This is a genomic window from Mesorhizobium sp. NZP2077 (assembly GCF_013170805.1).
Lineage (GTDB): Bacteria > Pseudomonadota > Alphaproteobacteria > Rhizobiales > Rhizobiaceae > Mesorhizobium.
In genome coordinates this window covers 5782817-5840487 of sequence record NZ_CP051293.1, presented here as the reverse complement: position 1 = coordinate 5840487, position 57671 = coordinate 5782817, and the positions used below count along the sequence as shown (strand labels likewise).

At 63.8% G+C, this 57671-nt stretch carries 48 protein-coding genes and 3 pseudogenes (2 of these 51 running past the window's edge); 34 read left to right on the top strand and 17 right to left on the bottom strand.

Annotation, left to right across the window (positions count from 1 at the left end; all coding sequences use genetic code 11):
• Positions 1 to 1274: the 3' portion of an NAD(P)-binding protein gene (locus tag HGP13_RS29170; protein WP_172232211.1), read on the top strand. Its footprint begins 796 nt before the window's first position; only the last 1274 of its 2070 coding nucleotides appear in the window; its start codon lies off the left edge, out of view; the stop codon is at positions 1272 to 1274.
• A gap of 75 nt (positions 1275 to 1349) precedes the next feature.
• Positions 1350 to 2222 carry an S-formylglutathione hydrolase gene (gene fghA / locus HGP13_RS29165; protein WP_172232208.1) on the top strand — a complete coding sequence of 291 codons (873 nt, stop codon included), beginning with the start codon at positions 1350 to 1352 and terminating at the stop codon, positions 2220 to 2222.
• 26 nt (positions 2223 to 2248) lie between these two features.
• Here the strand turns inward: fghA and HGP13_RS29160 are convergent, their stop codons facing one another.
• The 6 genes from HGP13_RS29160 to HGP13_RS29135 form a co-directional block, all read right to left on the bottom strand.
• On the bottom strand, positions 2249 to 3181 hold the full coding sequence (locus HGP13_RS29160) for a nucleoside hydrolase (RefSeq protein WP_172232206.1): 933 nt from the start codon (positions 3179 to 3181) through the stop codon (positions 2249 to 2251).
• Positions 3182 to 3192: 11 nt separating this feature from the next.
• Complete coding sequence (locus HGP13_RS29155; RefSeq protein ID WP_172232203.1) at positions 3193 to 4206, bottom strand: nucleoside hydrolase; 1014 nt, start codon at positions 4204 to 4206, stop codon at positions 3193 to 3195.
• Between the two features lie 10 nt (positions 4207 to 4216).
• Complete coding sequence (locus tag HGP13_RS29150) at positions 4217 to 5203, bottom strand: ABC transporter permease (RefSeq protein ID WP_172232199.1); 987 nt, start codon at positions 5201 to 5203, stop codon at positions 4217 to 4219.
• Positions 5191 to 6231, bottom strand: a complete 1041-nt coding sequence (locus HGP13_RS29145; protein ID WP_172234887.1) for an ABC transporter permease — start codon at positions 6229 to 6231, stop codon at positions 5191 to 5193. The genes HGP13_RS29150 and HGP13_RS29145 overlap by 13 nt, the downstream gene beginning before the upstream one ends.
• On the bottom strand, positions 6231 to 7796 hold the full coding sequence (locus HGP13_RS29140) for an ABC transporter ATP-binding protein (RefSeq protein WP_172232196.1): 1566 nt from the start codon (positions 7794 to 7796) through the stop codon (positions 6231 to 6233). The genes HGP13_RS29145 and HGP13_RS29140 overlap by 1 nt, the downstream gene beginning before the upstream one ends.
• 111 nt (positions 7797 to 7907) lie before the next feature.
• Positions 7908 to 8912 carry a BMP family ABC transporter substrate-binding protein gene (locus HGP13_RS29135; protein ID WP_172232193.1) on the bottom strand — a complete coding sequence of 335 codons (1005 nt, stop codon included), beginning with the start codon at positions 8910 to 8912 and terminating at the stop codon, positions 7908 to 7910.
• A 256-nt stretch (positions 8913 to 9168) separates the two neighbouring features.
• Between HGP13_RS29135 and HGP13_RS29130 the strand changes: the two genes are divergently transcribed.
• Both HGP13_RS29130 and HGP13_RS29125 read left to right on the top strand, forming a co-directional pair.
• Positions 9169 to 9753, top strand: a complete 585-nt coding sequence (locus HGP13_RS29130) for an amino acid synthesis family protein (protein ID WP_172232190.1) — start codon at positions 9169 to 9171, stop codon at positions 9751 to 9753.
• A complete protein-coding gene (locus HGP13_RS29125) occupies positions 9750 to 10334 on the top strand; it encodes an amino acid synthesis family protein (RefSeq protein ID WP_172232187.1) in 585 nt (194 codons plus the stop codon). Before HGP13_RS29130 ends, HGP13_RS29125 begins: the two co-directional genes overlap by 4 nt.
• A 3-nt stretch (positions 10335 to 10337) precedes the next feature.
• Here the strand turns inward: HGP13_RS29125 and HGP13_RS29120 are convergent, their stop codons facing one another.
• The 3 genes from HGP13_RS29120 to HGP13_RS29110 are packed head-to-tail and all read right to left on the bottom strand — an operon-like array spanning position 10338 to position 12812.
• Positions 10338 to 11531 (bottom strand): amidohydrolase family protein, encoded by a 1194-nt coding sequence (locus HGP13_RS29120; RefSeq protein WP_172232184.1) that lies wholly within the window; start codon positions 11529 to 11531, stop codon positions 10338 to 10340.
• Between the two features lie 41 nt (positions 11532 to 11572).
• The gene (locus HGP13_RS29115) at positions 11573 to 12121 is read right to left on the bottom strand and encodes a MarR family winged helix-turn-helix transcriptional regulator (RefSeq protein ID WP_172232181.1); all 549 of its coding nucleotides are present in this window, start codon (positions 12119 to 12121) and stop codon (positions 11573 to 11575) included.
• 46 nt (positions 12122 to 12167) lie between these two features.
• Positions 12168 to 12812 carry an isochorismatase family cysteine hydrolase gene (locus tag HGP13_RS29110; protein ID WP_172232178.1) on the bottom strand — a complete coding sequence of 215 codons (645 nt, stop codon included), beginning with the start codon at positions 12810 to 12812 and terminating at the stop codon, positions 12168 to 12170.
• Positions 12813 to 13045: 233 nt separating this feature from the next.
• On the opposite strand from HGP13_RS29110, the gene HGP13_RS29105 reads away from it, so the two are divergent.
• Together HGP13_RS29105 and HGP13_RS29100 are read left to right on the top strand one after the other, a co-directional pair.
• On the top strand, positions 13046 to 13900 hold the full coding sequence (locus tag HGP13_RS29105; RefSeq protein WP_172232175.1) for an NAD(P)-dependent oxidoreductase: 855 nt from the start codon (positions 13046 to 13048) through the stop codon (positions 13898 to 13900).
• Positions 13897 to 14754, top strand: coding sequence for an SDR family oxidoreductase (locus HGP13_RS29100; RefSeq protein WP_172232172.1), 858 nt, complete (start codon positions 13897 to 13899; stop codon positions 14752 to 14754). Before HGP13_RS29105 ends, HGP13_RS29100 begins: the two co-directional genes overlap by 4 nt.
• On the opposite strand, the gene HGP13_RS29095 is transcribed toward HGP13_RS29100, so the two are convergent.
• Positions 14751 to 16034: an FAD-binding oxidoreductase gene (locus tag HGP13_RS29095; protein ID WP_172232169.1), complete on the bottom strand. Its 1284-nt coding sequence runs from the start codon at positions 16032 to 16034 to the stop codon at positions 14751 to 14753. The two genes, HGP13_RS29100 and HGP13_RS29095, sit on opposite strands and share 4 nt — an antisense overlap.
• Positions 16035 to 16144: 110 nt before the next feature.
• Positions 16145 to 17248 (bottom strand): histidinol-phosphate transaminase, encoded by a 1104-nt coding sequence (locus HGP13_RS29090; protein WP_281410982.1) that lies wholly within the window; start codon positions 17246 to 17248, stop codon positions 16145 to 16147.
• 220 nt (positions 17249 to 17468) lie between these two features.
• On the opposite strand from HGP13_RS29090, the gene HGP13_RS29085 reads away from it, so the two are divergent.
• The 12 genes and pseudogenes from HGP13_RS29085 to HGP13_RS29035 form a co-directional block, all read left to right on the top strand.
• Complete coding sequence (locus HGP13_RS29085) at positions 17469 to 18242, top strand: glucose 1-dehydrogenase (protein WP_172232166.1); 774 nt, start codon at positions 17469 to 17471, stop codon at positions 18240 to 18242.
• An 83-nt stretch (positions 18243 to 18325) separates the two neighbouring features.
• Positions 18326 to 19648 carry a histidinol dehydrogenase gene (gene hisD, locus HGP13_RS29080; RefSeq protein WP_172232163.1) on the top strand — a complete coding sequence of 441 codons (1323 nt, stop codon included), beginning with the start codon at positions 18326 to 18328 and terminating at the stop codon, positions 19646 to 19648.
• A 15-nt stretch (positions 19649 to 19663) separates the two neighbouring features.
• Positions 19664 to 20689, top strand: coding sequence for a zinc-binding dehydrogenase (locus HGP13_RS29075; RefSeq protein ID WP_172232160.1), 1026 nt, complete (start codon positions 19664 to 19666; stop codon positions 20687 to 20689).
• A 32-nt stretch (positions 20690 to 20721) separates the two neighbouring features.
• The gene (hutC, locus tag HGP13_RS29070) at positions 20722 to 21453 is read left to right on the top strand and encodes a histidine utilization repressor (RefSeq protein ID WP_172232157.1); all 732 of its coding nucleotides are present in this window, start codon (positions 20722 to 20724) and stop codon (positions 21451 to 21453) included.
• 260 nt (positions 21454 to 21713) lie between these two features.
• A complete protein-coding gene (locus tag HGP13_RS29065; RefSeq protein ID WP_027033926.1) occupies positions 21714 to 22721 on the top strand; it encodes an ABC transporter substrate-binding protein in 1008 nt (335 codons plus the stop codon).
• A 124-nt stretch (positions 22722 to 22845) separates the two neighbouring features.
• Entirely contained in the window at positions 22846 to 23613 is a 768-nt protein-coding gene (locus tag HGP13_RS29060) for an ABC transporter permease (protein WP_210266326.1), read from the top strand.
• 13 nt (positions 23614 to 23626) lie between these two features.
• Positions 23627 to 24409, top strand: a complete 783-nt coding sequence (locus HGP13_RS29055) for an ABC transporter ATP-binding protein (protein ID WP_172232151.1) — start codon at positions 23627 to 23629, stop codon at positions 24407 to 24409.
• 175 nt (positions 24410 to 24584) lie between these two features.
• On the top strand, positions 24585 to 25097 hold the full coding sequence (locus tag HGP13_RS38640; protein ID WP_281410981.1) for an MFS transporter: 513 nt from the start codon (positions 24585 to 24587) through the stop codon (positions 25095 to 25097).
• Complete coding sequence (locus HGP13_RS29050) at positions 25058 to 26029, top strand: MFS transporter (RefSeq protein WP_281410980.1); 972 nt, start codon at positions 25058 to 25060, stop codon at positions 26027 to 26029. The genes HGP13_RS38640 and HGP13_RS29050 overlap by 40 nt, the downstream gene beginning before the upstream one ends.
• Positions 26030 to 26331: 302 nt before the next feature.
• Positions 26332 to 27095, top strand: a protein-coding gene (locus HGP13_RS29045) for an IS5 family transposase (protein WP_172220738.1) whose coding sequence is annotated in 2 segments (ribosomal slippage) — positions 26332 to 26671 and positions 26671 to 27095 — 765 coding nt in all. Because the reading frame shifts where the segments join, the coding sequence is not laid out codon by codon here.
• A gap of 103 nt (positions 27096 to 27198) precedes the next feature.
• Positions 27199 to 28522 (top strand): annotated as a pseudogene (locus HGP13_RS29040) (IS701 family transposase).
• A 375-nt stretch (positions 28523 to 28897) separates the two neighbouring features.
• A pseudogene (locus HGP13_RS29035) lies at positions 28898 to 29131 on the top strand (alpha/beta fold hydrolase); the annotation flags it as partial.
• A gap of 368 nt (positions 29132 to 29499) precedes the next feature.
• Here the strand turns inward: HGP13_RS29035 and HGP13_RS29025 are convergent.
• Both HGP13_RS29025 and HGP13_RS29020 read right to left on the bottom strand, forming a co-directional pair.
• Positions 29500 to 31392 (bottom strand): ABC transporter ATP-binding protein, encoded by a 1893-nt coding sequence (locus HGP13_RS29025; RefSeq protein ID WP_172232148.1) that lies wholly within the window; start codon positions 31390 to 31392, stop codon positions 29500 to 29502.
• Positions 31392 to 33248, bottom strand: coding sequence for an ABC transporter ATP-binding protein (locus HGP13_RS29020; RefSeq protein WP_172232146.1), 1857 nt, complete (start codon positions 33246 to 33248; stop codon positions 31392 to 31394). Before HGP13_RS29020 ends, HGP13_RS29025 begins: the two co-directional genes overlap by 1 nt.
• 346 nt (positions 33249 to 33594) lie before the next feature.
• Between HGP13_RS29020 and HGP13_RS29015 the strand changes: the two genes are divergently transcribed.
• Both HGP13_RS29015 and HGP13_RS29010 read left to right on the top strand, forming a co-directional pair.
• On the top strand, positions 33595 to 34941 hold the full coding sequence (locus HGP13_RS29015) for an FAD-binding oxidoreductase (protein ID WP_172232143.1): 1347 nt from the start codon (positions 33595 to 33597) through the stop codon (positions 34939 to 34941).
• A 130-nt stretch (positions 34942 to 35071) separates the two neighbouring features.
• Positions 35072 to 36511: a 2-hydroxyacid dehydrogenase gene (locus HGP13_RS29010; protein ID WP_172232140.1), complete on the top strand. Its 1440-nt coding sequence runs from the start codon at positions 35072 to 35074 to the stop codon at positions 36509 to 36511.
• Between the two features lie 52 nt (positions 36512 to 36563).
• On the opposite strand, the gene hutH is transcribed toward HGP13_RS29010, so the two are convergent.
• Positions 36564 to 38060 (bottom strand): histidine ammonia-lyase, encoded by a 1497-nt coding sequence (hutH, locus tag HGP13_RS29005; protein ID WP_172232138.1) that lies wholly within the window; start codon positions 38058 to 38060, stop codon positions 36564 to 36566.
• Positions 38061 to 38177: 117 nt separating this feature from the next.
• Between hutH and HGP13_RS29000 the strand changes: the two are divergent.
• The 4 genes and pseudogenes from HGP13_RS29000 to HGP13_RS28985 all read left to right on the top strand — a co-directional run.
• Positions 38178 to 38443 (top strand): annotated as a pseudogene (locus HGP13_RS29000) (succinylglutamate desuccinylase/aspartoacylase family protein); the annotation flags it as partial.
• Between the two features lie 101 nt (positions 38444 to 38544).
• Positions 38545 to 39225 carry a GntR family transcriptional regulator gene (locus HGP13_RS28995; RefSeq protein WP_246707147.1) on the top strand — a complete coding sequence of 227 codons (681 nt, stop codon included), beginning with the start codon at positions 38545 to 38547 and terminating at the stop codon, positions 39223 to 39225.
• 80 nt (positions 39226 to 39305) lie between these two features.
• Positions 39306 to 40100 (top strand): DeoR/GlpR family DNA-binding transcription regulator, encoded by a 795-nt coding sequence (locus tag HGP13_RS28990; protein WP_172232132.1) that lies wholly within the window; start codon positions 39306 to 39308, stop codon positions 40098 to 40100.
• 76 nt (positions 40101 to 40176) lie between these two features.
• Complete coding sequence (locus HGP13_RS28985) at positions 40177 to 42654, top strand: FAD-dependent oxidoreductase (protein ID WP_172232129.1); 2478 nt, start codon at positions 40177 to 40179, stop codon at positions 42652 to 42654.
• Here HGP13_RS28985 and HGP13_RS28980 read toward each other — a convergent pair.
• On the bottom strand, positions 42651 to 43520 hold the full coding sequence (locus HGP13_RS28980) for a LysR substrate-binding domain-containing protein (RefSeq protein ID WP_172232126.1): 870 nt from the start codon (positions 43518 to 43520) through the stop codon (positions 42651 to 42653). The two genes, HGP13_RS28985 and HGP13_RS28980, sit on opposite strands and share 4 nt — an antisense overlap.
• A 154-nt stretch (positions 43521 to 43674) precedes the next feature.
• Here HGP13_RS28980 and HGP13_RS28975 point away from each other — a divergent pair, with 154 nt between their 5' ends.
• From HGP13_RS28975 to HGP13_RS28930, 10 genes are all read left to right on the top strand, one after another.
• Positions 43675 to 45381, top strand: coding sequence for a Na/Pi cotransporter family protein (locus HGP13_RS28975; protein WP_172232123.1), 1707 nt, complete (start codon positions 43675 to 43677; stop codon positions 45379 to 45381).
• Positions 45382 to 45524: 143 nt separating this feature from the next.
• Positions 45525 to 46724 (top strand): 2-aminoethylphosphonate--pyruvate transaminase, encoded by a 1200-nt coding sequence (locus tag HGP13_RS28970; RefSeq protein WP_172232120.1) that lies wholly within the window; start codon positions 45525 to 45527, stop codon positions 46722 to 46724.
• A 24-nt stretch (positions 46725 to 46748) separates the two neighbouring features.
• A complete protein-coding gene (gene phnA, locus HGP13_RS28965; protein WP_172232117.1) occupies positions 46749 to 48005 on the top strand; it encodes a phosphonoacetate hydrolase in 1257 nt (418 codons plus the stop codon).
• 253 nt (positions 48006 to 48258) lie between these two features.
• Entirely contained in the window at positions 48259 to 49716 is a 1458-nt protein-coding gene (gene phnY / locus HGP13_RS28960) for a phosphonoacetaldehyde dehydrogenase (protein ID WP_172232114.1), read from the top strand.
• 70 nt (positions 49717 to 49786) lie between these two features.
• Positions 49787 to 51145, top strand: a complete 1359-nt coding sequence (locus tag HGP13_RS28955) for an aspartate aminotransferase family protein (protein WP_172232111.1) — start codon at positions 49787 to 49789, stop codon at positions 51143 to 51145.
• Positions 51142 to 52161 (top strand): NAD(P)-dependent oxidoreductase, encoded by a 1020-nt coding sequence (locus HGP13_RS28950; RefSeq protein ID WP_246707146.1) that lies wholly within the window; start codon positions 51142 to 51144, stop codon positions 52159 to 52161. The genes HGP13_RS28955 and HGP13_RS28950 overlap by 4 nt, the downstream gene beginning before the upstream one ends.
• Before the next feature lie 252 nt (positions 52162 to 52413).
• Positions 52414 to 53445, top strand: a complete 1032-nt coding sequence (locus HGP13_RS28945) for a 2-aminoethylphosphonate ABC transporter substrate-binding protein (protein ID WP_172232108.1) — start codon at positions 52414 to 52416, stop codon at positions 53443 to 53445.
• A 32-nt stretch (positions 53446 to 53477) separates the two neighbouring features.
• Positions 53478 to 54623 carry an ATP-binding cassette domain-containing protein gene (locus HGP13_RS28940; RefSeq protein WP_172232104.1) on the top strand — a complete coding sequence of 382 codons (1146 nt, stop codon included), beginning with the start codon at positions 53478 to 53480 and terminating at the stop codon, positions 54621 to 54623.
• Positions 54616 to 55473, top strand: a complete 858-nt coding sequence (locus HGP13_RS28935; protein ID WP_172232101.1) for a 2-aminoethylphosphonate ABC transporter permease subunit — start codon at positions 54616 to 54618, stop codon at positions 55471 to 55473. The genes HGP13_RS28940 and HGP13_RS28935 overlap by 8 nt, the downstream gene beginning before the upstream one ends.
• Positions 55474 to 55475: 2 nt before the next feature.
• Positions 55476 to 56273, top strand: coding sequence for an ABC transporter permease subunit (locus HGP13_RS28930; RefSeq protein WP_172232098.1), 798 nt, complete (start codon positions 55476 to 55478; stop codon positions 56271 to 56273).
• A gap of 21 nt (positions 56274 to 56294) precedes the next feature.
• Here the strand turns inward: HGP13_RS28930 and HGP13_RS28925 are convergent, their stop codons facing one another.
• Positions 56295 to 56744, bottom strand: coding sequence for a MaoC/PaaZ C-terminal domain-containing protein (locus HGP13_RS28925; protein WP_172234884.1), 450 nt, complete (start codon positions 56742 to 56744; stop codon positions 56295 to 56297).
• Positions 56741 to 57671: the 3' portion of a Gfo/Idh/MocA family oxidoreductase gene (locus tag HGP13_RS28920; RefSeq protein WP_172234883.1), read on the bottom strand. The gene runs 143 nt beyond the window's last position; 931 of the gene's 1074 nt are visible here — the last part of the coding sequence; its start codon lies off the right edge, out of view — the gene reads right to left on this strand; its stop codon occupies positions 56741 to 56743. The genes HGP13_RS28925 and HGP13_RS28920 overlap by 4 nt, the downstream gene beginning before the upstream one ends.

The following is a 57671-nucleotide window of genomic DNA, read 5'->3' as shown; positions in this document are numbered from 1 at the left end:
GCTCGGGGCCGTCGCGCTTCAAGGAGGAGGCCGCGCAGGAAAGCCTGGTCTCCGGCATCAAGTCGCTGACGTCGAAGCCGGTCGTCGGCGTCGGCCGCTTCACCTCGCCGGACGTGATGGTCAGGATGATCAAGTCCGGCACGCTCGATTTCATCGGTTGCGCCCGCCCATCGATCGCCGATCCCTTCCTGCCGAAGAAGGTGGAGGAGGGGCGGATCGAGGACATCCGCGAGTGCATCGGCTGCAACATCTGCATCACCGGCGACATGACCATGTCGATCTCGCGCTGCACGCAGAACCCGACCTTCATGGAGGAATGGCGCAAGGGTTGGCATCCCGAACGCATGCAGGCCAAGGGCGACAGCGACAGCGTGTTGATCGTCGGCGCCGGTCCGGCCGGACTGGAGGCCGCGCGCGCGCTCGGTCTGCGCGGTTATCAGGTGGCCATCGCCGAAGCCGGCACAGAACTCGGCGGCCGCGTCGCGCGCGAATGCCGCCTGCCTGGGCTCTCGGCCTGGGGCCGCGTGCGCGACTATCGCCAGTACCAGCTCAGCCAGATGTCCAACGTCGATATCTATTTCGAAAGCCGATTGTCGGCGCAGGATATCCTGGCCTTCGGTTTTCAGAACATTGCGCTTGCCACCGGCTCGACATGGCGCCGCGACGGCGTGGCGCGCGCCCATGTCGTGCCGATGCCGGTCGACCCGGCCATGCCGGTCTACACGCCGGACGACTTGATGGGCGGCAATGTGCCGACCGGCAACATCGTGCTGTTCGACGACGACCACTATTATATGGGGGGCGTCCTGGCCGAGCTGATGGCGCGCAATGGCGCCAGTGTGACGCTGGTGACGCCGTCCGCCTATGTCTCGGACTGGACCCGCAACACGCTGGAGCAGGGCGCCATCCACCGCCGTCTGGCCGAGCTCGGCGTCGAGATCGTGCTGAACCGGACGGTGACGCGCATCTTGCCGGGAGGCGTTGCCACCGCCTGCGCCTACACCGGTGCCAAACGCGACATCGCCGCTGACGCCGTGGTGCTGGTGACGTCGCGCCAACAGGACGACGAGGTCTGGCGCGACTTGAAAGCGCGGCGCGACGAATGGGCCGACAATGGCATTTGTTCGATCAAGGTCATCGGCGATGCCGAGGCGCCAGGTCCGATCGCCTGGGCGACCTATGCCGGCCACCGCTTCGCACGCGAACTGGACGAAGACGATATCGGTGATGCGCTGCCGTTCCGGCGGGAAGTGACGGCCCTGGCGGCGGAGTAGGCGGGACTTGCGCCTGGGAACCATGGTCCTTAGACAGGCGGCCTTCACGGACGTTTGCCGAAGGCGGAGAAGAACATGTCGGACCGGATGAAGACCATCTCCTCTGCCAAATCGCATGGCAGCGTGCAGGGCGTTTATTCCCATGCTTCGGAAGCCTGCTCCTGCGACATGATTTTCGCCGTCTTCGTGCCGCCGCAGGCCCGTGAAAAGCCTTGCCCTGTCGTATGGTATCTCTCCGGCCTGACCTGCACCCATGCCAATGTCATGGACAAGGGCGAGTACAGGCGCATCGCCGCCGAGCTTGGCCTGATCGTCGTCTGTCCCGACACCAGCCCGCGCGGCGCCGATATTCCCGACGAGAAGGATAATTGGCAATTCGGCAGCGGCGCCGGCTTCTATGTCGATGCGACGCAAGCGCCCTACGCAAAGAACTACCGTATGTATTCCTATGTCACCGAGGAATTGCCGGCGTTGATCGCACAGGAATTTCCGGCGGATATGACGCGCCAGGCGATCTTTGGCCACTCGATGGGCGGGCATGGCGCACTGACGATAGCGCTGAAAAATCCCGAGCGCTTCAAAAGCTGCTCGGCCTTCGCGCCGATCGTGCAGCCGAGCACTGCCGGTTGGTCGAAGCCGGCCCTCGAAAAATATCTCGGCGCGGACGAGACATCATGGCGAGGCTACGATGCCACCTTGCTCATCGAGGATGGCCACCGCTTCCCCGAGCTTTTCGTCGATCAGGGGACGTCGGACGGATTTCTCAAGGATGGGCTGAGACCCTGGCTTCTGGAAGCGGCCTGCGCCAAGGCCGGCATCCCTCTGACACTGCGCATGCAGGACGGCTACGATCACTCGTATTTCTTCATTTCGACATTCATGGATGACCATCTGCGATGGCATGCCCAAAGACTGTCTGACCCGGCCCACGGCACCGGGTCACGCTGAAGCAAGGGAATTGTCCCCGAGCGGGCCTAATCCCGCAGCAGGTCGAACATCAGCTTGAAGAAACGGTCCGCGTCGACCTCATGGGCGATACGCGCATTGTCCTTCTCGCCGCGCTCGCTCCAGAAATCGGCGACCGTCGCGCCAAAGGCATAGGTGCCTGTGAGATCGACACCGATATGGGCCGGGCGCGTGCGCACCAATGTCGGGTCGATGGCAAGCGCCAGCGCCAGGGGATCGTGCATGGCGCCGCCGACACCCATCGAGTTGCGGTGCAGCTTTTCGTAGAACAGCAGCCAGTCGTTGACGAGCTTGCCCAGCGGCGTGTCGATCGTGGCGAGCTCGGCATATTGCGGTGCCTCTATCAACACCTGCATGGTGACATCGAGGCCGACCATCAGGATCGGCACGCCGCTGTCCAGCACGATCTTCAGCGCCTCAGGATCGCAGAATGAATTGAATTCCGTCGGCGTGATGATCTCGCTCTTGCGGTAGAACACGCCGCCCATCCAGATCAATTCCTTGATCTTGGGCAGCACGTCGCGATGCTTGAGGATCATCAGGCCGATATTGGACAGCGGGCCGGTGGCGACGACCAGGATCGGTTCGGGCGCGGCACGCAACTTGTCGGCCAGGAAATCGACGGCGTGCTGGTCGACCGGCTTGATCGTCGCCTGCGGCAGATACGGCGAGCCCTCGAGGCCGCTCGGGCCGTCGGCCGTGCCGAGCACCAGCGGCCGCGCCAGCGGACGGTGACACCCTTGAGCGACAGGCACGTCGCCGGCGCCGATATATTCGAGGATGCGCAGCGCATTGGCGGTCGTCTTTTCGACCTCGGCATTGCCACAGGTCGTGGTGACGCCGAGCAGTTTTATCGCTGGTGAGCGATGCGCCATGACCAGCGCGATGGCGTCGTCGTGGCCCGGGTCGCAGTCGAACAGGATGGGAGTTGCAATGGTCATTTTATCGGTCCTCACGCCGCTTGTTCGTAGCGCGCGATGGTTTGCTTGAAGATGTTCAGGAAGCGACGGCCGTCGAGATCGGTGCAGATGCGCGTGGTCTTCGGTCCGCCGCCGGGCAGCAACTGCCGGCCGCGATGGGCGACCGTCTGTCCACGTGCGAGGCGGCCGTCGAGCACGACATCGATGAAGAGCGGTTCGGTCATCGTGGCAAGCGCCGGATCGAAGGCCAGTGCCACGGTGATCACGTCGTCCATCGGGAAGCCGACCAGGTCGAAGAACTCACGCCAGATGTCGATATAGATCGGGAAGCTGTCGGCGATCATCTCGAAGACGGGGTTCTTCCGGGCAACGGCCTGCATGTCGGCGATGTCGTCGCGCGTCAGCATCGAGGCGGCGACGCGGTTGTCCTCGCAGATGTCGAGCGGCACCAGGATCTTGTCGACGTCGGCGTTGAGCACGATGCGCGACGCCTCCGGATCGGCCCAGATGTTGTATTCCGACAGCGGCGTCATGTTGCCGGGCGTCTGGAAGTTGCCGCCAAGCACCAGCAGCCGCTTGAGCGCGCCGGTCAGGCGCGGCTCCTGCAGCAGCGCCATCGCTGCATTGGTCAGCGGCCCCGTCGTCACCAGCGTGATCTCGCCGGGATTGGCCATCACCGTCTCGATGATGAAGTCGACGGCATGTCCCGGCGTCGCCGGGCGGGAGGGAGTCGGTGCCGGTGGATTGAACTTCTTCAACCGGTCGCCGAAGCGGGCGACGAGCCGCTTTTCGAAATGGACTGGCGCTTCCATGTCGGCCTTGGAATTGCCGACGATCGGCCGCCACGCGCCGGCATGAACCGGTATGTCGTCGCGCCCGGCAAGCGTCAGCGTGTTGAGCACGACATTGGTGACCTGCTCGATCGGGCCTGCGGCACCGGTGACGGTGGTGACGCCTTCGAGCCGGACATTCGGGTTCGCCGCGGCAAACAGCACGGCCAGAATATCGTCGCCGGCAGAATCCACGTCGAGGATTATGCGTTCCATGAGAGTTCCTTCATTGCGGATTTTTGTCGACCGGGGCGCTGTTCCTGTCCACCGACAGAAGTTTCTGCATCGATGCCAGCGTCTCCTTGATGATCCTTGGCCGCGCCCGGTAGGAGAGCGCGAACAGCGCTGTCAGCGCGACGACATAGGGCACTGTCAGCACCAGATAGGACGGGAAGCCGAAGGTCTGCAGGCGCAGCGAGAAGGCATCGGCGAAGCCGAACAGCAGGCAGCCGGCCAGCACTTTCAGCGGATCGCCATTGGAGAAGATCAGGATCGCCACCGCCATGAAGCCGCGGCCCGATGACATGTTCTCGGTGAACATGGTGATGTAGCCGAGCGACAGATGCGCACCGGCCAGCCCCGCCAGCAATCCGCACAGCAGCGAGGCGATGTAGCGGACGCGGGTGATAGAGATGCCAAGCGCCTCGGCGGCCTCGGGCTTTTCGCCGACGACGCGGATATAGAGGCCGAGCCGGGTGCGGTTGTAGAACAGCACCAGCAGCGGCACCGCGATGAACGCGACATAGACGATCGGCGTGAAGCCCGAGATCAATGGCGCCCATGAGCCGAGAAGCGCCTGGGCGCCGGGTATCTGCACCTTGGGCAGGCCGACAATGCCGTGGCCGACGATCGATCCGCGCGTGCCTAAAATCGCTTTCATAAGCGAGATCGTCATGCCGCCAGCAAGGATGTTGAGCGCCAGGCCGACGACCACTTCATTGGCCCGGAACGTCACCACCAGCACGGCAAAGGCGAGCGCGAAGGCAAGCGCCGCGGCGACGCCGCAGGCGACGCCTACGAATGCCGAGCCCGTCCAGATCGAGCCGATGACGGCGAAGAAGGCGCCGGCCAGCATCTGCCCCTCGAGGCCGATGTTGAAGATGCCGGCCTTGGTGGTGAACGACCCGCCAAGCGCCACCAGGAGAATTGGCGCGGTGGTGCGCAGCGTCGCGGCGATCAGCGCGACGTTGATCAGCTTGTCTAGAATTTCCATCGCCGCTCCCCCGCCTGGCTGTCGCCGCGGCGTTTGATCAAAACCTGCGCCGAGACGCTGAGGATGATCAGCGCCTGGATCACGGTGATGATTTCGCGCGAGGCGCTGGTGTCGACCTCGAGCAGCAACGACCCACTGCGCAGCGCGCCGAAGAACAGCGCCGTGAGGATGGTGGCGACCGGCGAGCCATTGGCGAGCAGGGCGGCGATCAGCCCGTCGAAACCGAAGCCTGGAGCAAAGCCCTCCATGAACCGGTGATGCACGCCGAGCGTCTCGACGCCGCCGGCGAGGCCGCCGACGGCGCCCGAAAGCAGCAGCACGACAAAGCCCTGCCGTTTCACGTTGACGCCGCCATATTCGGCGAATTTCGGCGCTGACCCGACCATGGTCACGTCGTAGCCCCAGCTGGTGTAGCGGAACACGAGCGCCACGCCGACCGCCAGCAGCAGGCCAATCACCAGCCCCCAGTTCAGCCGCGAGAAGGAAAAAATCTCCGGCAGATAGGCTGTCGCCAGGATCGGCGGCGTCTCCGACCAGCCGCCGGGCCGCTTGAACAGGAAGATGGTGAAATAGGAGGTCAGCAGCACGGCGATGTAGTTAGACAGGATCGTCGAGACGACTTCGTTGGTGTTGTAGCGGGCGCGGAAATAGGCGGGAATGGCGACCCAGGCCGCACCCGCGACGACCGCGAGCGCCAGTGCCGCCAGCGTATGAATGCCAGCGGGCAGGGAAAAGCTGAAGCCGACCCAGGCGGCGGCAAAACCGCCGAGGAACAGCTGGCCCTCGATGCCGACATTGAACATGCCGCCGCGCAGGCCGATGCAGGCCGCGACGCCGCAGATCAGGATCGGCGTCGTCTGCAGCAGGGTGCCGGCAATCTTTTCCTGGTCGCCAAAGGCGCCGTGCAGCAACGTCATCAAGACATGCACAGGGCTTTCGCCGACCAGGAGGATGATGATCGCCCCCAGCAGCAAGGCTACGCCCACGGCGATGATCTGGCCGGAAAAGGCGCGCAAACGGTCGCTCATCATGCGGGCTCCAGCTGCGGCGTAACACCCGCCATCATCATGCCGATCCTGTCTTCGTCGGCATCGTCGCCGGCGACTTCGCCCATGATCCGTCCATTGAACATCACCAGGATGCGGTCGGCGAGCGCTGCCAGTTCATCAAGCTGCACGGAAATCAAGAGGATGGCACGGCCGGCCGCGCGCTGGCGCATGATCTCGTCATGGATGGCCTCCTGGGCGCCGATATCGACGCCGCGCGTCGGCTGATCGATCAGCAGGAAGTCGGCGCCATTGGTGAATTCGCGTGCCAGCACCACCTTCTGGATGTTGCCGCCCGACAGCCGCTTGACGGCATCGCCCGCTCCTTGCGCGCGGATATCGAAATTCTTGATCAGCGCGCCGGCATTTCCGGCAATCGCCTTCCAGTCGAGCACGCCATTGCGGCTCCACGGCGCGCGATGCTGGCGGCCCATCAGCGTGTTTGCCGCGATCGACGCATTGCGATCGACCCCGCGCACCATGCGGTCGCCCGGAACATGGGCAAGGCCCGCCTCGCGGATTGCGGCGGTGGAGAGCGTGGTGAGGTCCTGGCCCTTCAGCCGGGCTTCGCCATGGCTTGCCGGGCGCAGGCCCGAAAGCACTTCCGCCAGTTCCGTCTGCCCATTGCCAGCGACGCCCGCAATCCCCACCACCTCGCCGGAGCGGACAGTGAAACTGGCATTGCGAAGGGCCGGCAAGCGGCGATCATCACGCGCCCACAAATCCTTGACCTCAAGGATCACGGCTCCCTGCAACTGAGCGCGCGGCCGCCGGTCGAAACTGACCTCGCGGCCGACCATCATGCGCACCAGCTCGTCCTTATCGAGCTCCGATGTCGGGCGGGTCGCGACCTTGCGGCCATTGCGCAGCACCGCCACCGTGTCGGACACCTCCATCACCTCTTCCAGATGGTGCGAGATCAAGATCACCGTCATGCCCTCGGCGACAAAGCTGCGCAGCGTCTGGAACAGTTCGCGGCTCTCCTGTGGAGTCAGCACGGCGGTCGGCTCGTCCAGGATGATGGTTCGGGCGCCGCGCACCAGAACTTTCAGGATTTCGATGCGCTGCTCGATGCCGACCGAAAGCAGCCCGACGCGCTCGGTTGGATCGACATGCAGCCCGAAGCGCTTCGACAATTCGCTGGTGCGCGCGATCTGTGCAGCGTGGTCGATCAGCCCGTGTCGACGGATTTCCATGCCGAGAAACACATTGTCTGCGACCGAGAGCGAAGGCACCAGCTTGAAATGCTGGTGCACCATGCCGAGCCCCGCCTTGATGGCCGCCGCCGGGTCGGCGACCACCGTCGCCTCGCCATTCAGCCGGATCGAGCCTTCGTCCGGCTGCAGCAGGCCGAACAGGATGTTCATCAGCGTCGTCTTGCCGGCGCCATTTTCGCCGATAATGGCGTGGATTTCGCCCCGGCGCACGGCAAGATCGATGCCGTCATTGGCAATGAAGGCGCCAAAACGCTTGGTGATAGCCGTCAGCTCGACGGCCATCGCGGCAGTGTTGTGGAGGGTCGGTGACCCCGGCGCGTTCGACACCATTGCTCTCGCAGGTTGGGGCTCTCGCAGATTGCGAGCTTTCGAAGATTGGACACTGATCCGCCGCGGCGGATCAGTGTAGCGCTTTCTTGGGAGGGATGCGCTGCTGCTGGCTTATTTCGCCTTGGCGATCACGATCTTGCCGTCGAGGATGCCCTTCTTGATCTCGTCCAGCTTGGTCGTCACGTCGGCCGGGATCTTCGGCGCGATGTCGTCGCAGACCTTGAACTCGACGCCGCCAGAGGCCAGGTCGAAGGTGCGGGTGCCGGCGGTGACCTTGTTGCCGCCGACCTCGTCCTTGATCAGCGTGTAGACGGCGATGTCGCCGCGCTTCAGCATGCTGCCGAGCACATTTCCGGGGGCCGTGCCGCACATGTCGATATCGACGCCGATCGAATATTTGTCGGCGGCGGCACTCGCCTGCATCACGCCTTCGCCGGTCGGGCCGGCGACGTTGTAGACGATGTCGGAACCTTGGCCGTACAGCGCCTGGGCAAGCTCGCTGCCCTTGGCCGGGTCATCAAAGGTGCCGGCGAACACCGAGTTCACCTTCACATCGGGCGCTGCGTATTTGGCACCTTGCTCGTAGCCGCCGAGGAAGTTGCGGATCACCGGGATGTCGCGGCCGCCGACGAAGCCGATTGCCTTGCCGTCGCCGATTTTGGGAAATTCGCTGCCCTTGGCCTCGATCATGCTGGCCAGCGCACCAGCGACGAAGGAGCCCTGTTCTTCGGCGAAGTTGGCGTAGATCATCTTGGGGTTGTCGAGCACGCCATCGATGAAGACGAAGCGCTGGTCAGGGTATTCCTTGCTGACCTTCTGCAGCGAATCCACCAGCTCCCAGCCCATCACGAAGATGAGGTCGTACTGTTTGCCCTTGGCGAGGTTTTCGAACTGCTCCTCATAGTCCAAAGCGCGATTGCCGGTGTCGACCAGCTTGAGGTCGATGCCGAAATCGGTCTTGGCCTTGTTGAGGCCGTTGACGATCGAAACGCCAAAGCCCTGGGCAAAATATCCCGAGATGGCGGCCACCGAAACCTTGGCCTGTGCGGCGGCCGATCCCAACGAAACGGCCAGCATCGTGCCGGCCAGAAACAAACTCTTGAGCGCCCTTGTCATGTTATTCCCCTTCAGCTTTTTTCAGCTTTTGAAGCCACGCCTTGACCATCCCCCACATATCGCCGGAATGCTGGCAAGTTCGTTGATGGTCATATGAGTTTAGGAGCGGCTAAACAGGCTGTCAATCGTCATCCGATGCAGTTTTCTCAGGCCCGTCACCCGCGTCCTTCCACCTCTGCGCTTGACAAATATCGCGATGCATAATTGTTGATACTCTAACGAGTTTTCACGAGTGACGGGACGAAGGATACGCGCAATGCCAGCTGTGGTGGTCAGGAAATTTCTGGTCCAGGTCGAGGAGATCTTCCATGAGGGCGGGCCGCCCGCGGCACGCCCGCCCAAGCGCGGCGCCATCGTCGCCGTCATCGCCAACCCTTTTGCCGGACGCTACGTCGAGGAGATCGCCGGCTTCATGGAGGATCTGAAGCCGCTCGGCCTCGAAATGGCGCGGCGCCTGATCGATGCCTTGGGCGACGGCGTCGCCGCTGTCGAAGGCTATGGCAAGGGTGCCATCGTCGGCGCTGCCGGCGAACTTGAACACGGCGCGCTCTGGCACAATCCGGGCGGCTATGCGATGCGCGAACTTCTTGGCGACGCCAAGGCCATCGTGCCTTCGACCAAGAAGGTCGGCGGCCCCGGGACGCGCATCGACATTCCGATCACCCACATCAACGCTTCCTATGTGCGCAGCCATTTCGACGCGATCGAAATCGGCGTTGGTGACGCGCCGCGCAGCGACGAGATGGCGGTCATCCTGGCGATGACGACCGGCGCGCGCGTTCATGCGCGCGTCGGCGGTCTGGCGGCGGCCGACATTAAGGGCGAGGACGGATTGCGATGAGCGTGGAAATCCGCCGCATCATAACCGTCGTCGAGGAGACCCGGATCGAAGGCGGACGCCCCGTCGACCCGCCGACGCGGCGTGCCGCGGCGATCGCGGTGATCCGCAACCCTTATGCCGGCACGTTTGTCGAGGATCTGTCAGCGTTGAGCGCGATCGGCGAAGCGCTGGGCGACCTCCTGCCCGGGCGTGCGGTGGCTGCGCTTGGCATTGCCGGCGGTGAGGTCGAGAGTTTCGGCAAGGCAGCCGCCGTTGGCGCCGACGGCGAGCTGGAACATGCCGCCGCCATCCTTCACCCGACGCTCGGCGCTCCGTTCCGCGACGTGCTGGGCAAGGGCGCCGCGCTCATTCCCTCATCGAAGAAGCGCGGCGGTCTCGGCGTGCCGCTCGACATTCCGCTCGGCCACAAGGACGCGGCGAAGGTGCGCAGCCATTTCGACGGCATGGAGGTCCGCGTTCCCGATGCACCGCGCGCCGACGAGATCGTCGTCGCCATCGCCGTCACCGATTCCGGCAGGCCGCATCCGCGCGTCGGCGGGCTGACCAAGGACAAGATCGTCGGGGTTGACGGTGTGAGCTGACCGTCAGGCAGCCCGAACTTCCGGCACCCGCATTGCCGGCGGGGTGTTGCGGCTCCGGCCGGTCCGCACCTCGCCATCGATGACGACCATGCCGATGCCAGGCAGATTGCCGAGCGCGACGCTGTCGAGCAGCCCGTCACCGGCGCCGCCCATTGCCTGATCGATGAAGATCAGGTCGGCGGCGCGGCCGGCCTCGATGATGCCGCGGTCGGCCAGTCCGCGCACGCGCGCCGTGTTGCCGCTGGCGAGACAGAATGCCACTTCCGGCGCGATGCCGCCCAACGAAGCCAGCATGGTCAGCGTCCTCAAAATGCCGAGCGGCTGTACGCCGGATCCGGCCGGGCTGTCGGTGCCGAGGATGACGCGCGCAAGCTCGCCGCGCTGCCTTGCGAGGTCGAGCACGAACAGCCCCGTTCGCAGATTGCCATTGTGGACGATTTCAAGCGCGCGCGAGCCGTTCTCGCAGATCTGCCGGATCTCGGCCTCGGGAAGCGCCGTCGGCCCGCCGTTGACGTGGGCAACGACGTCGGCGTCGACTTCCAGCACGACATCGGCACCGATGCGGCCGGAGCCGGGCAGGGACGGGCCGCCTGTGTGGGTCATCGAGGTCATGCCGTATTTGCGCGCCCAGGCGATCATCTGCCGGCCGGTCGGACCGTCCTTGACGCCGCCAAGACCGACCTCGCCGACAAGTGTCACGCCGGCCTCGGCGAGGTATCGGAAGTCATCCTCGACCAGGCCGTGTTCCAGGATGGGCGCGCCGGCCAGGATCTTCATGCCGTTGGGGCGGAAATTGGAGAAGGTGCGCTGCGCCGCGATCGCCAGTGCCTTCAGGCCGACCAGGTCGCGCGGGCGGCCCGGCGTGTGGACCTCTCCTGCCGAAATGATCGTGGTGACGCCGCCATGCACGGTCGAATCCATCCAGCCGATCTGGTTCTGCCGTGGCGTCCAGTCGCCGGCCACCGGATGAGCATGGTTGTCGATGAGCCCCGGTGCGACCGCGCAGCCCATCGCGTCGATGATGGTCGCCGCATTGCCGCTGTCGACGTCATCAGCCTTGCCAATGCCTGTAATGCGCCCATCGGTCACGACGATGGTGTCGGCGTCGAGGATCGGCTGGCCGAGGTCGCCGCTCAGCATGAGGCCGATATTGCGGACGACGAGCGTGCTGGCAGACGACTTGGGGTCGGACGACATCGGATCTCACTTCTGCTGGTATGGAAAGGTCTGGACGCGGCCTACTTGCCGCTGTCGCCATTCGATGGATCGTCGTCATTGATGCGCTTGAGCAGGCGAAGTAGCGTCGCCTGCTCGGCGGGTGACAGCGGCGACAGGAAGCGCCGGCCGACCTCGACGCTGCGTGCGAGCCGCTCGAGCGTGTATTCGGTGCCTTTTTCGGTCAGGGCGATCATCGACAGGCGCTGGTCGGTGTCGGAGGCGCTGCGCGTGATCAGTTCGTGTTTAAGCAGCTTGCGCATGACGATGCTGATGGTTGACGGATCCATCGCCGTCAGCCGGCCGAGATGGTTCTGCGAGACTTCGCCATGTTTGAGGATCGTGGCAAGGGCTGCAAACTGGGTCGGCGAAAGATCTTCGCCGGTCATGACCTGTTGGAAACGCAGCGTTGCGCGCTGATGCGCCTTGCGGATGACGTGCGCCGGGTGCTCGTCCAACGCGTAGCCGGTCCCGGCGTATCGCTCCAGCACCTGCTCGCGCGTCAGTGGTTCCGCGTTGCCACGTTGCCGCTTCGGTGTCGTGCTTTTCTCGGATTTCGTTTCGGTCGTCAAACCGCACTCCTGTTGCCTGTCTCGGATGCCACTGGCTTTGGATCGTTCAGGCCGCGACTTCAGTCGGTTGCAGCGACGTCCCATCACGAAGGGCCGCGACGACATCAGCCGAATCGCTGACCAAGCCGAAATGCGTTGCTATGTCGTAGAGCGAGCTTTCCTGTTCGCGCGGTCCCGTCGCCGCGCAGCAATCGCTCGGCACCACCACTTCATAGCCCTGGAAAAAGGCGTCGTGGACGGTCGAACGCACGCAAATGTTGGTGACCACGCCGAAGATGACCAACTGGTCGACCTGCATGTCCTTCAGCGTTAGATCGAGGTCGGTCTGAAAGAAGGCCGAATAGCGCCGCTTGATGACATGGATCTCGTCATCGCGGGCGCCGAGGTCTTCGATGATTTCCGGTCCCCAGCTGCCCTCCACGCAATGCGGCGTGCGCTTGACCCATTCGCGCTCGCGGCGCATGCCCGGCCGGTGTGCATCATGAACCCAGATCACCGGCACGCCGCGCGCGCGCGCCGCCTCGATAACAGCCAGCTGCGGCGCCACCAGCGCCTCATATCCCGGCAGGACCATGGCCCCGCCCGGTTTGCAGAACTCGTTGACCATATCGATGACGATAATGGCTGCGCGTTGCGGATCAAGGCGCATCGCGTCATCGTGCCGATGTGAGGAAAAAACGTCCACGGCCATGGCGGACTCCTTTGTCGATCGTTGATACTCATACAAAAAACTGTCGCAGATGCCAAGTCAATCCCGTTCGAAGCAAAGCCTGATTGCCGAGGCTGCGCAAGCCGCTCCGAGACAGGCCTACATTGCTTTTTGCCACGAAATCACGTTGACAAGAAACACCGATCAGGTGTTCGATTTGTATGACCATCAATGATGTCAGATTGTCCGGACCAAGCCGGGCCGAGGGCTGAGACATGAGGACGATCGTTACCGGATCAAGTGGCCTGCTTGGCCGCCATGTCGCGGCGGCGCTGGTCGCGGCCGGACATGATGTGACGGGCATCGATACTGTGGCGCCGGGCGCGGCACCTTGGCGGCACGCCACCGCTGACCTGACGGATCTGGGGTCGACCCTGCAGCTGGTGCGAGATTGCGATGCTGTCGTGCACATCGCGGCCATTCCGCGGCCGACCGGGCGCGCCGGCGGCGAGGTGTTCAGGACCAATGTCGCGACCGCCTACAATGTCGTCGAGGCAGCCGCCTTGGCCGGCATCAGGCGCTTCGTCTATGCCTCGTCCTTCAGCGTCTTCGGCTATCCCTTCTTCGAGAAGACGGTCGTTCCGCCCTATCTGCCGGTCGACATGAACCACCCGGTTGGCGCGCAGGACCCGTACGCCCTGTCGAAATGGCTGGGTGAGGAAATCGTCGACGCGGCGGTGCGCAGAAGTGCCTTTTCGGCGGTCAGCATCCGCATGCCATGGATCCAGACCCCGCAATCCTTCTTCGCCGGCGTCGGTCCGCGCCGCGCCACGGCCGACAGCGCCCGCGACCTGTGGGCCTATCTCGACGCGCGCGATGCCGGGCAAGGCTTCCTGCGGGCGCTCGAATGGCAAGGCGACGGCCATCTTCGCGTCCTGCTCAGCGCTGCCGACACCTTCATGGAAGAGGAAACCGAAGCGCTGGTGCGCCGGGTCTATCCCGGCGTCGCCCTGTCGCGGCCGATTGCCGGTTTCGGTTCCGTGCTCGATACGATCCACGCGCGCGAAACGCTCGGCTTCGAGCCGCAGCATTCATGGCGTTCCTATCCAACGCCGGAGACCGAGGGATGAAACGGTTCGACCAGAAGAAGGTCCTTATCACCGGCGGCGCCGGCGCCATAGGCAGTGCGGCGGTCCGGCGTTTCCTCGACGAAGGCGCGCGGGTCGCCATTGTCGACCGCAACGGCGCGGCGGCGCGCGAACTGGCGCGCTCTCTCGGCGACAGCACCATCGCCATCGAAGCCGACGTCACCGACGAGACGAATGTGCGCGGTGCTGTCGAAAAGACCGTCGAGACATTTGGCGGGCTGGACGTCGTGTTCAACAATGCCGGCATTTCGGGCGCTGTCGCTCCCGTGCACGAACTGCCGGTCGAGGATTGGGACACCATCATCCGCATCAATCTGCGTGGCATCTTCCTCGTCCTGCAGGCATCGCTCCAGGCGATGATCAAGGCCGGGACCGGCGGCTCGATCGTCAATATGGGCTCATCCATGGCCGGTTGGGACGTGCTTGCGGGTGGCGCCGGCTATGTCGCCTCCAAACACGGCGTGGTCGGACTGACGCGGGTCGCGGCGCTCGATGCCGCGCCTTACGGCATACGCGTCAATGCCATCTGCCCCGGCGTGATCGAGACGACGCTCGGCGTGCCGGCTTCCGGCGCCGGCGATTTCAAGAGCAGCGTCCAGCATTTCGCCGACCGCATCCCGCTGCGCCGCATCGGCCAGCCCGACGATGTCGCGGCTGCCGTAGCCTTCCTCGCCTCGGACGAGGCAAGGCACGTCACCGGCGTCGACTGGCTGATCGACGGCGGCCAGACCTTGCAGAGCTGGGCCAACGCGCCGGCCGGCGACGCATTTCCGAAGTTAGGAGACGAAGCCGTCGCCATCCGGCGGCCGTCAGGCCGGGCAGGCTTGTCGCGTTAGATGCCGAAGCGGTCCTTCAGCCGTCCCGAAAAGATCGCGGCCTTTACCCCCAGCGGCCAGAAGCGGTGAAACCGGATTGGCTTGAGCGGCGATGTCGGCATGGGAAACGGCGACGTCTCATCGCCGCGCAGGCGCTGCGCCAAGACGGCGCCCATCGCCGAAGCCATGGCGACGCCACGGCCGTTGTAGCCAAGGCAGATCAGCACGCCGTCTTCCGGCTCGTGAATGTGCAGAAGATGGTCCTTGGTGATCGCCACCCGGCCGTTCCAGGCATACGTCCAGCGTGTTCCCGCAAGCGCCGGCCAGAGCCGCAGCGCATAGTCGGTGAGGTAGCGGATGGCGGAAGCATCGCCGATGGGTTTCATCGGCCCCCGGCCGCCCATGAGCAGGCGCCTCTCGGCGTCGATGCGGTAGTACACGGTGATGTTGCCGGCCTCGTAGAGCACGGGTCTTTCGGGGAGAATTTGGGCTGCGACCGCCGGCGCAAGCGGTTCGGTCGCTGCGATCGCACTGAACACCGGAACCAGCGATTGCTCCAGACCCGGCCACAGGGCTCCGGTATAGCCATTGGTCGCGATAAGAACCTTCTCGGCGCTGACAGCGCCGTTCGCGGTTTTGAGAAGCCATCGTCCGGCCTCCCTCTTCAGCGAAAGCACTTCGCTGCCGCCGAATACCCGCGCGTCGGCGCTCTTGGCTGCGGCTGCCAGGCCAAGTGCGTATTTCAAGGGGTGGAGGTCGCCACCGCGGGCGTCGAACATGCCGGATATGTATCTGTCCGTTCCGGTACGCCCCGCCATCGCCTGTGCGTCCAGCAGGCGGACCGGCATGCCCCGCCGTTCGCATTGCGCGGCCGTGGTCCGCACCGCGGTTTCCGGCTTCGGCCGGATGGCCGCGCGTATGGTGCCGTTCTGCCGCGCCTCGCAGGCGATCGACAGGCGCCTGATGAGGCCGAAGGTGAAATCCGGCGCGCCATAGGAGAAATCGATCATGCGCGGCCCAAGCTCGGGGCCGAACATCGCCTCGATCGTATCGGGATCGTATTTGAGGCCGGGATTGACCTGGCCGCCATTCCGGCCAGACGCGCCCCAGCCCGGCTGCTGGGCTTCGAGCACGACAACGTCGTCGCCGGCTTCCGCCAGGTGCAGGGCGGTCGAAAGGCCCGTGAAGCCACCGCCGACAATGGCGACCCTAGCTCGCTGCACGCCGGCAAGGGCAGGGTAGTTGCCGGTGCCGCCGGCCGTTTCGCGGTAGAGGCTCCGGGGCGGGCTGTTTTCGAGCATAGGGCAGGCTCTTACGACAAGGTGACTGCGAGGGGGGACCCCACGGAATTGGCAGACCCTCGGATATCGTGCCCGGTGTGCGCAAGGCAATTCTGTATGCTTTCGGGAAATCACAACAGTTGCATCAGCGCGGCCATGAAGTGGTCGTTCTCCGCTGGCGAGCCGATGCTGACGCGCACATAGCTGTCGAAGCCCTCCTGCTTCCAGGGTTTGACGATGACGCCTTCGCGCAGCAGGCGCTCGGCGAAGGCTGATGCATTAAGCCGGCAGTTGAAGAACAGGAAGTTGCCTCGTGAAGGGGCGACTTCGAGGCCCTTGCCTGCAAGGAAATTCCCGACACGGGTTCTCTCCGCCTTGGCCAGCGCGACGACCTTGGCGAGGTGTTCCTCATCGGCGAGCGCCGCCAATGCTGCGGCCTGCGCGACGCCATTGGCGTTGAACGGCGTGCGCACCCGGTCGAGCAGCGCGCGCAATTCCGGGTCGCCGACAATGCCGCAGCCGATGCGCAATCCCGCAAGCCCGAACGCCTTGGAAAATGTCCGCAGCACGATCCAGGACCGGTCGCGTTTGCCGAGGTCAGAGAGGGACGAGGCATAGTCGTCGCCCTCGGCATATTCGGCATAGGCTTCGTCGACGACAACAAGCGTCTCGTCGCTCACCGCATCCAGCACCCGCGACAGATCACTGCTCGACAGCCAACTGCCGACCGGGTTCATCGGATTCGAGAACAGCAGCATGCGGGGGGCTCCGCGTACCGCCTCGATCAGCGCGTCGACGTTGATGGTGAGATCGTCGTTGACGGCTACACCGATGACACTCGCTCCCATCAGCGTCGCGTAGTCCTCGTGCAGCGGGAACGACGGATAGAGGGTGACGACAGCATCGCCGGGCCGCAGCACGGCACGGCTGATGACGGAGAGAAGATCCTCCGAGCCATTGCCGAGGATGATTTGATCCTCGCCGACTTCGTATTTGGCGGCGATGGCCTGGCGCAGCTCGCGCCCGGCCGGATCCGGATAGAGCCGGAACATCTCGGCGGCAGCCTGCATCATCGAGGCGAGCGTCGGGCTCGGGCCAAGCGGGTTTTCATTCGAACCAAGCTTGGCGATCCTGACCGGAGCGTATCGCTGCATGACCTCGGCGATTGTGAGTCCGGAATTGTAGGGCGACAGGCGTGTGACTTCGGTTCGAACCATGTCTGAAGCTTTCGACACGAGCGGGCTCCTTTGCGGTTGGCCGAGCGACTTCCGTCTTCGGCCGGGTTCTCAAGCAATGGGTTCGCTGCATCGTCACCGGGGCAAGCCAGGTCACCGACGGGCGCTGGTGCGGCGAATCTTGTCAGGAGTAGCGTAGCCGATACGCTTTGTATATGCTTGTATATGTAACCTGACCTGCTAGTCTCGATATTGAACCGACACCGGCAAGGAGGATCACATGCGCAATGCTTCTCTGTTCGATCTCGGCGGCAGGAAGGCGCTCGTCACCGGCGCCAGCCGCGGCATAGGCCGCAGCATCGCCGAGGCGCTGAGCGCTGCCGGCGCCGACGTCGCGGTCACCGCGCGCAGCCTGGCCTCCCTCGAGGAGACGATAACGGCCATCGGTGCCGCCGGCGGGGTGGCGCATGCCGTTGCCCTCGACGTCACCGATGTCGATCGCTGCCGGACCGCCACCGCCGAGGCCGCCAGCCTGCTTGGCGGTCTCGATATCCTCGTCAACAATGCCGGGATGGAAGAGGTCCGACCTTCGCTCGACGTCGACGAGGCATTGTGGGACCGGATCGTCGACACCAATCTCAAAGGCGCGTTCTTCTGTGCCCAGGCCGCGGCGCAGCAGATGCGCGACGCCGGCCGGCCCGGCGCCATCATCAATCTCTGCTCGCTGACTTCAGAAGTCGGTATTCCCACCGCGGTACCCTATGGCTCGTCGAAGTCGGGCCTGCTTGGCATGACGCAGGCGCTGGCGGCGGAGTGGGCGGATCTCGGCATCAGGGTCAACGCCATCGCTCCGGGCTATTTCAGGACGGCGATGACGGATGTGTTCTACCGCAATGAGGTATGGCAGCAGTCGATGCTGGCCAAGATCCCGCAGCGCCGTTTCGGCGATCTCAGCGATCTGCACGGCGTTGCCGTGTTCCTTGCCTCGGATGCGGCAGCTTACATAACCGGCCAGTCCATTCCGGTGGATGGCGGTTTTCTCGCGTCGATCTGAGGCGGCTCGCCACCGGTTCGAAATCAAAGGTCTTCCGCACTGTGACCGGCCTGCACATTGCGTTGCAAAAGAGGGAAATATCCATGTCCGACATCAGCTTCCACGATCTGTCATCGCTTGATGCCACCCAGCGGGCCGGCCTGCTGAAACGCGCCGAGACCGATCTGTCGGTCTTCGTCGAAAAGGTCCGCCCGATCATCCAGGCCGTCAAGGACGAGGGCGACGCCGCTTTGATCCGCTTCGCCAGGGAGCTCGACAAGGCCAATGTGGCTGAGGGCGGACTGAAGGTCTCGGAAGCCGAGTTCGACGCGGCCTTCGACAAGGTCGAAAAGGATGTCGTGGAAAGCATCGGGTTCGGCATCGACAATATCCGGCGTTTCCATGAGGAGCAGAAGCCGGAAACCATGTGGCTCAAGGAAGTTCGGCCGGGTGCCTATGCCGGTGACCGGTACACGCCGATCGCTTCGGTCGCGCTTTACGTGCCGCGCGGCAAGGGCGCCTTTCCGTCGGTGACGATGATGACATCGGTTCCGGCTGTCATTGCCGGCGTGCCGCAGATCGCCATCGTGACGCCGCCGACAGCGGACGGTTCGGTGGATGCGGCGACCCTGGTCGCCGCGCGCCTTGCCGGCGTGCAGACGGTGTACAAATGTGGCGGTGCCCAAGCCGTCGCCGCCGTCGCCTACGGCACCGAGACGGTGAAGCCCGCGCTGAAAATCGTCGGCCCCGGCAGCCCTTGGGTGGTCGCGGCCAAGAGCGTGCTGTCGTCGATCATCAACACCGGTCTTCCGGCCGGTCCGTCGGAAGCCATCATCTTTGCCGATGACAGTGTCGACGGGGGCCTTGCCGCGCTCGACCTTTTGATCGAAGCCGAGCACGGGCCGGATTCCTCGGCCTATCTGGTGACGCACAGCCGCAAAGTCGCCGAGGCAGCACTTGCCGCACTCCCGCAACATTGGTCGCGGATGACCGAACAGCGCGTGGAATTCTCGCGAGCGGTGCTGACCGGCAAGCGCGGCGGCATCGTGCTGACTGCGTCGTTGCAAGACAGCTACCGCTTCATCAACGACTATGCACCCGAACATCTGGAAATCCTCTCGAAAGAGCCGTTCGCGCATCTCGGGCACATCACCGAGGCGGCCGAAATCCTCATGGGGCCGCACACGCCGGTGACGCTTGCCAACTTCGTCCTCGGTCCCAATGCGGTGCTGCCGACCAGCCGCTGGGCGCGGACCTATGGGCCGCTCTCGGTGATGGATTTCGTCAAGCGCTCGTCGGTCGGCTATGTCACCTCGGCCGCCTATCCGGAACTGGCGATGCATGCCCGCAGGCTCGCTCGCTACGAGGGCTTCAGCTCGCACGAAAACGCGGTCTCGGAGATCCGTGACCTCTACCTCGCCGGCTGAGCGGAGACGATCGCGATGAAGGCGGCACGGCTTTACGGACCCGGCGATCTGCGCGTCGAGGATATCGCTTCGCCAGGGGCGCCGGACGCGGGCTGGGTGAAGCTCAGGGTCGATGCCGCCGGCATTTGCGGCTCGGACTTGCACAATTTCCGCACCGGCCAATGGATAAGCCGGTCGCCCTCGACGGCCGGCCACGAGTTGACCGGCACGGTGGTCGCGCTCGGCGAGGGCGTCGATACCTTTGCCGTCGGCGACAGGGTGGTTGCCGATTCCCGCTTCTGGTGCGGGGAGTGTGCGCAATGCCGTGCCGGCAAGCGCCATCTCTGCGCTTCGCTGGGATTCGTCGGCGAAGTCTGCGACGGCGGCTTTGCCGAACAGGCGGTGTTGCCTGCGCGCTTGCTGCATGTCGTCGATCCGGCGCTTGACGAGCGGGTCGCGGCGATGGCGGAGCCGCTTGCCGTGGCGCTGCACGCGGTGCGGCGTCTGCCGAAGACGGCAGGCTCGGTGCTTGTCGTCGGCTGCGGGCCGATCGGCGGTCTTGCCGCGCTGCTGCTGTCGCGAAGCTTCGCCGGCACCGTGCTTGTCGCCGACCGCAACCAGGCGCGCTGCGCCCGTGTGGCGCGGGTGACCGGCGCAACGATTGTCGACCTCGACCGCGATGCCATAGCCGCCGCGACCGCCAACGCCCCGCTGCTGGCGGCAGTCGAGGCGACTGGCAGCATAGCGGCGTTCACTCAGTTGCTCGGCGTTCTCGATTCCGGCGGCGCGGTGGCGATGGTCGGCATCTTCCACGGCCGTCTCGACATCGACCCCAATCTCCTGGTCGAACGCGAGATCGCGTTGCTTGGATGCCATGCCTTCGCCGACGAACTGGCCGACGCGGTGCGGATGCTTGGTGAATTGAGCGAGCCGCTGCTTGCCCTGATCGATCGCGAGATCGGCCTCGACGAGATACCGGCCGCCTATGAGCGGCTGTTGGCGGGGGAGAGCGACGGCTTGAAGACAATCATCCGCATGCGGCAACCTGTTGAGCCGGCGTGATTTCCCGATAAATTGCCGGAAAGGATTTTGAAATGATCGATTTGCCCGATACGGCGAGCCCCCTTTACGAGAAGGTGAAGGACTACATCCTGGCCAACATCGGAACGGGCCGGTGGGGCAAGGATCGCAAGCTGCCCTCCGAGAACGAACTGGTGGTCTCGCTTGGTGTGTCGCGGATGACGGTTCACCGCGCTTTGCGGGAACTGACCGCAGCGGGATTCCTGATCCGGCTGCAAGGCGTCGGCACATTCATCGCGCCACCCCGGCCGCAGTCGACCCTGATCGAGATCAACAACATCGCGGCCGAGATCGTCGAGCGAGGCAACAGGCATCGCTCCGAAGTGCTCGTGCTTGAAACGATCACGCCGACGAAAGAGCTCGCCCTGTCGTTCGAGTTTCCAAAGCGCGTCTCGATCTATCACTCCGTCGTCGTCAATTTCGAGAACGATCTGCCAGTGCAACTGGAAGAGCGTTTCGTCAATCCAAGCCTGATACCCGATTACGACAAGCAGGATTTTTCGAAGACCGCGACCTACGACTACCTCATGCAGAAAACCCCGGTGACCGAGGTCGAGCATATCATCTCCGCGATCCCGGCCGACGCCGAGACGGCGCGGCAGCTGAATATCGATGTCGGCAGCTGCTGTCTGTTTCTGCACCGCCGGACCTGGACGGGCGCGGTCGTCGCCACGATCAGCAAGCTGACCTATGTCGGCAGCCGCTACTCGCTCGGCAGCCGGTATTCCCCCTCAAAGACCAACTGACGCCGACGAGCGAATGCGCGGCAGATGGCGGGAGGCTGATGGGTCGGATCGGCATGAAATTTGCGCTCGCCAACTTGTATATGCATGTATGTATTTTAGCCTTGACATCCGCTCCCGCTGACGCTGAAATATCTCTGCACTTCACCCATGAAGTGGTGGGCAAGACGCCGGGGCACAGTGCCGCGAGAGCAGAACCCCACAGTCTCACCAGACCGGATGCCTGGGTAAAAAGCGGTCTGATCATCAAGGGGAACTAGATGATGCGTAACCTAGCAGGACAATTTCGCGCGCTCATGATGGCCGCCGCCATCGGGCTCGCCGCCGCGCCAGCGGCCCACGCGGCCGACGCGGCCATTCCCACGACGCCCGAGGCAGGATCGTTCAAGATCGGCATCGAGCCCTGGCTTGGCTATGGCCAGTGGCATGTCGCCGACGCCAAGGGCTTGTTCAAGGCAAACGGCCTGTCGGACGTCCAGATCGTCAATTTCGCCGAGGACAAGGACATCAATGCAGCGCTGGCCAGCGGCCAGCTCGACGCCGCCAACATCGCCACCCACACGGCGATGGGCATGGTTGCCGCCGGCCTGCCGGTGAAGATCGTGCTGCTGCTCGATGTCTCGATGACGGCCGACGCCATTATCGCCGGCAAGGACGTCACCTCCATCAAGGACCTCAAGGGCAAGCAGGTCGCCTTCGAGGAAGGCACGACGAGCGACATCCTGCTCAAATACGCGCTCGCCAAGAACGGAATGTCGATCGATGATGTGAAAGCCGTTCCGATGCCGGCGTCCGACGCCGGCGGCGCGCTGATCGCGGGTCAGGTGCCGGTCGCGGTCACCTACGAACCATACCTCACCGTCGCCATGGCGCAGAACAAGGACGTCAAGCTGCTGTTCACCGCCGGCGAGGATCCCGGCCTGATCAGCGACGTGCTGGTGGTGCGTGACGAGGTGATCAAGTCGCGGCCCGGCCAGGTGCTGGCCATGATCAAGAGCTGGGATGCCGCACTGAAGGACTATAATGCCGACACACCCGGCGGCCGCGCCATCATCGCCAAGGCGGTCGGTTCCGACGTCAAGGATCTCAACACCGCTTTCGACGGCGTGCGCTACTACTCGCTCGCCGAAAACAAGACGGCGCTCACCGGCGATTTCACCACCAAGACCTTCGCCGATGTCGAAGCGGCCGCCAAGAACGCCAAGCTGCTGCAGGCCGATGTGACGCCGGAGCAGATGATCGACCCGTCCTTCGTGAAGGCGGCGGAATGACAACGGCCGGATCGCGGCGGTAACGCAGATGTCCGCAGAGCCCCCCGCGAAAACCGGCTTGGCGCGCCCCGCGCCAAGGGCGGCCACCAAGCAAGCCAGGCGCCGCCGATCCTCCGGGATCGGCGTGCCCATCGCCAGATCGCATTTCCTGATGATCGCGGTGGCTGTCTTTGTCGGGCTTGGCCTCGCCTGGTGGGCGGCGACCGGGCTCGAATGGGTGAAGCCGATCTTCCTGCCGTCGCCCGGCAGCGTCGCGACCCAGATCGCCAAGCTCGCGACGGACGGCACACTGTGGGTGGACCTCACAGCCTCGGCGTACCGCATTTCCATCGGCTTCCTCATCGCCTCGGCACTGTCGATCCCAATCGGCGTGCTGATCGGCAGTTTCCGCTCCTGGGAAGCGGCCATCGAGCCGCTGGTGGATTTCATCCGCTACATGCCGGTCGTCGCTTTCGTGCCGCTTTCCATCCTGTGGGCCGGCACCGGCGATACGCAGAAATTCCTGATCATCTTCATCGGTACCTTCTTCCAGCAGGTGCTGATGATCATGGACAATGTGAAACGGGTTCCCGCCGATTTCATCGGCCTTGGCCGTACGCTCGGCCTGCCGGACCGCAAGATCCTGACGCGCATCGTCGTGCCCAGCGCCTTGCCGGGAATCTGGGATACGCTGCGCATCAGCCTCGGCTGGGCATGGACCTGGCTGGTGCTGGCCGAGCTTGTCGCGGCGACGTCGGGGCTCGGCTATCGCATTACCGTGTCGCAGCGCTATTTCCAGACCAACACCATCATCGGCTACATCTTGCTCCTGGGCTTGCTCGGTCTCATCACCGATCAGGTCATGAAGGCCCTGGAAAAGGTGCTGTTCCGGCAGGATGGCCACTCGCAATGAGGAACCGGCGCCGATGACAGTTCCCAAATTGCGCATCGCCGGTCTCGACAAGAGCTTCGGCACCGGCGAGCGGCGCACGCAAGTGCTGCGCGACATCAACCTCGACCTTACCGACAACGAGTTCGTCTCTCTGGTCGGCACGTCGGGCTGCGGCAAGAGCACGCTGCTGTCGATCGTCGCCGGACTGCAGGACTTCGACGCCGGCGATCTCAGCATCGATGGCGCGCCGATCCTGCAGCCGGGTCTCGACCGTGGCGTCGTCTTCCAGTCCTACACGCTGCTGCCTTGGCTGACGGCGCGGCAGAACATCGAATTCGCCCTCAAGGCCGCCGGCTACGATCGCACAGCCTGCCGCGAGATTGCGCTCGAGCATCTCGACCTCGTCAAGCTGTCGGGCAGCGCCGACCGCTATCCGGCCGAACTGTCAGGCGGAATGAAGCAACGCGTTGCAATCGCGCGTGCGCTTTCCTATCGGCCCAAGATGCTGTTGATGGACGAGCCCTTCGGCGCGCTCGATGCCTTGACCCGGCACCAGATGCAGGAACTGCTGACCCAGATCTGGGAGGAGCACAGGCTGACCGTGCTCTTCGTCACGCATGACGTGGAAGAGGCTGTCTATCTGTCTGACCGCATCGTCGTCATGGGCATCGGCCCGGGACGCATCATGCAGACCTTCAATGTCGACATTGAGCGCCCACGCCGGGAAGAGGTGATGGAAACTCCGGCCTTCATGGATTTGCAGCGCGGCGTGCACAAGGCAATTCGCGAGGCATCAAGACGTCCCGAAATGGCGTAGCAGCCGGCGCTCAAGCTTTGTTGATCCCCAACGGGCAGAATTGACTATCACCGCGTTTTTTGTCGGACCATAAGATCGGACCATAAGACAGGCCGCGTGATCAGGTTCCGGCCAACTGATCGCTTATGATTGTTGCCTTGAACGCGGATGCGCCAGCATCGCCAGGACCACCTGCATGACGGAACTGGCCACGGCATTGGAACAGCCTCAATTTGCCACCGAGCGTGATCCGCGGCTGAGGCTGATCATCCCGATCATCGTCGCCATCGCCTTTCTGATGGAGCAGCTCGATTCCACCATCATCACGACCGCGATCCCGGCCATCGCGCAAAGCCTCGACACGACACCGGTCCGGCTCAACCTGGCGATCACCACCTATATTCTGACCCTTGCCGTGTTCATCCCCGTCAGCGGCTGGTTCGCCGACAGGTTCGGCGCGCGCAAAGTGTTCGCGCTGGCGTTGTTCACCTTCACCCTGGGCTCGGCGCTGTGCGGCATGGCCAACAGTTTCGGCATGCTGCTGGCGATGCGCGCCCTACAGGGGCTGGGCGGCGCCATGATGACGCCGGTCGGGCGGCTGATCCTGCTGCGCAGCTTACCGCGCAGCGGGCTGATCACCGCCATGACCTACATGACCTGCCGGCCATTATGGGGCCGGTCATCGGGCCGCTGCTCGGCGGCCTGCTGACCACCTATGCGTCGTGGCGGTGGATATTCTACGTCAACGTGCCGTTCGGCTGCATTGGCATTCTGGCGGCGCTGCGCTTTGTCGACGATTTCCACGAGGAAGCGGTGCAGCGCTTCGACTTCGCCGGATTCCTGATGGTGGGATGCGGCGTGGCGCTGCTGCAATTCGGCCTGGAAAACATCGGCCGGCCGATCATTCCCGTTTCCGCGACAGTGCTGGTTCTGGCCGCTTCCGTCCTGCTGCTGCTCGCCTTCGGGCGCTATGCGCGTCGCGTCGTGGCGCCGGCCGTCGACCTGACGCTGTTTCGATTTCGCTCCTTCTGGGTCGGCACGCTGGCCGGTGGCCTGTGCCGCGTCGGTCTCAACGGCGTGCCGTTCCTGATGCCGCTGATGCTGCAGGTCGGCTTCGGCATGAGCCCGGTCACCTCAGGCTCGCTGACATTCGTCGGCAGTTTCGGCGCCTTGCTCATGCGGCCGCTGCTGTCACCACTGCTGCGGCCCTTCGGCTTCAGTGTGGTGTTGATCGGCAGCGCGGTCGTCGGCTCCGCCGCCGTGGCCGGTTTCGCCCTGATGAATGCCGATACGCCGCATTGGATGATCGGCGTCTACGTCTTCCTGTTCGGCATCGTCCGCTCGGCGCAGTTCATGACCTCCAATACATTGTCCTATGCTGACCTACCGGCGGACAAGCTCAGCCGCGCCACCAGCCTCGGCGGCGTGCTGCAGCAGCTCAGCGTTTCGCTCGGCGTTTCAATCGCCGCGATGCTGCTGGGCCTGATCGCGGGGGAGACCCACGTGCTGACCCCGGAACGCTTTCACCAGGTGTTCCTGCTGACCGCGATCATCCCGCTGATCTCCATTCCCGGATTTTTGTACCTGCGCGGCGAAGACGGCGTGCAGGTCAGCGGCCACGTCAGGGGAATTCGCAAGTAGGCCATCTCGGGAGAGGCTCTGCCGGCGCTGAAACATGTCGCGGCCCGTCGGCGCGGACCCGCAACCCCGATGCAAGGAGGTTCCTCCGGACGGCACCGGGGCGCCGTCCCTCGCTCGCGCGTAAGATTGCGGATTAGTACATCGGACGCGGGTTTGTTGTGTCCGGTGGGACCGATTGGATAAGGTCCCAATGTTCAATGATCACATTTTCCTTCACGCGGAAGATTTCAGCTAGGGTCAGGACCTATTAATTTGTTGAATTGATTTCTGTTGGGTGATTCAAGGTGGCAGGAGGTGCCGCCTTGAGTGATTTGCTGATGTTGACCCCGGAGCAGATGCGCCGGATCGAGCCCTATTTTCCTTTGTCGCATGGTGTGCCGCGTGTAGATGACCGCCGGGTGCTGAGCGGCATCCTGTTCGTGATCCGCAATGGCCTTCGCTGGCGAGATGTCCCTTCTGACTACGGTCCGCACAAGACCATCTACAACCGCTTCATCCGCTGGAGTCGGCTGGGTGTGTTCAATCGCATCCTGGCGGAACTGGCCGCGCAGGGCGGCGAAACGGACAATCTGATGATCGATGCCACCCATCTCAAAGCGCATCGCACTGCCGCCAGCCTCCTTAAAAAGGGGCTCTATCCCGATGTATCGGACGCAGCCGAGGTGGACTGACCACCAAGCTGCAAGTGGTCTGTGACGGCAAGGGACGCCCGCGGCTGCTGCATCTGAGCGAAGGGCAGGCCAATGATCACAAGACTGCTGCGGCAGTGATCGAGGATTTGCCCGCCGCCAACGCCCTGCTGGCCGATCGGGCCTACAGTTCAGCGGCCTTCCGTCAGGCGCTCGTCGAGCGCGGTATCACGCCATGCATCCCGCCCCATGCCAAGCATCGTATTCAGCACAGCTACGATCCTGTCCTATACCGACAACGCCACAGGATCGAGAACATGTTCGCACGCCTCAAAGACTGGCGACGCATCCACACCAGGTACGACCGATGTGCTCACACTTTCCTGTCGGCGATCGCCTTCGCTGCAGCCTTCATCTTCTGGATCAATGAGTCCTGACCCTAGCACTACTTTGGCATTTTTTTGGTTCTGGGAGCGTTTGAGGATTCCCAAGAGCGGTTTTGCGTGATTCATGAGAGGTCGGCTGTTGGAGGGGCCGGCCATGAACAGGGATTGGCAAGTCGATCTGGAGCAGTGGCTTGAGCCGTTCGTCTCGGCGTTGAGGCACAAGACGCGTGCGCGGATGTGTCCGGCCTATATTGCTGGGCTGATTGGCCTTGGGGATCGCAAGAGCATCCAACCGATGGCGGCGCGCGACGCAGGCGTCAACTATGACCAGCTGCACCACTTCATCGCGAGCGGCGTGTGGGATGCTGGGCCGCTGGAGAAGGTGCTACTTGCGGAGGCCGACAGACAAGTTGGCGGGAACGATGCATGGCTGATCGTGGACGACACAGCGCTCCCCAAGAAGGGGCGCCACTCGGTCGGCGTCGCGCCGCAATATGCCTCGGCGCTTGGTAAGAACGCCAACTGCCAGACGCTGGTGTCGCTGACGCTGGCCTCTAGCGAAGTGCCGGTCATGGTGGGACTGCGGCTGTTTCTGCCCGAGAGCTGGACTTCCGATCCCGCCCGGCTCGACCGTGCCGGTGTGCCCGAGGACCATCGTGCCTACAGGACCAAGCCCGAAATCGCGCTGGCCGAGATCGACCGGGCTCGCGCAGCCGGCCTACGCTTTGGCTGCGTGCTCGCCGATGCCGGATATGGCTTGAGCGCCCCCCTTCCGGCAGGCGCTCACCGAGCGCGGCCTTACCTGGGCCGTCGGTATCCCGTTCAAGCAGAAGGTCTATCCCGCCGACGTGGCAATGATCTTTCCCGTTGCCGGACGCGGCCGTCCGCGCCAGCGGCATATCCCCGATGTGAAGTCGATGACCGCGAAGGCGATGCTGGAGACAGCCCCATGGCGCGCGGTCAGTTGGCGGCGTGGCACCAAAGGCCGCCTCTCGGCGCGCTTCGCCGCTGTCCGTGTCCGGGTTGCAGATGGCCCACCCCAGCGCATCCGCGACATGGGCGCTCAGCATCTGCCCGGCGAGGAGGTCTGGGTGATCGGCGAGCACCGCTCGACCGGCGAGCGCAAATACTACCTCTCCAACTTGCCCGCCGACACCCCGCTCAAGCAGATCGCAGGCGCCATCAAGGCGCGCTGGGTCTGCGAACAGGCGCATCAGCAGCTCAAGGAGGAACTTGGCCTCGACCACTTCGAAGGGCGCTCATGGACCGGCCTGCACCGGCACGCGCTGATGACGATGATCGCCTACGCCTTCCTGCAATCTCGCCGCCTCAAACAAGCGGGAGGGGGGGGGGAAAAAAAGAATCGTTGGCCCGCCGCCCCAACCGAGCCTACCCCCCGTCAGGCAAGCCATCCTCACCGCGCTAGCGCAGCCGCCCCCAATCCGTTGTCCCCACTGCCGCAGAGCCCTCTCCGCTAACAATCTGCCAAAGTAGTGCTAGCACCAGATCCTGTTGTGCTGATTATCCATACGGGACCTAGTACCATCGTCCGCGACCGTAGAAGCCGCCGCCGCCCACCAGAAAAACTATGAGAACGATGACCAGAATTGTGGTGATACTCATATGCGCCTCCTATGAGCGCGCCCGGCGGTTCTCGCCGTTCGTCGCTCTTGCCCTGTAGGGCATCAATTGTTCATGTCACTTGACTTCCACCAACGTTCCGCACGGCATTCTTGTTCCAATGGACCCAGCAGGCATGATAGTGCACGGAACCGCCGGCCTCGCATCGTCTTGATCAGAAGTGGAACCTCCAACTGCAGGCAAGGTTTAAGCTTGATGTTCGAAGGTTTCGACTGGAGACAATCCAGCTGCCCGAGGCTACGCTTCGGGTGAGGCACGGCGGCTCAGGACCACCGGTCCTGCCTCTGCATGGCCACCCACGTACACATGCCACCTGGCATCACGTTGCGCCGCTTCTCGCCGAAAGCCATACGGTTGTTTGTCCTGACCTTCGCGGTTTCGGGCAGTCTTCGATCCCCGAGGACACGCACGATCATGCAGGATCATCCAAGCGTGCAAAGGCAAGAGATTGGCAAAAATGATAGGATTGCCTGGCTCTTTTGCATCGGTGAATACCATGGCCATCCGTGTTGTCTCGGCGGCAACAACGAAGGGGCCAAGGTCCTCCTGAAAGCCTTCGACTTCCGCTTCGACGTCCTGCTGCTCATCGGACTTGGCGACTACGCTGCACATGTGCCTGACCGGCCGGCGTCAGCTATGTCGGTGACCGTCATCGCTCATCTCCCATGGAGGGGCGAAAGCGTGATCGACTCTTTCAATCGCTGGCGCCCGTTCATAGGCTGGCGACCATTACTTTGTACGCTTCCGACATTCGATTGGCGAGTCATTCCTCGCCCCGCGGCCGATACGCTGACCTTCGCTGGAGCTGGATCATTCACGTCGCTTTGCCGACCGCCGCGTCCATTCCCATCTCTTCCTGCGAAATGTCGTCGAAGGAGGCGTAGTTCATGTTGTAGAGGCGGGCGTAGAGGCCTTTCCTCTGCATCAGCTGTTCGTGGTTGCCGCTTTCGACGATCTCGCCATTCTGCAGCACGATGATGCGGTCGGCGCCGCGGATGGTGGCGAGCCGATGCGCGATGACCAGCCCGGTGCGACCCTCCAGCAGTTTGATCAGCGCCTTCTGGATCAGCATTTCGGTGTAGGAATCGATACTGGCCGTGGCCTCGTCGAGCACCAGGATCTTGGCATCGGCCACCAGCGCGCGCGCAAAACTGATCAGCTGGCGCTGGCCGAGCGAGAGGTTGCCGCCGCGCTGCTCAAGCTCGGTGTCGTAGCCATCGGGCAGTTGCTCGATGAAGTCGTGCGCGCCGACGGCCTGTGCTGCGCGGACGACCTCTTCACGACTGGCTGTTGTCTTGTGGTAGCGGATGTTCTCCAGCACCGTGCCGGAGAACAGGAACGACTCCTGCAGCACCATGGCCACCTGATCGCCGAGCGAATCCTGCGTCAGGTCACGCACATCATGGCCGCCGACCAGGACCTCACCTGACCATACATCGTAGAAGCGGTGCACCAGCGCCATCGAGCTCGACTTGCCAGATCCGGTCGGGCCGACAAGCGCGACCGTCTCGCCCGGGTTGACGTGGAAGGAGATGTTCTTCAGCACCGGCTGGTTCTGCCGGTAGCCGAAGGTGACGTTCTTGAACTCGACCGAACCGTCCATGTCACGCGACAGCGCCACGGCATTGTCCTTGTCGCTGACATCCACCGACACGTCGAGCACTTCGGAGATGCGCTGGCCCGACGCCATGGCGCGCTGCATGACACTGTACTGCATGGTGAGCGAGCGGATCGGGTCGAAGAAGCGCTGGATGTAGAACAGGAACGCCACCATGACGCCGACATTGAGGCTGTGCGACAGCACCATCGAACCACCAACGACGATGACGGTCGCCATGGCAATGCCGGTCAGCGTGTCGACGATCGGCACCATCACCTGCGCGTATCTCGCCGAGCGCAGATGGGCGTTGAGATTGGCCAGCACCTTCTCGTCATAGAGGTCGAAATTGACGTGCTGGCGCTCGAGGCTCTGCACCGTGCGCACGCCGTGGATGCCTTCGGCCAGCGCGCCATTGGCGATCGAGTTGGTCTCGTGTGCGGCCATGAAGGCGACCTTGGCGCGCGGCAGCCAGAACAGGCGAACGATGAACAGCACCGGCATGGTCGACAGCGTCAAAAGCCCAAGCCGGAAATCGAGCCACAGCAAGACGGTGACGATGCCGAACAGAAGCACGATGTCGCCCACCGACATCACCGAGGTCTCAAGGAATTCCTGCATCGAATTGACGTCGCCCTGCAGGCGCGACATCAGCCGGCCGACCTCGGTCTTGTCCATGAAGCTGAGCGAGACGCGTTGCAGATGGCTGAACATGGCGCGGCGCAGGTCGGACAGCACGTTCTCGGCCACCTTGCCGACGACGCTTTCCTGCACATGGCTTGCGGCGTAGTTGATGAGGATAATCACCGCGAAGATGCCGGTCGCCCAGATCATCACCGAACGGTCGAGCTTGCCCGGCGCCATGCCGTGGTCGATGGCGTAGCGGATGACCAGCGGGATCGCGAGCTGGGTCAGCGTGAACACCAGCACCGCCGCGACCGAGATGAAGATCCGGCCCTGATAGGGGCTGACAAAGCTCCAGATGCGCCTGACAATGCGCGGATCATAGGCCTTGCCGAAAACCTCTTCCTCGTCGCGATGCGAACCGACGACCGCCTTGGTCGGCCGCCCGCTCTTGTCATCCTTCTCGTCATCGTCCTGCGTCGACATCATGCGGCTCCTTCGAGCCGGTCGTCGTCCGGCCGCAGCTGCAGGTCGTAAAGCGCGCGATAGCGACCGCCGAGCGCCAGCAACTCCTCATGCGTGCCGCGCTCGACGATGCGGCCGCCTTCGACGAACAGGATCTGGTCGGCATGCATCAGCGAACTCAGCCGGTGCGAGATGATCAGCGTCACGCGATCCCTGGCGAAGCGCTTCATCGCCGCGCGGATCCGCTGCTCGGTACCGGCGTCGATGGCGGCAGTGGAATCGTCGAAGACCAGAACCGATGGCCGCAGCATCAGGCTGCGCGCAATGGTCAGGCGCTGGCGCTGGCCGCCGGAGAGCGATGCGCCACGTTCGCCGACGACCGTGGTGTAGCCGGCTGGAAGCCCGATAATGTAGTTGTGCAGCTGGGCATACTCGGCGGCCTGACCGATGCGGGTCTCGCGCGCCCAGGGGTTGCCATAGGCGATGTTGTTCTCGATCGAGGTGGTGAACAGGAACGCGTCCTGCTGCACGACGCCGACCACCTTGCGCAGCGATTGCAGGGTGACCTTGCGGATGTCCTGGCCATCGATGGTGATCGCGCCCGAGGTGACATCGTAGAAGCGCGGGATCAGGTGCGCGATGGTCGACTTGCCGCTTCCCGGCGGGCCGACAATGCCGATCGTTTTGCCGGGCCTCGCCTCGAAGGAGATGCCGGACAGCGTCGGACGGTCGCCGGCGCCCTCATAGCGAAAGCCGACATTGTCGAAGCGCAGCACGCCCTCGGTGATGACGAGATCCCTGGCATCAGGCGCATCCTTGATGTCGAGTTCGGTGTCGAGCAGTTCGAATAGCCGCGTGCCGCAGGTCGAGGCGCGCGCGAACGAGTTGACCATCAGGCCGAGCTGGCGCACCGGCATCTGCAGGATGGTCATGAAGGTGAGGAACTGCGCCAGCGTGCCGACGCTGATCTGGCCCGCTATCACCTTCTGGCCGCCGAACCACAGCACCAGGCCCATGGCTGCCAGGAAGGAAAAGTTCATGGCGCTGGTGTTGGAGACGCGAATGTCGACGCGCTGATTGGCAAGCTCCAGCGCCGAAAGCTTGGCGCGGTCGAATTTTGCCAGCTCATGGCGCTGCGCCGCGAAGGCGCGCACGACGCGGATGCCGCCGAGATTCTCGTCCATCACCCGGCTCAGCACCGACAGCCGCTCCTGCAGCGTCAGCCAGGTGCTGCGCAATCTGAGCTGGGTCACCGAGGAGCGCCAGGCGACGAATGGCACAAAGCTCAGGCTGAGCAGACCGAGCACGAGATCGGTGCTGATCAGGAGATAGGCGCCGACGCCAATCAGCACGCCGAGCAGCACCACGCGCAGGATGCCGGTGGAAAAGAACATGCGCACGCCGTCGAGATCGAGCAGTCCGAGCGTGATCAGGTCGCCGGTATGGACCTTGTCGTGGTAGGCGAAGCTCAGCCGCTGGATCTTCTCGTAGAAAGCCAGGCGCAGCTCATAGCCGGTCCGGTGGCCGACGGCCTCGCCATAGTAGTTCTGCGCCATGGCGAAGAGACCGCGCAGGATGCTGACGACAAGCAGCGTCAGCGCCGTGTTCCACAGCGCCTGCTCCGCGGCCGTCCCGGCGCCAGCGGCCATCACGCCTTGCGCCTGGTCGATGGCGCGTCCCAGCAGGCGTGGGATGAAAAGCTGTAGTGTCGCGGCGATGAAGGTCGAGACCAGGGTGATGGCAACTTGCCAGGGATGGCGAAGCGTCATGCGCACGATGCGAAGCAAGGTGCTAAGGCCCTTGCCCCAGGAGGCTTCCGCCACATGGGCAAATGATTTGCCGCGCTTCGCCGCGCCGCTGGTTGCATCCATTGCCAAGGAAAATATCCAGTCCAATCCGGACATTAGCCCGGACGAATGAAACAGACTCAGTTCTGATGGCGCGATGTTACGCGTGTCCGACTTGACCCTTCAAGGGCCAATGGCGGTATCGCACTGTGCCTGACAGGCGGTGCCGGCGTTCGCGGCCTTGCCGTCAAAATTCATGTCCTGGTGTCCAGGCGACATTCACTGGCATAAACAATTTCATGGCACTGACGCGCAGATTCTCCAGCTCGACCCAGCCTTGACGGACTATCAGTTCTGTCACGCATCGCCGACATCCACGGAAGCGGCCAGTCCGGCAGGGCGGGCACTGCCGCGAATATCAAGAGGGTGGTCTTCTTTGACAAATTTTCCCTTCACCGAAGCCATGCCGATCCAGTTTCAAGCGCCGTTGCCGAAGGCTTCGGAGGTTGTGATCATCGGCGGTGGCGTCATCGGCGTGACCACGGCCCTGTTCCTGGCGCGGCGGAACATTTCGGTGACATTGCTGGAAAAGGGGCGCATCGCCGGCGAGCAATCGTCGCGCAACTGGGGCTGGATCCGGCAGCAGGGTCGCGATGCCGCCGAACTGCCTGTTGTGATCGAAGCGCAACGCCTCTGGCGGCAACTGGCCGACGAGTGCGGTGAAGACATCGGGTTGAAGCAGACGGGCGTCACCTATCTGGCGCGAACGGACAAGGAGATGGCCGGCTTCGCCAAGTTCCTGAAAATCGCCGAGACCCACGGCGTCGACACGCGTCTCCTTGACCAAGGCGAAACAGCCAGGCTGATCCCGGCCATGTCGCGCTCCTTCAAGGGCGCGATGACCACCCCGTCAGACATGCGCGCCGAGCCCTGGGTCGCGGTGCCGGCGCTTGCTCGGTTGGCCGCCCGGGAGGGCGTCACGATCATCGAGAATTGTGCGGCGCGTATGCTCGACATATCGGCTGGACGCGTCAGCGGCGTCTGGAGCGAGCAGGGCCGTATCGCCACCTCGAACGCTGTCGTCGCGAGCGGTGCGTGGACGTCGCTCTTCCTGCGCGCCCACGGCGTCTCCATCCCGCAGCTCAGCGTCAGGGCCACCGTCGCCGCCACCGGACCCATGCCCGAAATGCATGCGGGCGCCGTCGCCGACGACCATATCGCATTCCGGCGCCGGCAGGATGGCGGTTACACGCTGGCATCGGGCGGCTCCAATCAGCTTTACGTCGGGCCTGACGCGTTTCGCCACATGAGCAAATATGTTCCCGCCTTGATGGCCAATCCTTTTGGCACCCACTATTTGCCGGCGGCGCCGCGAGGGTTTCCGGACAGCTGGTCGACCCCACGCAGGTGGAACGCGGACGAGGAAAGCCCGTTCGAACGGATGCGCATCCTCAATCCCGCCCCAAAAACCTCGGCGCTACGCGATATCGACCGCGAATTCAGGGCACTTTTCCCAGAGTTCAAGACAGTGCCGCTCAAGGCGAGCTGGGCGGGCATGATCGATGCGATGCCGGATGTCGTGCCGATCGTTGATCGTGCCGCCGAAATTCCGGGTCTCGTCATCGCCACCGGGATGAGTGGCCACGGCTTCGGCATCGGACCCGGGATGGGCCGTATCGTGTCCGACCTCGTCCAGGGCAACGAGACAGGACATAATCTTCACAGGTTCCGTCAGTCCCGGTTCAGCGACGGCAGCCCGATCGAGCTGGGACCCAGCCTCTAGACCGTGTCGCAACTTGCCGCTGGTTTGCCGCCGGCGATCGATCTGACGCCCTTCCGGGCGGATAGGTTCTGATTATTCAGGACACCCTGCTGCTACAGCGGGCCTGCCGTTCTTGCATGAGGGAAACGACGTGACCGCAAACACCAGCCCACAGGCCGCGGAGCCGTTCGATCCGCAAAGCGTCTACGCCGTGCTGATCTGCGATCTGATCGGCGTACGCTTCGGACCTGACGGCAAGTCTGATCCGAGTGAAGTGCGTGTGCATATCGAGGCCAAGGGTGGCCGCTTTCACGCGGCAGCACTTGGCGACAAAGCGGGGCTTGAGCAGGGCAGGGTGCATTTCTTCTACCAGCCGGACCTCAGTACTCGCGAGGAACTGATTGAAGCCGCAGGCGACGGGCGCTACGACGCCGTCATCGCCGCCGCGACCTTTCTGCCCTCGGAGACCGTCTTTCCGATCGCCGGCGTGCGGATCGGCGCCGGCACCGGCAATATGGGATCGCGCTCCTGGGGTGGCGGCAGTGGCGAGGGCGGCACGGCAGTACTCATGAACACGCCCGGCATCAACAGCCGCGCCACGGCGCAGATGGTGATGAAGGCTATTTTGAAGGTGCTGCCGGATCTTCCGGTCGACAGGCTTCACCAGCGGGTGGCACGCGGCGCCTTCGACACCGGCCGGGAGTTGCGCGATTTTCCGACCGAAAAGCTCGAAGGCAAGACCATCGCCATCATCGGCTACGGCAATATCGGCCGCGAGGTCGCCAAGCTCGCCCGCGCCTTCGGCATGCGCGTGGTGATCCACGCGCGGCCGCGACATCGGGACTGGATAGAAGCCGAGGGTTTTGTCTTTGCGCCGGACCTCATCGATGCGGCTGAAGGCGCCGATGTGTTGAGCGTTCATGTCGGCCTGGGCAAGCAGGACGCGCAAAGCGGTCGCTACGCCAATGCCGGGATTATAGGCGCAGACGTCCTCTCCCGCATGCACAAGGGTGCAGTGCTGGTCAATTACGATCGCGGCGAGCTTGTCGATGTTGCGGCCCTTGGCGAGGCGCTGGATGCAGGGCAGCTGCGCCATGCCGCCATCGATGCCGACCTGTTCAGCGATGCCTCGACCGGGCGTCTGTCCGGTCCGATGCTGCCCTATCTCGACTTGGTCGAAAGGCATGGCGACAAACTTGAACTTCTGCCGCACGCCGCCGCCGATACCGACCATCCTTCGCGCGTCGCCGGCGCCAAGCAGGCCGTCGACCAGCTGTTCGATGTCATCTGTCGCAAAGCGGTGACCAATGCGAGAGGCACCGTGCCGCCCGGCTATCACTTGCTTGGAGCGACGACGCCCCCTGGCATCGGACCGGTGACGGCGGATCACCTTTTGAAATTGACTTCCTGCAACTGCTCCGAGCTGGCGGATGTCTGCGATCGGCAAAGCCGGTTGTGGAAGGCCCTTGCCAACACGCCGCCCGCCGAGCGCGGCATGATCGTCGCCGAACAGGGCGAAGAGCTTGTCCGGCTGATCGACCGTTTTTGCCTTCTGGCCGAGAAGCTGAATCTCAGGGGGCCTTACCAATAGGATCAGGCTGCCGCTACGGGATTAAACAGCAAGTGGCGGATGGAGCGAAGGGTCAGTACCGGGGACCGGCCACTATCCGCGCCATCCGTGTCATATCGGTGCTCATCTCGCGGTCGTCGTCGAGCGGGCTGACAAGGGCGCGGACCGCGGCAAAGGTGCGCCGCGGTCCTTCGCCCATACTGTCGACGACGCCGCGCAACTCGACGCCAGTCGCCGCGAAGATCAGTTCCATCGCCACGAGATAGCGCATGCGCTCGATGATCTCGGCGGTCTTGGCCACCACCCTCGGCGCCATCGACGACTGGTCCTCGATGCCGTCCGAAACGGCCAGCGGGCTGAGCGACATCGGGTTGGCCAGATGCCGGATCTCGGCTTCCAGCGCGGAAAGCGGTTTCTGCAGTTCCGCATAGCCCTGGCGGCTGCCGCCCCTGGCCGACAGGAAGCGCGGCAAGTCGGCGATTGTCGGCGACATCAGTTTCATGCAGCGATTGGCGGTGCCGACCGCGCAATGCGCCAGCGCCTGGCCAAGCTGTTCAAAGGCCAGCGTCATCGCCGTGAGGTCGAAATTGCCGTTGGAAATCACCCGTTCGCCCTCGGCCAGGATCACCGGGTTGTCGCCCGAATGGGTCAGTTCGATCTCGGTCGCCAGCCGCGCCTGTTCGAACGCATGGAGCAGGCCGCCCCAGACCTGCGGCACGCAGCGATAGCTGAGCGGATCCTGCAGACGCCGCGCTGCCTTGTCCTTCCACAGGCCGCTTCCCGCCAGCTCCGTGCGCAATCGGGCGCCGATTTCGCGCTGGCCAAAGGCTGGCCGTGCTGCGAGCGCATCCTCGTCGATCGCGGTGAGCGAAGAACGGAACGCCTCATAGTTGAGGGCGACCGCTGCCAGTGCCCAGTTGATGAGATGGGCGACGTCTTCGAGGCACAGGCACGCCGTTCCGGTCGAAAGGCTGTTGGCGACGATGATGGCGTGGCCGTCCTTTTCGCGCAAGTCGAGTGGTTCGAGCCCGGCGAGAGCGAGCGCCTCGGCGGAGGGCATGATCCTGCCCAGGAATTCCGCTTCGCCATCGCCGCGCAGCGACCTTGCCATATGGCCGAGATGGGCAAGGTCCGCCGCGCCGATCGATCCCCAGGTCGGGATCACCGGATGGACGCCGGCGTTGAGCGCGGCCACCAGGCCCATGACCACGCGTTCGGAGGTGCCGGTGCCGCCGGCAGCCATGCCCGAGATGCGCGCGGTCATCATTGCCCGCACTGCCTCGGTCGGCAGGGCGGGGCCGATGCCCATGCTGTGGCTGAGCGGCACGCTGTGCTGGAAGGCGATCAGGTCGGCCTGCGCGAGCGGCGTGTCGACGCAGGCGCCGAGGCCCGTGGTGACGCCGTACATCGGTTTGCCGAGTCCAGTGAGATGCTCGATGAGGGCGCGGCTTGCCCGGATGCGGTGCATCGCTTCTTCGCCCAGCATAAGCCAGGCGTTGCGCCGTGCGATCTCGGCGACGTCAGCCACGCCGAGCGGCTTGGCATCGAGCAGTATCATTCGGCCTGTCATGTCTCGCCTGTATCCTGTGACCAGAGGCCCGGACCAGCGGCGCGGCGGGCGCCACCGTTTGTGGCGGCTTGCTGGCTGGACTGCAAGCCATTCCCATTTGGGGCAGCGGGCAGAAGCGAGAAGGGCAGAACTCAATGGCTCGACATGCCGTCAGCGATTGCTTCTCGTTTGCCGATGAGGACGGCATGATCGAAACCATGGTCGATCTCGGTGAGCCGCTGGCGAAGGGGGCTGTTTTGGCCCGCATCCATTCCGTCGGCCGCACCGTCATCGCCCCGCAGGAGATCCGGGCAAGAATGTCCGGTATGCTGACGGCGCGCCATTTCCCCGGTCTGGTCAAGGCCGGCGACTGTGCCGCCGTGGTCGCCGTCGAAGTCGACTGAGGGAAGCAGTTCGAGCCCGAGCTATCCCGTACACGAGGATACTCATATCCACTTGTGTGGTTTTCCATTACGCTGGATTCCGAGTGGCAGGGGAGCATCGATTGCGCGGATTTGCGGAAAGCCTGATCGAGAGACCGCAGACGGTGGCGGAGCGGGTCGCCAACGTCCTGCGCGAGGCCATTGCCAGCGGGACACTAAAGGCCGGCACTGCTCTCCGCCAGGACGAACTGGCCGAGCAGTTCGGCTTCAGTCGCATGCCGATCCGTGACGCGCTTCGCCAGTTGGAAGCCGAGGGCATCGTGTCCATCCACCCGACCAAAGGCGCGCATGTCGCCCGGATGGACGGCGCCGAAATCAGCGAAATCTACGCGGTGCGCGAATTGCTCGAATGCGAAGCGCTGCGGCTGTCCGTGGCCACCCTCTCCGATGGCAAGCTCGATGAGGCCGAACAGGCGCTCGACCAGATCGACGCTGAGCGCAATGTCGGCCGCTGGGGTGCGCTGAACCGCACCTTTCATCTTTCGCTCTACCATGCCTGCGGCAACCAGCGGCTGCTCAGCCTGATCGAGGCGCATCACAACGCGGCCGATCGGTATGTCCGCATCCTCTTGTCGAACCTCGACTATCGCAACCGCTCGCAGAGCGAGCACCGCGACCTACTGGCCGCCTGCCGCCAGCGCGACGTCAAGAAGGCAGTGATCGTTCTGCGGCGGCATCTTCGCGAAGGCAGCGAGACGCTCGTCAATGCGATCGAGCGCGGCGGCCTGTCGCGGAAGCCCTAAGCCTGGCCGAAGGCGCGGTTGCGTCTACGCAGGTTCACTGCCACATATTGCAACATCAATGCTCGACATAAGGGATTGCCATGTCTCCCGTCAGTCGCCTGCCGGCACGCGCGCTTGCCCCGCGCCGCCACGATGAGATCCTGAGGCGGCTCAGCGCCCAGGGTTCCGTCAGTGTCGCCGAGCTGGCCGAGTTCTTCGATGTTTCGCGCGAAACCATCCGTCGTGACCTGAAGCTGCTTTCGGACCAGGGCAGGCTGGGCATCGTGCATGGTGGTGCTGCCCGCTTCGAACCGAGCGAACCGGCGATGAGCCTGCGCAGCCAGGAAAATGCCGGAGGCAAGGCGGCGATCGGCAAAGCCGCCGCCGGCCTGGTCAGGGATGGAATGGTGGTCTTTCTCGATTCCGGCACCACCACTTTGGCCGTCGCGCAGGCCCTGGCCGGACTGCGCGATCTCACCATCTGCACGGCCAGCCTGAAGATTGCGCTGCATCTTTGCCATGTCCCCGGCATGCGCGTGCACATGCTGGGCGGCGAAATCGATCCGGGCGAGGAGGCGGCTTCCGGCATCGACACGCTCGACGCCATGGCCCGCTTTCGCGTCGACATCGCCTTTCTCGGTGGCGGCGCCCTATCCCCCGACGGTGAGGTCACGGACTTCACCCGCGCCGGCGCCGAGCAGCGCGGCCGCATGATCGCGCTCGCCGGGAAGGCCTATTTCGTGCTCGACAGCAGCAAGTTCGGCAAGCTGACGCCGCTCCGCATTCCAAACTTCAACCGCGCTGCCGGCGTAATTGTCGACGCCAGTCCCGAACCCGCCCTTGCCGAGGCGCTTTCGCAAAAGGGGCCTGAACTCATCGTTGCGAGCTTGATGTGATATTTTGTGACTTTTTGAGTTGATATTGGGTTTTCTTGTGTTAATGTCCGCCATCCCTTCAAATGGCGGAACGCTCATGGCACATGAATTTCCCACCCAGGCCCGTGTTGTCATTGTTGGCGGCGGCATCGTCGGCTGCTCTGTCGCCTATCACCTGACCAAGCTCGGTTGGACCGATGTGGTGCTGCTCGAGCAGGGACAGCTCAGTGGTGGCACCACCTGGCACGCCGCCGGCCTGGTCGGCCAGTTGCGCAGCCATTCCAACATGACCAGCCTGATCCGATATTCGACGCAGCTCTACAGCGAGTTGGAGGCCGAGACTGGGCTCGCCACCGGCTGGAAGAATTGCGGCTCGCTGTCGGTGGCGCGCACCGCCGACCGCATGACCGTGCTGAAGCGCACGGCCGCGTCGGCGCGTGCGCAGGGCGTGGAGATCGATGTGATTTCGGCGAAGGAAGCCGGCGACCTCTGGCCAGTCATGGCGACCGACCACCTGGTCGGCGCGGTCTGGTTGCCGGGAGACGGCAAGGCCAACCCGACCGACTTGACGCAATCTCTGGCGAAGGGCGCGCGCAATGGCGGTGCGAAAATTTTCGAGCGGGTCAAGGTCACCGGCATCAGCGTCAAAAACGGCGTCGCCTGCGGTGTCGAGACGGACCGTGGCGACATATCAGCCGAGATCGTCGTCAACTGCGCCGGCCAATGGGCGCGCAAGGTCGGGCTGATGTGCGGCGTCTCGGTGCCGCTGCATTCGGCCGAGCACATGTACATCGTCACCGGCAGGATCGAGGGTGTCTATCCGGACCTGCCCGTGATGCGCGACCCCGACGGCTTCATCTACTTCAAGGAAGAGGTCGGCGGCCTGGTCATGGGCGGCTTCGAGCCGCATGCCAAGCCGTGGGCAATGAACGGCATTCCGGAAAATTTCGAGTTCGCGCTGCTGCCGGACGATTGGGACCAGTTCGAGATCCTGATGGAAAACGCGCTGGTCCGCGTGCCGCAACTGGCCGAAGCCGAGGTCAAGAAATTCTACAACGGTCCCGAGAGCTTCACGCCGGACAACAATTTTCTCCTGGGCGAGGCGCCGGAGCTGAAGAATTTCTATGTCGGCGCCGGCTTCAACTCGATGGGCATAGCCAGCGCCGGCGGTGCGGGCAGGGCGCTGGCCGAATGGATCGTCAACAGCGCGCCGACCATGGATCTTTGGCCGGTCGACATCAGGCGTTTCGCTTCGTTCAACAACAATCCGCGCTGGCTACATGATCGGGTTAAGGAGACGCTCGGCCTGCACTACGCCATGCCGTGGCCGAACCGCGAACTGGACACGGCACGGCCCTTCCGCCGCTCGCCGCTCTACGACCGGCTTGCCGCCAAGGGTGCCTGCTTTGGTTCAAAAATGGGCTGGGAGCGAGCCAACTGGTTTGCCGAACCGGGCGAGAAGGCGGAGAACGACTACGCCTTCGGCCGCCAGAACTGGCACGAGGCAGTCAGGCGTGAAATGAAGGCGACGCGTGAAGCCGTCGCCATCTTCGACCAGACCTCCTTCGCAAAACTTCTTGTCCAGGGCCGCGACGCCTGCGCCGTGCTCAACCGGATCTGCGCGGGCAATGTCGATGTGCCGGTCGGCACCTCGGTCTACACAGGTGTGCTCAACCCGCGTGGCGGCTATGAAAGCGATCTCACCGTGATGCGGCTTGGAGCGGAAAAATTCCTCATCGTCACCGGCTCTGCGCAAGCGGTTCACGATGCCGACTGGATCGTGAAGAATATCCCGGCCGATGCCCATGCCATCCTCACCGACGTCACCTCGTCCTATGCGGTTCTGGCTCTGATGGGGCCGCGTTCGCGCGATCTCTTAGGCAAACTGTCCTCGGCGGATCTTTCCAACGCCGGCTTCCCCTTCGCGACCATCCGCGAGATCGATATCGGCTATGCCACAGCTTACGCCAACCGCATGACCTATGTCGGCGAGCTCGGCTGGGAACTGATCGTGCCGACCGAATTCGCGGTGGGTGTTTACGAAGCGCTGCATGACGCCGGCCGTGAATTCGGTCTGACCGACGCCGGCTACTACGCGCTCGATGCCTTGCGCATCGAAAAGGGTTTTCGCGCGTGGGGCCGCGAGCTCACGCCCGATATCGACCCCTGGCAGGCCGGGCTTGGCTTTGCCGTAGCCATGGACAAGCCGGACGGCTTCATCGGCCACGATGCGCTGGTCAAGGCAAAGCCATCGGCGGCGGCGGCAAAGCGCGTCGTGCTGTTCACCCTCGACGACGCGGAGCCGATGCTGTGGGGCGGCGAACTGATCCTGCGTCAAGGCAAACCGGTGGGCGAGGTTCGCTCGGCTGCCTACGGCCACACGCTTGGCCGCTCGGTCGCGCTCGGGCTGGTCGAAAACGAGGCCGGTGTCGATGCCGCGTTCCTCAACGGCGGCCGTTTCGAGATCGACCTCGCCGGCATTCGCCATGCCGCGACAGTGCATCTGCGCAGCCCCTACGATCCGAAGTCGGAGCGGGTGAAGGCGGATGTGGTGGAGATGAGGGCGGCGGCCTAATCCACCGACATCGATCTTGCCATGTCGAGGAAGGCACGCACGAGCTTGCCGCCGCTGCGTTCGCGCAGGCAGATCAGCGCTTCGTCCATCAAGGTTTCAGGCGCGTCGATGGTGATCGGCACCAGGCGCGAATCCTGGCCGAATTCGGCCGCCGAGACAAAGCCGATGCCGGCGCCCGAGGCGACGATCTCGCGGACCGCTTCGCGGCCTTCGGCCTCGATCACGGGTCGCAGCTCGATCTTCGAAGCAGCCGCGAGGTCTTCGAGCTTCTGGCGCGTCTTCGAGCCACGCTCGCGCATGACCAGCGATTCCTGCGAGAGCTGCTTGAGCGTCAGCGATTTCTTGCCCGCCAGGGGATGATCGATGGAGGCGAAAGCGATGATCGGGGTGGAGTTCAGTTTCAACACCTCGAAATCGCGCCCGGTCGGCACCTCACCCAGGACGCCGATATCGGCGTCATAGCTGTAAAGGCTGCTGATCACCGTCTCGGTGTTGCCCGCGCGCACCGAGACTTGGACGCCGGGATAGCGAGCCCGGAAGCTGCCAAGAATGTGCAGCAGATGGTGCGCGGCATCGGCGACGATCCGGAGCGTGCCGGAACGCAGCGCGCGCGACTCCGTCAGAAGTTCGAGCGCCTGCTGCTCGGTGTCGAACATGCGGTGGGTTATCTCGAGCAGCTTCTGGCCCGAATGGGTCAGCGTGACCTGCTTCTTGTTGCGGTTGAACAGCAGCACATCGTACTCTTCCTCGAGCTTGCGCACTTGGTCCGATATGGCCGGCTGGGTTAGGAACAGCGCCTCGGCCGCCCGCGAAAACCCGCCTGATATGGCCACCTGATGAAAGGCCCGAAGCTGGACGTAGCGCATCTTCTCCGCCTCCGAGACGCTGATATCGACCGCAGTTTATCATAAGGCCCGCTAACTAAAAGATAGAAACGAACGATTTGACTTATGTTTAGCCGACCATCAGCCTGAGTGTGGGTCGACGCCCCTTCCGGCGGTTGGCATCGGAGGCGAGGCTATGCAATTTTCCATTATCCTGCTGCATCTGGCGGGTGCCGTCATGCTGCTGCTTTGGGCAGTGCGCATGGTGCGCACAGGTGTCGAGCGCGCCTGTGGCCCGGCATTGCGCGACGCGCTGAGACAGGCGCGGAATGCCCGGATCAGGTCGGCGGGCGTCGGCACGGTGCTTGCCGTGCTGCTGCAGAGTTCCACCGCCGTCGCCATCTTGGCGGCCGGCTTTGCCGCCAGCGGCATGGTACCGGTGTCCGCCGGGCTGGCGATCCTGCTTGGCGCCGACCTTGGTTCCGCCTTGGTGGTGCAGGTTCTGTCATTCGACCTCAGCTGGTTAATACCGGCGCTGATCCTGGTCGGCGGCGCGATGTTCCTGAAGTTCGAGGCGCGTGGCATCAAGCAAAGCGGGCGCATCCTGATGGGCATCGCCTTCGTGCTGTTGTCGCTGCATATGATCGGCGAGGCGACCGCGCCGATGCGGCAGAGCAATTTGCTGCCCCTGGTGATTTCCTATCTGCGCGCCGATTATTTCACGGCGTTTGCCGCCGCTGCGCTGTTCACATGGCTGATCCATTCCAGCGTGGCGGCGATCCTTTTGTTCGTCACGCTCGCCGCGCAGGGCGTCTTGCCCGTAGAGGTCGGCCTGTTCTTCATCCTCGGCGCCAATTGCGGCGGCGCGCTGATTGCCGTGTGGCTGACGCGTGGCGAGGCTGTCGAGGCGCGCCGTGTTCCGCTCGGCAACCTGATCTTCCGTGGCACGGCGGCACTCGCCGCCTTGTTCGCGCTTCAAGCTGTGGCGTTCCCCACAGATATGTTCGGCGCAACCGAAGGCCGGCAACTGGTCAATCTGCACCTCGCCTTCAATCTGGCACTGGTCGTCTTCTGCCTGCCTTTCACCGGCCTGATGGAAAGGCTGGCGACCTTGCTGATCGCCGACAAGCCGCCGGCAAAGGCGGAGGAGGGGACGGACCTCATGTCGCGTCGCAGCAGCGCGCTTGACCGTACCGTCATGCGCACGCCTGGTCTTGCGCGGGCCAGCGCGACCCGCGAGTTGCTCCGCATGGGCGAGGTCGTCGAGGTGATGCTTCGTCCGGTGATGGATTTCTTCGACGCCGGCACCGCCGAGCAGATCCGCCAGGCGCAGAAGCTCGACGACGAGGTCAACCGTGCCCACACCGACATCAAGCTCTATATTGCCGAGGTCAATCGCGGCAGCATGACCGCGTCCGAAGCCCAGCGCGGCATCGAACTCACTGACTTCGCCATCAATCTCGAACGCGCCGGCGACATCGTCGCCAAGAACCTGCTCGTGCTCACCCAGGAATTGCGCGAAAAGAACCTGCGCTTTTCACGCGATGGCTGGAGCGAACTGTCCGGGCTTCATAACCGTGTCATGGCTAACATGCAGCTTGCGCTCAACGTGCTGGTCTCGAGCGATCTCGAGTCGGCGCGGCAACTCGTCGTCGAGAAGGAGCGGATGCGCAAGCTGGAACGCATGAGCCATGACCGTCACCTCAAGCGCCTGCAATCGGGGATGCCGCAAAGCATCGATACCAGCGACATCCATCTGGAGGCGGTCAGGGCGCTGAAGGAAATCAACTCGCTGATGGCTTCGGTCGCTTATCCCTTGCTGACTCAAAGCGGCGATCTGCTCGAAAGCCGGTTGGCCGAGGGCAGCGGGGTCGCGGACGAAATGGCTTCCGCAGTGGCATGACAGGGCGGAACTGCTGGATTGAAGCCGGCAAACTTATCCATCGTTTAAATCGATACTTCGATACAAAATAACGATTTTACAAATATGTCGTTCGGGCCGAGACTAAGGCCATATCAAAAAGCAGCGATCTGTCGGAGGACAACATGCTCGCCGAGACCAAATTTGCCGCGGAGCCGCTGGCCAGTCCGGCACTGGGCGAGCCTTATCTGCTGACCCCGGGGCCGCTGACCACGGCTTATTCGGTCAAGCAGGCGATGCTGCGCGACTGGGGATCATGGGACGGCGATTTTCGCGGCATGACCGCTGACATGCGCCGTCGCCTGCTGGCGCTGATCGGCGACACACGCGGTGAATTCGACTGCGTGCCGATGCAAGGCAGCGGCTCCTTCTGTGTCGAAGCAATGCTCGGCTCGTTCGTCCCGAAGGATGGCAAGGTCTTGGTGTTGGCCAACGGCGCCTACGGCCTGCGCGCTGCGCAGACCATGCAGTATCTTGGCCGCGCCTACACGCTGATCGACAAGGGCGACTACCTGCCGCCGCGCGGCGACGAGGTGGCGGCGGCTCTCGAGGCCGACCCCGCCATCACCCATGTCATCGCCATCCATTGCGAGACCAGCTCAGGCATTTTGAACCCGGTCGCCGAGATTGCCGAGGCCGTCCATGCCAAGGGCCGCAAGCTGCTCGTCGACTCGATGAGCGCCTTCGGCGCCGTTGCGCTTGATGTCAACGAAATCCGTTACGAGGCGATGGTCTCGTCCGCCAACAAATGCATCGAGGGCGTGCCGGGCTTCGGCTTCATCATCGCCCGCAAGAGCGAGCTCGAAGCCGCCAAGGGCCGCAGCCACTCGCTGTCGCTCGACGTCCATGCGCAATGGGCGCACATGAACAAGACCGGCCAGTGGCGCTACACGCCGCCGACCCATGTCGTTGCCGCCTTCCTCGAAGCGTTGCGCCAGCACGAGGCCGAAGGCGGCGTCGCTGGCCGCGGGGCCCGCTACACCAGAAACCGCGACGTGATGGTGGCCGGAATGCGTGACCTCGGCTTCGAAACGCTGCTCAAGGACCGCTGGCTGTCGCCGATCATCGTCACCTTCTTCAACCCGGCCCACGCCAACTTCGCCTTCGACCGCTTCTATGAGCTGATGAAAGACAAGGGCTTCATCATCTATCCAGGCAAGCTGACCGCCGTGGACTCCTTCCGCGTCGGCTGCATCGGCCAGATGGACGAGCATGTCATGCGCCGCGTCGTCGAGGCGGCGGCTTTCTCGCTTCATGAAATGGGCGTCGACACCGCCGCTCCCCCCGCCGCGGCACTAGCCGAGCGCGCCAAACTCGCCGCCTGAAGCGGCCGATCTCGAGGATATCAGATGAACCAGATGTCTCCCATCAACGTCGCCGTTAACGGCCGCACCTACGCCTGGCCGCGCGTGCCGGCCATCGCCATCTGCCTTGACGGCTGCGAGCCCGCTTACCTCGATGAAGCAATCAAGGCCGGGCTTATGCCGGCCCTCGTCAGGATCAAGCAGAAGGGCACGGTGCGCTTCGCCCACTCGGTCATTCCGAGCTTCACCAACCCCAACAACCTGTCAATCGCCACCGGCCGGCCGCCGTCAGTGCACGGCATTTGCGGCAACTATCTCTACGAGCGCGAGACCGGCAAGGAAGTGATGATGAACGACCCGCGCTTCCTGCGCGCGCCGACCATCTTTCAGGCCTTCTACGATGCCGGCGCCAAGGTCGCCGTGGTCACCGCCAAGGACAAGCTGCGCGCATTGCTCGGCAAAGGACTGGCTTTCGACGAAGGCCGTGCGCTGTGCTTCTCGGCGGAAAAGTCCGACACCACCACCAAGGTCGAGCACGGCATCGACAATGCCTCGAAGCATTTTGGGCTGCCGGTGCCGGAGGTCTATTCGGCCGAGCTATCGGAATTCGTCTTCGCCGCCGGAGTTCAGCTGCTGAAGGAGTTCCGCCCCGACATCATGTACCTGACGACGACAGACTACGTGCAGCACAAATACGCGCCGGGCGTGCCGCAGGCCAACGCCTTCTATGAAATGTTCGACAAGTACCTGACCGAACTCGATGCGCTGGGCGCGGCCATCGTCGTCACCGCCGACCACGGCATGAAGCCCAAGCACAAGGCCGACGGTTCGCCCGACGTGGTCTATGTCCAGGACCTTTTGGACGAATGGCTTGGCAAGGACGCGGCCCGCGTCATTTTGCCGATCACCGACCCCTATGTCGTGCATCACGGTGCGCTTGGCTCGTTTGCCACCGCCTATCTTCCTGATGGCGCCGATCAGGCCGGCATCATGGCGCGGCTGGCGGAGATTGACGGCATCATGCTGGTCGTCGACAGCCCGACCGCCTGCGAGCGCTTCGAACTGCCGGCCGACCGCATCGGTGACATCGTGCTGATCTCGACCGAGAACAAGACGATCGGCACCAGCGAACACCGACATGATCTGGCGGCGCTCAACGAACCGCTGCGCTCGCATGGCGGGCTGACCGAGCAGGAGGTGCCGTTCATTGTCAACCGCGTGCTGCCGGATTTGCCCAACGAGCAGACCCTGCGCAATTTCGACGCCTTCTACTACGCGACGATGGCGGCCGCGCTGGCTTGAGAGTTGAGTTGGGTAGCCAGTAAGGTGATGGCGCTGGTCGACCCCCACTCCGGCCCTTCGGGCCACCTCTCCCCCGATCGACGGGGGAGAGGAAAGGCGCTGAGCACGCCAGCCTTGGCTCCCTTCCTCTCCCTCCGGAGAGGGGAGAGGTGGCGCCGCGGAGCGGCGACGGAGTGGGGGAAGCCATTGCCGAGGCGCGATGCCCTGGCCGACAAAAGATCAATGTGGCTCACTGAGCACCGGGAAGACTCACATGACCAAGCTTGACCCTGCCATCAAAGTTCGCCACGAGCCGATGCGTATCGCCGGCAAGAACGTCGATGCCGATGATATCGTCGAGGTGCGCTACCCCTGGAACGACACCGTCATCGGCACTGTTCCCGCCGGCCGCGCCGAGCATGCCCGCCAAGCGTTCGAAATCGCCGCCGGCTACAAGTCGAAGCTGACCCGCTACGAGCGCCAGCAGATCCTGTTTCGCACCGCCGAAGCACTGGCGTCGCGCCGCGAAGAAATCTCCGATCTCATCACGCTGGAACTCGGCATCTCCAAGACCGACTCACTTTATGAAGTCGGCCGTGCCTATGACGTGTTCACGTTGTCGGCGCAGATGTGCATCCAGGACGATGGCCAGATCTTCTCCTGCGATCTCACCCCGCACGGCAAGGCGCGCAAGATCTTCACCACGCGCGAGCCGCTGAAGGCGATCTCGGCGATCACGCCCTTCAACCATCCGCTCAACATGGTCTCGCACAAGGTGGCGCCGGCGATTGCCACCAACAATTGCGTGGTGGTCAAGCCGACCGAGCTGACGCCGATGACGGCGCTGCTGCTCGCCGACATTCTCTATGAAGCCGGCCTGCCGCCGGAAATGCTGTCGGTGGTCACCGGCTGGCCGGCCGATATCGGTAACGAGATGATCACCAACGAGAACATCGACCTGATCACCTTCACCGGCGGCGTGCCGGTCGGCAAGATGATCGCCCGCACCGCCGGCTACAAGCGCCAGGTGCTGGAACTTGGCGGCAACGATCCGCTGATCATCCTCAACGATTTGTCGGACGATGATCTGGCAAAGGCGGCGGACCTGGCAGTGGCCGGAGCGACGAAGAACTCCGGCCAACGCTGCACCGCCGTCAAGCGCATCCTCGTCCAGGAAAGCGTCGCCGACCGCTTCGTCCCGCTGGTGCTGGAGCGGGCGAAGAAGATCCGCTTCGGCGATCCGATGGACCGCTCGACCGACCTCGGCACAGTCGTGCACGAGAAGGCGGCCGCACTCTTCGAAGCGCGCGTCCATATGGCAGCTGAGCAGGGCGCCGACATCCTCTACAACCCTGGCCGCCAGGGCGCGCTGCTGCCGCCGATCGTCGTCGACCGCGTGCCGCACACGTCCGAACTGGTGATGGAAGAAACATTCGGGCCGATCATCCCGATCGTGCGCGCTCCGGATGACGACGAGGCGGTTATCGCGCTCTCCAACTCGACCGCCTTCGGCCTGTCGTCGGGCGTCTGCACCAACTCCTTTCCGCGCATGCAGAAATACATCGCCGGCCTGCAGGTCGGCACGGTCAACATCTGGGAAGTGCCGGGCTACCGCATCGAGATGTCGCCCTTCGGCGGCATCAAGGACAGCGGCAATGGCTACAAGGAAGGCGTCATCGAAGCGATGAAGAGCTACACCAATGTGAAGACTTTCTCGCTGCCTTGGTCCTGACCGGGCAGCCCGACTGGCAGTACACGAGGGGGCGTTCCACGCTCCCTCATTCGCGTTTTCGGAGAGGGTGATGGCCGCGATCAAAGAACTTGTGCACACCGAGGGCGATTCCAACACGACCGCGGCACGCGGCCGCTGGGACGCCGACCAGGACGATCCCCGCATTCGCGGCCTGCTCGACCGCGACGCGGCGGCCTTCATGCACCAGAGCCTGTCCAGCCCTTGTCTTTCGACGATCGCCAAGGCGCAAGGCATCTGGATCGAGGACACCGCCGGCCGCCGCTTCATCGATTTTCACGGCAACAGCGTGCATCACCTCGGCTACGGCCATCCGAGATTGGTGGCCGCGATCAAGAAGCAACTCGACGATCTCTGCTTCGCGCCACGCCGCTTCACCTGCGATCCCGCCGTCGAACTGGCGGAGAAGCTGGCGGCACTCGCGCCCGGCGATCTCGGCAAGGTGCTGTTCACGACAGGCGGCTCGGATGCCATCGAGGTGGCACTGAAGATCGCGCGTGCCGCGACCGGCCGCTTCAAGACGGTATCGTTCTGGGATGCGTTTCACGGCGCCGGCTTCGGCGCTGCCAGCGTCGGCGGTGAAGCCACCTTCCGCTCGCACATATCAGGGCCGATGATGACCGGCACCGAGCATGTCGCGCCTTGGGACGGTTATCGCTGCCCCTATGGCCATGATTCGCTGGAAGCCTCGGGGCTCGCTTGTGCCAACATGATCGCCTATGTGCTCGGCCGCGAACAGGACGTGGCGGCGGTCGTCGCCGAGCCGATGCGTGCGACGCCCAACCCGCCGCCGCCCGGCTTCTGGAAGCGGGTGCGCGAGGCCTGCGATCGGCACGGCACGCTGCTGATTTTCGACGAGATCCCGACCGGCCTCGGCAAGACCGGCAAGTTCTTCGCCCATGAGCATGATGGCGTGACACCCGACATCGTCGTTCTCGGCAAGTCGCTGGGCGGCGGCATCCTGCCGATCGCCGCCGTCATCGCCCGCCGCGACCTCGACGTCACCGGCGGCTTCGCCATCGGCCACTACACTCACGAGAAGAACCCGGTGACGACGCGCGCCGCGCTGACGACGATCGACATCATCCTGGAGGAAGGATTGGTCGAGCGCGCGGCCGAGCTTGGACAGCATATGCTGGGACGCATGCAGGACCTGATGGCGCGCTCGCCCCATGTCGGCGATGTCAGGGGCAGGGGGCTCATGGTCGGCGTTGAGTTGGTCGAGGATCGCGCCACCCGCCAGCCCGCGCGGGAGCTTGCCGAACGCGTCTTCTATGCCTGCCTGGAGCAGGGCCTGAGCTTCAAGATCAGCCAGGGCAATGTGCTGACGCTGTCGCCGCCGCTGGTCATCTCGAAAGCCGACCTCGACCGCGCGCTCGACATTGTTGAGCGCGCGGTGCTGGCGGCATGATCGTGAAGGCCATCCGCACCGATCGCGAACTCGAATGCCCCGGCATCGATGCCGGCTTGCGGGCGCGCGGCGTCGAGCTGGTGACGTTGCCTGACGGCATTGCCGAGGCCGACCTCATCGAGGCCGTCGCCGACGCCGATCTTCTGCTGATGTGCTACACGCCCATCACCGCCCGGGTGATCGACGCGGCGCTGAAATTGAAGGGCATCGTCAAATATGGCGTCGGCGTCGACGCTATCGACATTCCTGCGGCGATGCGGCGCGGCATTCCTGTCGTCAATGTGCCCGACTATGCCGAGGAAACCGTCGCCGAAGGCACCTTCGCCCTTATGATCGCGCTGGCCAAGCGGCTGCCGGCTATAATGGCGGCGGTGTCGCGCGATGGCTGGATCTGGCCCGAACAGCGCTGGCTCGGCCGCGACATTTCCGGCGCAACGCTTGGCCTCGTCGGCTGCGGCAAGATCGGCCGCAGCATGGCGCGCATGGCAGGCCAGGGATTTCATGCCCGGGTTCTCGGCTTCGATCCCGGTGTCGATGCCGCAACCATGCACACCGCCGGCATCGAGAAGGTCGACGATTTGCAAGCCATGCTGCGCGTGTGCGATTTTGTCTCCATCCATTGCGTGTTGAACGACAGGACGCGCGGCCTGATCGGCAAGGCGGAACTCGCCTGCCTGAAGCCTTCCGCCATTATCGTCAACGTCTCGCGCGGTGCGCTCATCGATGAGGCGGCCCTTGTCGAGGCTGTTGTCGCCGGGCGCATTGGCGGCGTCGGGCTCGATGTCTATTCGGTGGAGCCGCTCTCCAGGTCGGCCCATCCGATGCGTGCGCTCTTCGATCGCGACAACGTGATCCTGTTTCCGCATCTCACTTTCTTCACCCACGAAGCGATGCGCCGGCTCGAGGACGACACGCTCGCGCGTTGTTTCGAGATCATCGACGGCCGACCGGTGACCATCCGCTCGCATGACCCACGTTTGCGGGCGCAGACATCAGGCGTTTTGTTCGGCCGATAATCCTTATTTTTCAAATTGATAGGCGCCTTCCATGTAACCACGATCGCGCCCGCGACAGGGATGCGACAGTTCCATGACAAGTATCAGTAGAAGCTTGTCTGTCATAAAATAAATAGATTTTACTTATCGATTGCTGATCCCCAAAGTTGTCACAACGACGACATCCAATCGGCTCTACGTCCGCCAGAGACACGAAGCCGATCGGTCCTAGTGCATCGCAGAATGTGCCATCAATCACAGGGGAACTGATCCATGAAATCGCGAAACGCAACCATCGCAATGGCCTTCGCCGCGTCGCTCTTGGCGTCGTCGGCTCTCGTCGCCCCGGCTTTCGCCGACGGCGTCGTCACCATCTATTCCGCCGACGGCCTGCATGACGGCAGTGGTAGCTGGTACGAGACCGAGTTCGCTGCCTTCACCAAGGCGACCGGCATCACCGTGCGGTATATCGAGGCAGGCTCGGGCGGGGTCGTCGAACGCGTCGCCAAGGAGAAATCCAACCCACAGGCCGACGTGCTGGTGACCTTGCCGCCCTTCGTCCAGCGCGCAGCTGCTGACGGTCTGCTGCAGGACTACAAGCCGGCAGGCGCCGACCAGATAGACGGCGGTACCGACAAGTACCGGCCTGTCGTCAACAACTACATGAACTTCATCTACAACAGCGCCGTGCTGTCGGAAGCCCCGAAGGCCTACAACGATCTGCTCGATCCCAAATTCAAGGGCAAGATCCAGTATTCGACCCCCGGCCAGGCAGGCGACGGCACCGCCGTCATGCTGCAGGTCATCCATGCCTTCGGCGGCGAGGATGCCGGCTTCGAGTTCATGAAGAAGCTGCAGGACAACAATGTCGGCCCGTCCGCTTCGACCGGCAAGCTGACCGCGCTGGTCAACAAGGGCGAACTGCATGTCGCCAATGGCGACCTGCAGATGAACATGTCACAGATGGCTGACAATCCCAACATCAAGGTGTTCTGGCCTGCCGGTCCCGACGGCGTGCGTTCCACCTTCGCGCTGCCCTATGAAATCGGCCTGGTCACTGGTGCGCCGAATGCCGACAACGGCAAGAAGCTGATCGACTTCCTGCTCGCCAAGGAAGCCCAGTCGACCATAAGCTCCGTTGCCATCGGCATGCCCGCCCGCAAGGACGTGACGCCGACCGACGCCAACTTCGCCAAGCTGCAGGAGGCGATGAAGGGCCTGACGATCTGGTCGCCGAACTGGGACGAGGCGCTGAGCAAGCTACCCGACTACGTCAAGAAGTGGAACGAAGCGACCGGAAGTTGACCTCCAAAGGAAACCATCCGGAGAGCTCCGCCATGTCGGCTGCCGCCTTCACTGGTACCAGTGTCATGGACATCGACGCCGCGAAAATTCGCGGCGCCGGTTCCAATGTCCACTTCGACAAGGTCAGCGTCGCCTATGGCGCGCATGTCGTCCTGCACCCGCTGACCCTCGATATCGCGCCGGGCGAAATCCTGGCGATGATCGGTCCGTCCGGTTCCGGCAAGACCACCGCCTTGCGGGCTGTCGCCGGCTTCGTGCGGCCGGCAAGCGGCCGCATCCGCATCGGCGCCACCGACGTGACCGATCTGCCGCCTTATGAGCGCGGTCTCGGCATGGTGGTGCAGAACTACGCGCTGTTTCCGCATATGCGGGTCGAAGACAACGTCGCCTTCGGCCTGAGGGCGCAAGGCGCTGACAAGGCGCTGATCGGCGAACGGGTGAAAGATGCGCTCGCCACTGTCGGCATGGCGACTTTCGCACGGCGTTATCCGCGTGAGCTTTCGGGTGGCCAGCAGCAGCGTGTCGCGATTGCCCGCGCGCTTGCCGTGCGGCCGCGCGTGCTGCTGCTCGACGAGCCGCTGTCGGCGCTCGACGCGCAGATCCGCCGCAACATGGTCGAGGAGATCGCTCGCCTGCACCGCAGCCTGCCGGGCCTCACCATCCTCTACGTCACCCACGACCAGACCGAAGCGCTGACGCTTGCTGACAAGATCGCCATCATGCGCGACGGCAGGGTCTGTTCGCACGGGCCGACGACCGAACTCTACCGCCGCCCGCCAAACCGGTTTACCGCCGAATTCCTCGGCCGCGCCAACCTTCTGCCGGTGACCGTTGCCGAACCCGTTGGCTCGAAGGGCTTTGCCACGGCAAGGCATGGCGATGTGGTGCTGACAGGCGCCGGCCGCGACGAGAAGGCCGGCGACAAGAGCCTGCTCTGCATCAGGCCGCAGCATCTGAGCCTGACGGCCGACAGCGAGCACACGAACCGCATCGTCGGCACGCTGAGGGAAGTGCACTGGCAGGGCGAACTGACCCATCTCGTGCTCGATGTCGATGGCACGCCGGTGCGCATCTCGGCAACCAAACTGCCGGTCGCCTTGCCCGAACCCGGCGCCAAGGTGCCGCTATTCTTCGCGCCCGCCGACACCTCGCTGCTGCCGGAAGACGCCGGTGTCTGAGGCGATTGCACTCCGCGCGCCGGCTATCAGGCGGGAGCCCGGCAAATTCTGGATCGTGCCGCCGGCGGCCCTGCTGGCGCTGCTGTTCTTCTATCCTCTGGCACTGATTGCCCGGCAGGCCTTCCTCGACGACAGCGGTGTCGCCAATCCCGCCGAGATCATCAGCGTCCTGCATTCGCGCTTCTTCCTCAACGCGCTGATCAACACGGTGACGATTTCGGTTTCCGCCACGGCCGGATGCCTGATCGTCGGCCTCGTGCTGGCGCTGATCCTTGCCTTCGTGCCGTTCCCCGGCAGCGGTTTCATCGCCCGGCTGATCGACACCTTCATCGCGCTGCCGACCTTCCTGGTGACGCTTGCCTTCACTTTCCTCTACGGCTCCGCCGGCATGCTCAATGCCGGATTGATGGAAACCTTCTCGCTGCCGCTCCCGCCGGTCGATTTCCTCTATTCGACCTGGGGCGTGGTGTTGGCCGAGGTCACCGTCTACACGCCCTTCATCCTGCGCCCGCTGCTCGCTGCTTTCTCGCTGGTCGACCGTGGCCAGATCGAAGCGGCGAGCGTGCTTGGCGCCAGGCCGTTCCGCATCGTGCGCCAGGTCATCCTGCCGGCCGCGATTCCCGCGCTCATCGCCGGCGGCAGCCTCTGCCTGCTCTTGACCGTCAACGAATTCGGCATTGTGCTGTTCATCGGCGCCAAGGGCGTCATCACCCTGCCGCTGCTGATCTATGGCAAGGCGATCCAGGAATCGGCCTACCAGGTCGCCTGCATCATCGCCGTGGTCAACATCGCGCTGTCGCTCGGCCTGTTCGGCCTCTACCGCTTCGCCGCCGGCCGGTTGGGAGTCTAGCCATGCTGGTCTGGTCCCGCCCTGGTCGCATCGTGTTGTGGGTGCTCTTCGCTCTGATCTTCGGCGTGCTGTTCCTGGCGCCGCTGGCGGTCATTCTCCTGTCCAGTCTGGCCGACCAGTGGAACGGCGTGCTGCCCAACGGCCTGACGACTGAGCACTACACCGATGTCATCGGGGGGGCGGCGTGGAACTCGGTCAAGGCCAGCCTGACCACCGGCTTCCTGGCCAGTGCGCTGGCGCTGGTCAGCGGCACCTGGGCGGCACTGTCGCTCCGCCTGCAAGGGCCTTCCTTGAAGCGGCTGCTGGGCCTGCTGTTCTTTATCCCAAGTGCCGTGCCTTCAGTCTCCGTCGGCCTTGGCCTGCTGGTCGCGTTCAGCCACCCGCCACTGCTCCTCAACGGCACGATCGCGATCGTCATGATCGCGCATTTCGTGCTGATCTCGGCCTTCACCTTCGGCAATGTCTCGGCCGGGCTGGCGCGGCTGTCTCCCGACTTCGAACAGGTGGCCTCGAGCCTCGGCGCGCGGCCAGCCTACCGGCTCTGGCACGTCACGCTGCCGCTGCTGGCGCCCTATCTGGTCGCCGCCTTCGGTTTGAGCTTCGCGCTGTCGATGGGCGAACTTGGCGCCACCGTCATGGTCTATCCGCCGGGCTGGGTAACGCTGCCAGTGTCGATCTTCAGTCTCACCGACCGTGGCGACATCTTTGCCGGTGCCGCACTGACCATGATCCTGGTGGCGGCGACGCTGGTCCTGCTACTCGGGCTGGAGCGGATCACCAAGCGTGCCACCGGCGCGTAGGGATTCCGAAGAGCTTCACCCTTACGCCGGCTTGCGCTCGACGATGTAGATGTGGTCGGCCGCCAGCACCACCTCACCGCGCTGGTTGATCACTTCGCAACGCTCGATCACCCGTCCGGAGCCCGGCCGCTTGGGATCGTCTTCTTTGCCCGTGATGGTGGTGCGCGTGCGGATCGTGTCGCCGATGAACACCGGCTTGATGAAGCGCAGCCGGTCGTAGCCATAGGAGAAGGCGACGGGATTGACGATGCTTGCCGTCAGCCCGATGCCGACCGAGAACACCAGCGTGCCATGCGCGATGCGCTGGCCGAACGGTGTCGTCTTCATGTACTCGGCGTCAATATGATGCGGGAAGAAATCGCCGGTGTGGCCGGCATGAACGATGAAGTCGGTCTCGGTGATGGTGCGGCCGCTGGTCAGCCGCGACGAGCCGATCTCGTAGTCTTCGAAATAGGTGATCTGTTCCATCAGGGTCTTTCCGCGATCGGCGTCGCCGGTGCCGCACTTGAACGATAGGCCGCTTCCACCAGCGCCATGGTGTTCCAGGCGTCTTCGACCGAGCTGACCAGTTCGTCGTCCTCGCCCGTGGCAAAGCGCTGGACATTGGCCATGCGGCCGACGAAGGCGTCGGGGAACCATTCTCCGGCCAAGGGCACGGCGACCCAGTCCGTCCCACCTTTCGGATAGATCTCCAGAATATCCGGTTCGCCCCGGGGATAGTCGAGGTTGAGACCGAGCTTGAGATAGGCCGCACCCTCGGTGCCGCAGATGCGGAATTCGCAGGCCTGGTGCCGGCGGCCGAATTTGTGATCGTGGTTGATCGACAGCGCGCAGCGCACCTTGTCGCCATAGTCGAGAATGGCGCTGGTGCGCGTTTGCGCCACCTTGTGGTTGGGATGGCCGAGCGTCTTGGCGTGGACGCCCTTGGGGTCGCCTAGCAATTGCCGGATCAGGTCGAGATAATGGATCGAGTGCATGGCGATCTCGACGCGCGGCGCCTTGAGCAGGAACTCCCACAATTCCCATGGCGTCGCCAGTGCCAGCCAGGCGTCGAAGTCGACGACCTCGCCCAGCCAGCCTTTGGCGATGGCGCCCTTGAGCGCCAGCATCATCGGCGCGAAGCGCAGCTGGAAATTCACAGTCGCCTTGAGGTTCTTGGCGCGGCAGATTTCGAGGATTTCGGTCGCCTCGCCGAGATAGTTGCCCATCGGCTTCTGGATCAATGCGACCGCACCGTCGGGTAGAGCCTTCAGGATCTCGGCGTGTCGTCCCGGCGGCGTCGCCAGATCGAAGATCGCATCCTTGACATCAGTGGCTTCGTCGACCGAGCGGAATGCCGTCACGCCCCATTTCTCGGCCAGGGCCTGCGCCTTGGCCTGGTCCGGATCATAGAGGCCG

Excerpts from the sequence above, each read along its gene's own strand:
- fghA (WP_172232208.1), top strand. The coding sequence starts at position 1,350 with ATGTCGGACCGGATGAAGACCATCTCCTCTGCCAAATCGCATGGCAGC.
- HGP13_RS29160 (WP_172232206.1), bottom strand. The coding sequence starts at position 3,181 with ATGACCATTGCAACTCCCATCCTGTTCGACTGCGACCCGGGCCACGAC.
- HGP13_RS29155 (WP_172232203.1), bottom strand. The coding sequence starts at position 4,206 with ATGGAACGCATAATCCTCGACGTGGATTCTGCCGGCGACGATATTCTG.
- HGP13_RS29150 (WP_172232199.1), bottom strand. The coding sequence starts at position 5,203 with ATGGAAATTCTAGACAAGCTGATCAACGTCGCGCTGATCGCCGCGACG.
- HGP13_RS29145 (WP_172234887.1), bottom strand. The coding sequence starts at position 6,231 with ATGAGCGACCGTTTGCGCGCCTTTTCCGGCCAGATCATCGCCGTGGGC.
- HGP13_RS29140 (WP_172232196.1), bottom strand. The coding sequence starts at position 7,796 with ATGGTGTCGAACGCGCCGGGGTCACCGACCCTCCACAACACTGCCGCG.
- HGP13_RS29135 (WP_172232193.1), bottom strand. The coding sequence starts at position 8,912 with ATGACAAGGGCGCTCAAGAGTTTGTTTCTGGCCGGCACGATGCTGGCC.
- HGP13_RS29130 (WP_172232190.1), top strand. The coding sequence starts at position 9,169 with ATGCCAGCTGTGGTGGTCAGGAAATTTCTGGTCCAGGTCGAGGAGATC.
- HGP13_RS29125 (WP_172232187.1), top strand. The coding sequence starts at position 9,750 with ATGAGCGTGGAAATCCGCCGCATCATAACCGTCGTCGAGGAGACCCGG.
- HGP13_RS29120 (WP_172232184.1), bottom strand. The coding sequence starts at position 11,531 with ATGTCGTCCGACCCCAAGTCGTCTGCCAGCACGCTCGTCGTCCGCAAT.
- HGP13_RS29110 (WP_172232178.1), bottom strand. The coding sequence starts at position 12,812 with ATGGCCGTGGACGTTTTTTCCTCACATCGGCACGATGACGCGATGCGC.
- HGP13_RS29105 (WP_172232175.1), top strand. The coding sequence starts at position 13,046 with ATGAGGACGATCGTTACCGGATCAAGTGGCCTGCTTGGCCGCCATGTC.
- HGP13_RS29100 (WP_172232172.1), top strand. The coding sequence starts at position 13,897 with ATGAAACGGTTCGACCAGAAGAAGGTCCTTATCACCGGCGGCGCCGGC.
- HGP13_RS29095 (WP_172232169.1), bottom strand. The coding sequence starts at position 16,034 with ATGCTCGAAAACAGCCCGCCCCGGAGCCTCTACCGCGAAACGGCCGGC.
- HGP13_RS29085 (WP_172232166.1), top strand. The coding sequence starts at position 17,469 with ATGCGCAATGCTTCTCTGTTCGATCTCGGCGGCAGGAAGGCGCTCGTC.
- hisD (WP_172232163.1), top strand. The coding sequence starts at position 18,326 with ATGTCCGACATCAGCTTCCACGATCTGTCATCGCTTGATGCCACCCAG.
- HGP13_RS29075 (WP_172232160.1), top strand. The coding sequence starts at position 19,664 with ATGAAGGCGGCACGGCTTTACGGACCCGGCGATCTGCGCGTCGAGGAT.
- hutC (WP_172232157.1), top strand. The coding sequence starts at position 20,722 with ATGATCGATTTGCCCGATACGGCGAGCCCCCTTTACGAGAAGGTGAAG.
- HGP13_RS29065 (WP_027033926.1), top strand. The coding sequence starts at position 21,714 with ATGCGTAACCTAGCAGGACAATTTCGCGCGCTCATGATGGCCGCCGCC.
- HGP13_RS29055 (WP_172232151.1), top strand. The coding sequence starts at position 23,627 with ATGACAGTTCCCAAATTGCGCATCGCCGGTCTCGACAAGAGCTTCGGC.
- HGP13_RS38640 (WP_281410981.1), top strand. The coding sequence starts at position 24,585 with ATGACGGAACTGGCCACGGCATTGGAACAGCCTCAATTTGCCACCGAG.
- HGP13_RS29050 (WP_281410980.1), top strand. The coding sequence starts at position 25,058 with ATGGGGCCGGTCATCGGGCCGCTGCTCGGCGGCCTGCTGACCACCTAT.
- HGP13_RS29025 (WP_172232148.1), bottom strand. The coding sequence starts at position 31,392 with ATGTCGACGCAGGACGATGACGAGAAGGATGACAAGAGCGGGCGGCCG.
- hutH (WP_172232138.1), bottom strand. The coding sequence starts at position 38,060 with ATGACAGGCCGAATGATACTGCTCGATGCCAAGCCGCTCGGCGTGGCT.
- HGP13_RS28990 (WP_172232132.1), top strand. The coding sequence starts at position 39,306 with ATGTCTCCCGTCAGTCGCCTGCCGGCACGCGCGCTTGCCCCGCGCCGC.
- HGP13_RS28985 (WP_172232129.1), top strand. The coding sequence starts at position 40,177 with ATGGCACATGAATTTCCCACCCAGGCCCGTGTTGTCATTGTTGGCGGC.
- HGP13_RS28980 (WP_172232126.1), bottom strand. The coding sequence starts at position 43,520 with ATGCGCTACGTCCAGCTTCGGGCCTTTCATCAGGTGGCCATATCAGGC.
- HGP13_RS28975 (WP_172232123.1), top strand. The coding sequence starts at position 43,675 with ATGCAATTTTCCATTATCCTGCTGCATCTGGCGGGTGCCGTCATGCTG.
- HGP13_RS28970 (WP_172232120.1), top strand. The coding sequence starts at position 45,525 with ATGCTCGCCGAGACCAAATTTGCCGCGGAGCCGCTGGCCAGTCCGGCA.
- phnA (WP_172232117.1), top strand. The coding sequence starts at position 46,749 with ATGAACCAGATGTCTCCCATCAACGTCGCCGTTAACGGCCGCACCTAC.
- phnY (WP_172232114.1), top strand. The coding sequence starts at position 48,259 with ATGACCAAGCTTGACCCTGCCATCAAAGTTCGCCACGAGCCGATGCGT.
- HGP13_RS28955 (WP_172232111.1), top strand. The coding sequence starts at position 49,787 with ATGGCCGCGATCAAAGAACTTGTGCACACCGAGGGCGATTCCAACACG.
- HGP13_RS28950 (WP_246707146.1), top strand. The coding sequence starts at position 51,142 with ATGATCGTGAAGGCCATCCGCACCGATCGCGAACTCGAATGCCCCGGC.
- HGP13_RS28945 (WP_172232108.1), top strand. The coding sequence starts at position 52,414 with ATGAAATCGCGAAACGCAACCATCGCAATGGCCTTCGCCGCGTCGCTC.
- HGP13_RS28940 (WP_172232104.1), top strand. The coding sequence starts at position 53,478 with ATGTCGGCTGCCGCCTTCACTGGTACCAGTGTCATGGACATCGACGCC.
- HGP13_RS28930 (WP_172232098.1), top strand. The coding sequence starts at position 55,476 with ATGCTGGTCTGGTCCCGCCCTGGTCGCATCGTGTTGTGGGTGCTCTTC.